42 protein-coding genes, 1 pseudogene and 1 riboswitch (1 of these 44 running past the window's edge) are annotated in these 57,671 nt (G+C 66.7%); of the genes and pseudogenes, 19 read left to right on the plus strand and 24 right to left on the minus strand.

Annotated elements, in window-relative coordinates:
- Both ACQ4OD_RS15270 and aroQ read right to left on the minus strand, forming a co-directional pair.
- Nucleotides 1-842 (minus strand): shikimate dehydrogenase (locus tag ACQ4OD_RS15270; RefSeq protein WP_430944528.1); only part of this gene is annotated, 842 nt, incomplete at its 3' end.
- Nucleotides 839-1,288 (minus strand): type II 3-dehydroquinate dehydratase, encoded by a 450-nt coding sequence (aroQ, locus tag ACQ4OD_RS15275; protein ID WP_110701615.1) that lies wholly within the window; start codon nucleotides 1,286-1,288, stop codon nucleotides 839-841. The genes aroQ and ACQ4OD_RS15270, both read right to left, overlap by 4 nt.
- Before the next feature lie 517 nt (nucleotides 1,289-1,805).
- On the opposite strand from aroQ, the gene mqo reads away from it, so the two are divergent.
- From mqo to ACQ4OD_RS15290, 3 genes are all read left to right on the plus strand, one after another.
- Nucleotides 1,806-3,380 (plus strand): malate dehydrogenase (quinone), encoded by a 1,575-nt coding sequence (gene mqo / locus ACQ4OD_RS15280; protein ID WP_139670170.1) that lies wholly within the window; start codon nucleotides 1,806-1,808, stop codon nucleotides 3,378-3,380.
- Between the two features lie 466 nt (nucleotides 3,381-3,846).
- Complete coding sequence (locus ACQ4OD_RS15285; protein WP_102683759.1) at nucleotides 3,847-4,995, plus strand: substrate-binding domain-containing protein; 1,149 nt, start codon at nucleotides 3,847-3,849, stop codon at nucleotides 4,993-4,995.
- Nucleotides 4,996-5,202: 207 nt separating this feature from the next.
- Complete coding sequence (locus ACQ4OD_RS15290) at nucleotides 5,203-17,703, plus strand: filamentous haemagglutinin family protein (protein WP_430944529.1); 12,501 nt, start codon at nucleotides 5,203-5,205, stop codon at nucleotides 17,701-17,703.
- A gap of 27 nt (nucleotides 17,704-17,730) precedes the next feature.
- Here the strand turns inward: ACQ4OD_RS15290 and ACQ4OD_RS15295 are convergent, their stop codons facing one another.
- The 5 genes from ACQ4OD_RS15295 to ribBA all read right to left on the minus strand — a co-directional run bounded on the left by ACQ4OD_RS15295 (nucleotide 17,731) and on the right by ribBA (nucleotide 23,090).
- A complete protein-coding gene (locus ACQ4OD_RS15295; RefSeq protein WP_111532248.1) occupies nucleotides 17,731-18,879 on the minus strand; it encodes an ABC transporter ATP-binding protein in 1,149 nt (382 codons plus the stop codon).
- A gap of 19 nt (nucleotides 18,880-18,898) precedes the next feature.
- Entirely contained in the window at nucleotides 18,899-19,705 is an 807-nt protein-coding gene (locus ACQ4OD_RS15300; protein ID WP_110701623.1) for an ABC transporter permease, read from the minus strand.
- 6 nt (nucleotides 19,706-19,711) lie between these two features.
- On the minus strand, nucleotides 19,712-20,629 hold the full coding sequence (locus ACQ4OD_RS15305) for an ABC transporter permease (protein ID WP_111532250.1): 918 nt from the start codon (nucleotides 20,627-20,629) through the stop codon (nucleotides 19,712-19,714).
- Nucleotides 20,626-21,651 (minus strand): ABC transporter substrate-binding protein, encoded by a 1,026-nt coding sequence (locus tag ACQ4OD_RS15310; protein WP_094011077.1) that lies wholly within the window; start codon nucleotides 21,649-21,651, stop codon nucleotides 20,626-20,628. The genes ACQ4OD_RS15305 and ACQ4OD_RS15310 overlap by 4 nt, the downstream gene beginning before the upstream one ends.
- A gap of 326 nt (nucleotides 21,652-21,977) precedes the next feature.
- Nucleotides 21,978-23,090: a bifunctional 3,4-dihydroxy-2-butanone-4-phosphate synthase/GTP cyclohydrolase II gene (ribBA, locus tag ACQ4OD_RS15315; protein ID WP_430944530.1), complete on the minus strand. Its 1,113-nt coding sequence runs from the start codon at nucleotides 23,088-23,090 to the stop codon at nucleotides 21,978-21,980.
- Between the two features lie 78 nt (nucleotides 23,091-23,168).
- Between ribBA and ACQ4OD_RS15320 the strand changes: the two genes are divergently transcribed.
- Nucleotides 23,169-23,462: a DUF1330 domain-containing protein gene (locus ACQ4OD_RS15320; RefSeq protein WP_139670174.1), complete on the plus strand. Its 294-nt coding sequence runs from the start codon at nucleotides 23,169-23,171 to the stop codon at nucleotides 23,460-23,462.
- On the opposite strand, the gene ACQ4OD_RS15325 is transcribed toward ACQ4OD_RS15320, so the two are convergent.
- On the minus strand, nucleotides 23,463-24,551 hold the full coding sequence (locus tag ACQ4OD_RS15325; RefSeq protein WP_232968116.1) for a TerC family protein: 1,089 nt from the start codon (nucleotides 24,549-24,551) through the stop codon (nucleotides 23,463-23,465).
- Between the two features lie 303 nt (nucleotides 24,552-24,854).
- Here ACQ4OD_RS15325 and ACQ4OD_RS15330 point away from each other — a divergent pair, with 303 nt between their 5' ends.
- Nucleotides 24,855-27,089 (plus strand): TonB-dependent siderophore receptor, encoded by a 2,235-nt coding sequence (locus ACQ4OD_RS15330; protein ID WP_430944531.1) that lies wholly within the window; start codon nucleotides 24,855-24,857, stop codon nucleotides 27,087-27,089.
- A 41-nt stretch (nucleotides 27,090-27,130) separates the two neighbouring features.
- On the opposite strand, the gene gspI is transcribed toward ACQ4OD_RS15330, so the two are convergent.
- Complete coding sequence (gene gspI / locus ACQ4OD_RS15335; RefSeq protein WP_198755243.1) at nucleotides 27,131-27,511, minus strand: type II secretion system minor pseudopilin GspI; 381 nt, start codon at nucleotides 27,509-27,511, stop codon at nucleotides 27,131-27,133.
- Nucleotides 27,512-27,658: 147 nt separating this feature from the next.
- Between gspI and gspG the strand changes: the two genes are divergently transcribed.
- The 7 genes from gspG to gspF are packed head-to-tail and all read left to right on the plus strand — an operon-like array spanning nucleotide 27,659 to nucleotide 35,473.
- Nucleotides 27,659-28,105 carry a type II secretion system major pseudopilin GspG gene (gene gspG / locus ACQ4OD_RS15340; protein WP_038705895.1) on the plus strand — a complete coding sequence of 149 codons (447 nt, stop codon included), beginning with the start codon at nucleotides 27,659-27,661 and terminating at the stop codon, nucleotides 28,103-28,105.
- Nucleotides 28,106-28,111: 6 nt separating this feature from the next.
- Nucleotides 28,112-29,062: a type II secretion system minor pseudopilin GspK gene (gene gspK / locus ACQ4OD_RS15345; RefSeq protein WP_258598215.1), complete on the plus strand. Its 951-nt coding sequence runs from the start codon at nucleotides 28,112-28,114 to the stop codon at nucleotides 29,060-29,062.
- Nucleotides 29,059-29,979, plus strand: a complete 921-nt coding sequence (gene gspL / locus ACQ4OD_RS15350) for a type II secretion system protein GspL (protein ID WP_258598213.1) — start codon at nucleotides 29,059-29,061, stop codon at nucleotides 29,977-29,979. The genes gspK and gspL overlap by 4 nt, the downstream gene beginning before the upstream one ends.
- Nucleotides 29,969-30,490 carry a type II secretion system protein GspM gene (gene gspM / locus ACQ4OD_RS15355; RefSeq protein ID WP_139670182.1) on the plus strand — a complete coding sequence of 174 codons (522 nt, stop codon included), beginning with the start codon at nucleotides 29,969-29,971 and terminating at the stop codon, nucleotides 30,488-30,490. Before gspL ends, gspM begins: the two co-directional genes overlap by 11 nt.
- The gene (gspD, locus tag ACQ4OD_RS15360; protein ID WP_139670184.1) at nucleotides 30,487-32,850 is read left to right on the plus strand and encodes a type II secretion system secretin GspD; all 2,364 of its coding nucleotides are present in this window, start codon (nucleotides 30,487-30,489) and stop codon (nucleotides 32,848-32,850) included. Before gspM ends, gspD begins: the two co-directional genes overlap by 4 nt.
- Nucleotides 32,847-34,268: a type II secretion system ATPase GspE gene (gspE, locus tag ACQ4OD_RS15365; RefSeq protein WP_430944532.1), complete on the plus strand. Its 1,422-nt coding sequence runs from the start codon at nucleotides 32,847-32,849 to the stop codon at nucleotides 34,266-34,268. Before gspD ends, gspE begins: the two co-directional genes overlap by 4 nt.
- Nucleotides 34,268-35,473, plus strand: coding sequence for a type II secretion system inner membrane protein GspF (gene gspF, locus ACQ4OD_RS15370; RefSeq protein WP_430944533.1), 1,206 nt, complete (start codon nucleotides 34,268-34,270; stop codon nucleotides 35,471-35,473). Before gspE ends, gspF begins: the two co-directional genes overlap by 1 nt.
- Before the next feature lie 62 nt (nucleotides 35,474-35,535).
- On the opposite strand, the gene ACQ4OD_RS15375 is transcribed toward gspF, so the two are convergent.
- Complete coding sequence (locus tag ACQ4OD_RS15375; protein WP_430944534.1) at nucleotides 35,536-36,588, minus strand: cytochrome D1 domain-containing protein; 1,053 nt, start codon at nucleotides 36,586-36,588, stop codon at nucleotides 35,536-35,538.
- Nucleotides 36,589-36,855: 267 nt separating this feature from the next.
- Between ACQ4OD_RS15375 and ACQ4OD_RS15380 the strand changes: the two are divergent.
- Nucleotides 36,856-36,930: pseudogene (locus ACQ4OD_RS15380) on the plus strand (hypothetical protein); the annotation flags it as partial.
- Here the strand turns inward: ACQ4OD_RS15380 and ACQ4OD_RS15385 are convergent.
- Nucleotides 36,911-37,837, minus strand: a complete 927-nt coding sequence (locus ACQ4OD_RS15385; RefSeq protein WP_430944535.1) for a LysR family transcriptional regulator — start codon at nucleotides 37,835-37,837, stop codon at nucleotides 36,911-36,913. The pseudogene ACQ4OD_RS15380 and the gene ACQ4OD_RS15385 overlap by 20 nt on opposite strands.
- Nucleotides 37,838-37,924: 87 nt before the next feature.
- On the opposite strand from ACQ4OD_RS15385, the gene ACQ4OD_RS15390 reads away from it, so the two are divergent.
- Both ACQ4OD_RS15390 and ACQ4OD_RS15395 read left to right on the plus strand, forming a co-directional pair.
- A complete protein-coding gene (locus ACQ4OD_RS15390) occupies nucleotides 37,925-38,230 on the plus strand; it encodes a putative quinol monooxygenase (RefSeq protein WP_139670194.1) in 306 nt (101 codons plus the stop codon).
- Nucleotides 38,231-38,243: 13 nt separating this feature from the next.
- Nucleotides 38,244-39,098 carry a type 1 glutamine amidotransferase domain-containing protein gene (locus ACQ4OD_RS15395; protein WP_277503570.1) on the plus strand — a complete coding sequence of 285 codons (855 nt, stop codon included), beginning with the start codon at nucleotides 38,244-38,246 and terminating at the stop codon, nucleotides 39,096-39,098.
- Nucleotides 39,099-39,211: 113 nt separating this feature from the next.
- Here the strand turns inward: ACQ4OD_RS15395 and ACQ4OD_RS15400 are convergent, their stop codons facing one another.
- Entirely contained in the window at nucleotides 39,212-39,700 is a 489-nt protein-coding gene (locus ACQ4OD_RS15400) for a signal peptidase II (protein ID WP_277503572.1), read from the minus strand.
- Nucleotides 39,701-39,896: 196 nt separating this feature from the next.
- Between ACQ4OD_RS15400 and ACQ4OD_RS15405 the strand changes: the two genes are divergently transcribed.
- A complete protein-coding gene (locus ACQ4OD_RS15405; protein ID WP_198755233.1) occupies nucleotides 39,897-40,943 on the plus strand; it encodes a class I SAM-dependent methyltransferase in 1,047 nt (348 codons plus the stop codon).
- Between the two features lie 99 nt (nucleotides 40,944-41,042).
- On the opposite strand, the gene ACQ4OD_RS15410 is transcribed toward ACQ4OD_RS15405, so the two are convergent.
- Nucleotides 41,043-42,287, minus strand: coding sequence for a saccharopine dehydrogenase family protein (locus tag ACQ4OD_RS15410; protein ID WP_038705903.1), 1,245 nt, complete (start codon nucleotides 42,285-42,287; stop codon nucleotides 41,043-41,045).
- Nucleotides 42,288-42,317: 30 nt separating this feature from the next.
- The gene (locus ACQ4OD_RS15415) at nucleotides 42,318-43,415 is read right to left on the minus strand and encodes a carboxynorspermidine decarboxylase (RefSeq protein WP_139670202.1); all 1,098 of its coding nucleotides are present in this window, start codon (nucleotides 43,413-43,415) and stop codon (nucleotides 42,318-42,320) included.
- 480 nt (nucleotides 43,416-43,895) lie between these two features.
- Between ACQ4OD_RS15415 and katG the strand changes: the two genes are divergently transcribed.
- The gene (gene katG, locus ACQ4OD_RS15420; protein WP_430944536.1) at nucleotides 43,896-46,142 is read left to right on the plus strand and encodes a catalase/peroxidase HPI; all 2,247 of its coding nucleotides are present in this window, start codon (nucleotides 43,896-43,898) and stop codon (nucleotides 46,140-46,142) included.
- A gap of 56 nt (nucleotides 46,143-46,198) precedes the next feature.
- Here the strand turns inward: katG and ACQ4OD_RS15425 are convergent, their stop codons facing one another.
- From ACQ4OD_RS15425 to ACQ4OD_RS15455, 7 genes are all read right to left on the minus strand, one after another.
- A complete protein-coding gene (locus tag ACQ4OD_RS15425) occupies nucleotides 46,199-47,833 on the minus strand; it encodes a hypothetical protein (RefSeq protein WP_430944537.1) in 1,635 nt (544 codons plus the stop codon).
- A gap of 142 nt (nucleotides 47,834-47,975) precedes the next feature.
- Nucleotides 47,976-49,322: an MFS transporter gene (locus tag ACQ4OD_RS15430; protein WP_258598191.1), complete on the minus strand. Its 1,347-nt coding sequence runs from the start codon at nucleotides 49,320-49,322 to the stop codon at nucleotides 47,976-47,978.
- 149 nt (nucleotides 49,323-49,471) lie between these two features.
- Nucleotides 49,472-49,918 (minus strand): hypothetical protein, encoded by a 447-nt coding sequence (locus ACQ4OD_RS15435; protein WP_102683734.1) that lies wholly within the window; start codon nucleotides 49,916-49,918, stop codon nucleotides 49,472-49,474.
- A 104-nt stretch (nucleotides 49,919-50,022) separates the two neighbouring features.
- Nucleotides 50,023-50,802 (minus strand): DNA/RNA non-specific endonuclease, encoded by a 780-nt coding sequence (locus ACQ4OD_RS15440; protein ID WP_430944538.1) that lies wholly within the window; start codon nucleotides 50,800-50,802, stop codon nucleotides 50,023-50,025.
- An 84-nt stretch (nucleotides 50,803-50,886) separates the two neighbouring features.
- Entirely contained in the window at nucleotides 50,887-52,461 is a 1,575-nt protein-coding gene (locus tag ACQ4OD_RS15445) for a sensor domain-containing diguanylate cyclase (protein WP_430944539.1), read from the minus strand.
- A gap of 167 nt (nucleotides 52,462-52,628) precedes the next feature.
- Nucleotides 52,629-53,108, minus strand: a complete 480-nt coding sequence (locus ACQ4OD_RS15450; RefSeq protein WP_198755226.1) for a hypothetical protein — start codon at nucleotides 53,106-53,108, stop codon at nucleotides 52,629-52,631.
- A 56-nt stretch (nucleotides 53,109-53,164) separates the two neighbouring features.
- On the minus strand, nucleotides 53,165-53,320 hold the full coding sequence (locus tag ACQ4OD_RS15455) for a hypothetical protein (RefSeq protein ID WP_177486017.1): 156 nt from the start codon (nucleotides 53,318-53,320) through the stop codon (nucleotides 53,165-53,167).
- A gap of 276 nt (nucleotides 53,321-53,596) precedes the next feature.
- Between ACQ4OD_RS15455 and ACQ4OD_RS15460 the strand changes: the two genes are divergently transcribed.
- Nucleotides 53,597-54,031: a bleomycin resistance protein gene (locus ACQ4OD_RS15460; RefSeq protein WP_139670216.1), complete on the plus strand. Its 435-nt coding sequence runs from the start codon at nucleotides 53,597-53,599 to the stop codon at nucleotides 54,029-54,031.
- A 137-nt stretch (nucleotides 54,032-54,168) separates the two neighbouring features.
- Nucleotides 54,169-54,489 carry a hypothetical protein gene (locus tag ACQ4OD_RS15465; RefSeq protein ID WP_430944540.1) on the plus strand — a complete coding sequence of 107 codons (321 nt, stop codon included), beginning with the start codon at nucleotides 54,169-54,171 and terminating at the stop codon, nucleotides 54,487-54,489.
- Between the two features lie 111 nt (nucleotides 54,490-54,600).
- Here ACQ4OD_RS15465 and ACQ4OD_RS15470 read toward each other — a convergent pair whose 3' ends face one another.
- The 3 genes from ACQ4OD_RS15470 to ACQ4OD_RS15480 are packed head-to-tail and all read right to left on the minus strand — an operon-like array spanning nucleotide 54,601 to nucleotide 57,409.
- Nucleotides 54,601-55,386, minus strand: a complete 786-nt coding sequence (locus ACQ4OD_RS15470) for an ABC transporter ATP-binding protein (RefSeq protein ID WP_430944541.1) — start codon at nucleotides 55,384-55,386, stop codon at nucleotides 54,601-54,603.
- The gene (locus tag ACQ4OD_RS15475) at nucleotides 55,383-56,399 is read right to left on the minus strand and encodes a FecCD family ABC transporter permease (RefSeq protein ID WP_430944542.1); all 1,017 of its coding nucleotides are present in this window, start codon (nucleotides 56,397-56,399) and stop codon (nucleotides 55,383-55,385) included. Before ACQ4OD_RS15475 ends, ACQ4OD_RS15470 begins: the two co-directional genes overlap by 4 nt.
- Complete coding sequence (locus tag ACQ4OD_RS15480) at nucleotides 56,396-57,409, minus strand: ABC transporter substrate-binding protein (RefSeq protein WP_110701687.1); 1,014 nt, start codon at nucleotides 57,407-57,409, stop codon at nucleotides 56,396-56,398. Before ACQ4OD_RS15480 ends, ACQ4OD_RS15475 begins: the two co-directional genes overlap by 4 nt.
- A gap of 109 nt (nucleotides 57,410-57,518) precedes the next feature.
- Nucleotides 57,519-57,671: riboswitch (cobalamin riboswitch) on the minus strand (it continues 45 nt past the right edge of the window).

Genomic DNA, 57,671 nt, shown 5'->3' on the forward strand with positions numbered 1-57,671 from the left:
AAACTGGCGAAATGCGCCTGCATCCGCGCGGCATCCGCCGGGCGTCCACTGAACAGCTCGAACGCCTTGACCGCCTGGAACACTGCCATGGTGCCGCCATCGAGGGTGCGACAGCCCAGGGCCCGGGCCTGGCGCAAAAGCTCGGTCTCCAGCGGAAAATAGATGATCTCCGCCACCCAAAGCCCTGCGTGCAGCAACGCTGGCGGCAAGGGGGTGCCCGGCAGCTTGGCCATGCCCACGGGCGTGGTGTTGACCAGGCCATCGGCGCCGGCCAGGGTCTCGGCCAGATCGTTGCCGAGCATGGCGCGGCCCGCGCCGAAGCGCTGTGTGAGATTGTCCACCAGCGCCTGGGCGCGGGCCGGATCCACCTCGAACACGTGCAGTTGCTCGACGCCTTCGGCCAACAGTGCGTGAGCCACCGCCGCGCCCGCGCCACCCGCGCCCAGCTGCACCACGCGGCGTCTGGCCACCCCGGGCAGGCCCCGGCGCAGACCTTCGGCGAAGCCCAGGCAGTCTGTGTTGTGGCCGACCCGCCTGCCATCGCGCAGCACCACGGTGTTCACCGCGCCGATGCCGCGGGCCTCGTCCGACAGTTCGTCGAGCAACGGCAGGATCGCCTGCTTGAACGGGAAGGTGATGTTGAGCCCGCTGAACCCGGTGCGTTGGGCCGCGTCGAGCAACGCGGGCAGGGCGCTGTCGTCAAGGCCCAGCTGGTCGGCGTCGATCAGCCGGTACAGGTAGCGCAGCGCCTGGGCGTCGCCTTCGCGCTCGTGCAGCGCCGGTGTGCGCGAGGCCTGGATGCCACGGCCGATGAGGCCGGCGAGGATGCCTTGGGTGCTCATGCCGCGTGCTCGCGCAGGTGCTCGCTGAAATAGCCCAAGGCCATGCGGTAGCCCTGGCTGCCAAGGCCGCAGATGACTCCCACGGCGATGCTGGAGACGAACGACAGGTGACGGAACGGCTCGCGCTTGTGCACGTTGGACAGGTGCACTTCGATCACCGGCAGTTCACTGGCCACCAGGGCGTCGCGGATGGCCACCGAGGTGTGGGTCCAGGCGGCGGGGTTGATCACGATGCCGTGGCAGCGGCCACGGGCGGCGTGAATCCAGTCGAGCAGCTCGCCTTCGTGGTTGGTCTGGCGGAACTCCAGTTCCAGGCCCAGTTCGCGGGCACTGCCGGCGCACAGGCTGGCCAGGTCGGCAAGGGTTTCATGGCCATACTGGGTAGGTTCGCGGGTACCCAGCAGGTTGAGGTTAGGGCCGTTGAGCACGAGGATTCGGGGTGTCATGGCGGGTATCGCTTTGTTGTTTTTGAATAGCTCGATATTTGTACTATCTGGTTAGTTTCGTCAAATCCCGGAGGATTGAAAACGGGCGATTATCGGACCGTCCATGTCGATTATTTCGCGCATTTTTGCAGCGCCCATTAGACCGAGCGCCGCCCGCGCGGCGCATCGCGGATGAATCCGCTCCTACATTTGTTGCAACGTACCGAACCTGTCAGGCCATGGTTGCCAGCCTTGGCGAAGGGCTTGAGACAGGTGGGGCGGCGGCAATGCCCATCGAAAAATCGCGTCAAGCACAAAAGGCTAACAACCATGGCCTATCAGGCATGGCCACGTTGCAACAGATGTAGGAGCGGATTCATCCGCGATGCGCCGCGCGGGCGGCGCTCGATCTCACAGGCGCTGCAACTCTCCCGCCGATCACGACAAAGGCGATAAGAAACACAGCGACCATGCCCGAGCAAAACACTCGGCTAAGCTTGTCCTCCAGGCGCACGGAATGACCAATACGGGAGAGCACATGAACATCTACAAAACGCCCAGATGGGCATTGGCGGCCCTCACCCTGGCCCTGGGGCTGCATGCCCAGGCCGCCGACAGCAAGCGCGTCGATGTGCTGCTGGTGGGCGGCGGCATCATGAGTTCCACCCTGGCGGTGTGGCTCAACGAGCTGGAGCCGGGCTGGTCGATGCAGATGGTCGAGCGCCTGGACAAGGTGGCCGAGGAAAGCTCCAACGGCTGGAACAACGCCGGCACCGGTCACTCGGCGCTGGCCGAGCTCAACTACACGCCGGAGAAGGACGGCAAGATCGACATCAGCAAGGCGGTGGAGATCAACGAGTCGTTCCAGGTCACCCGTCAGTTCCTCGCCTGGCAGGTCAAGCAGGGCGTGCTGAAGAACCCGCGCTCGTTCATCAATACCACGCCGCACATGAGTTTCGTCTGGGGTGACGACAACATCCGCTTCCTCAAGAAACGCTACGAGGCGTTGCAGGCCAGCCCGCTGTTCAAGCCGATGCAGTACTCCGAGGATCACGCGCAGATCGCCAAGTGGGTGCCGCTGATGATGCAAGGGCGCGACCCCAACCAGAAGCTCGCCGTCACCTGGACGCCGATCGGCACCGATGTCAATTTCGGTGAGATCACCCGCCAGTACGTGGGCTACCTGCAGACCCGGCCGAACTTCGACCTCAAGCTGTCCAGCGAGGTGCAGGACATCACCCGTAACGACGACGGCAGCTGGCACGTCGAGTACAAGAACCTCAAGGACGGCGGCACCGCGAGCACCGACGCCAAGTTCCTGTTCATCGGTGCCGGCGGCGCCGCGCTGCACCTGCTGCAGAAGTCGGGCATCGACGAGGCCAAGGACTACGCCGGCTTCCCGGTGGGCGGCTCGTTCCTGGTCACCGACAACCCGGCCATCGCCCAGCGCCACATGGCCAAGGCCTACGGCATCGCCGCCACCGGCGCGCCACCCATGTCGGTGCCGCACCTGGACACCCGGGTACTTGATGGCAAACGCATGATCCTGTTCGGGCCGTTCGCCACCTTCTCCACCAAGTTCCTCAAGGAGGGCTCGCTGCTCGACCTGTTCGCCAGCATGTCGCTGCACAACACCTGGCCGATGGTGCGGGTCGGGGTGCGCGAGTTCGACCTGGTGCAATACCTGATCGGCCAGTTGATGCAGTCCGACGACGACCGCTTTGCCGCGCTGCAGACCTACTTCCCCGAGGCGAAGAAGGAAGACTGGCGCCTGTGGCAGGCCGGGCAGCGGGTGCAGATCATCAAGAAGGACGACAACCTGGGCGGGGTGCTGAAGCTGGGTACCGAGGTGGTCACCGCCAAGGACGGCAGCATCGCCGGTCTGCTCGGCGCCTCGCCGGGCGCCTCGACCGCGCCGCCGATCATGCTCGACCTGCTGAACAAGGTGTTCAAGGACAAGGTGGCCACGCCTGAGTGGCAGGCGAAGATCAAGCAGATCATCCCGTCCTACGGCATCCGCCTGAACGAGCACCCCGACAAGGTCCAGGAAGAGTGGACCTATACCAGCGAACTCCTGCAACTGGCATCGCCCAGCGAGGTGGCCGCGCCCTGAGCGGCTGCCCGCTCGCCGACAAGCCGGCTCCCACAGGACGGCACCAGGCTGCAGGTCGGCGCGGTCGGTGTGGGAGCCGGCTTGCCGGCGATGCGTCGCGTCAGCGGCGCTTGGGTTTGCCAGGAACGATAACCAACCTGTCAGTTTGAACCGGTCGACAGCGGTTGCATCTTTTTTCACCCTCACCGTAAACACCCGAGTGTGCCACTGCTCAACCTCCGGACTGCTCCCACCCGTACCGTCTGGCCCCGCCTCCATCGCCTGCGCGTAAGCCTGAAAAAACGCCTCCCGACACCCGAGTCTTTCCCCGCCGAACTCCCGATGTTTTTTCCTTTGCCTGTCACCACAAGCTGCGAATGTTGGCCCGTGGACAGGCCTCAGCCCCTCTGGATCAGGGTATACGGCCTGTGGCCACAGCAATGCGCGACCCACTCAACGTATGAACACGACGATAGGAGATTGCTTCATGTTTAAGCGTACTGTGATCGCCGCCTCCCTGGTGGCTGCTACCCTGGCTTCGGCCCAATCCATGGCTGCTGTTGTCGGTGGCGGTGCCACCCTGCCGGAAAACCTCTACAACGGCACCTCGAGCCTGCCGCGCCTGCTGCCGGCCGACTTCAGCTACACCGGTGTCGGCAGTGGTGGCGGCAAGACGGCGTTCCTGACCAACGCAGCGGCCTCGATCAACCAGCCGGCCGGCACCAACGTCGACTTCGCCGGCAGCGACTCGGTCCTGAGCGCCTCGGAGCTGTCGACCTACAACAGCAGCAAGGCCGCCACCTGGGGCAAGCTGGTGCAGATCCCATCGGTGGGCACCTCCGTTGCCATTCCCTACAAGAAGTCGGGCGTGACCAACCTGCAACTGACCGGCGCCCAGCTGTGCGGCGTGTTCTCCGGTACCACCACCACCTGGGGCCAGCTGCTGGGCACCGCCGACGCCACGCCGATCAAGGTCATCTACCGCTCCGGCAGCAGCGGCACCACCGAGCTGCTGTCGCGCTTCCTGGCTGACGCCTGCCCATCGTCCTTCGTGGTCAGCAGCACCTTCACCACCGCCAACGTCGGCAGCGAACCGGCCACCTGGCAAGCCGTCGCCGGCAGCGCCGATGTGGTCAACGCGGTCAACGCCACCGATGGCACCATCGGCTACGTCAGCCCTGACTATGTCGCCACCGGCAACAACGCCGTGGTCGCCCGCGTCAGCAAGAACGCCATGGCCGCCGGTACCGCGCCACTGCCAACCGCCGCCAATGCCCGCACCGCCCTGGGTACCGCTGTCGCCCCGAGCACCGCAGCCGACCGCGCCGACCCAAGCAAGTGGGTGCCGATCTTCAACGCCGGTGGCGTGGTACCGACTTCGGGCTATCCGATCGTCGGCTACACCAACCTGCTGGTCGGCCAGTGCTACCAGACCGCCGCCGATGCCACCGCCATCCGCAGCTTCCTGAACGATCTGTACACCGGTGCCAAGGCCGCCACCATCGCCCAGCACTCCTTCGTCAGCCTGCCGGCCGCCTACGCCGCCGAGATCAAGAAGGTGTTCCTGGACAACGGCTACAACGAAGGCACCAACATCGCCAACGCTTCGGTCTGCAACGGTATCGGCCGTCTGTAAGCATCACGCGAAGCGCCAGGCCCGCAACGGGCGGACAACCGACGGTGGCCGGCACGGCACCGTCGGTTTTCGCGTGTGCGCGTACCCCAGGCAGATGAACTTTGCATGACAAAGCTTCGGTCCGCGCCCGGGCCGACTGCCTTATGGCAAAGCGGCATCACGGCCGCACCGACCTGCCTTCCATGACCCTGCACAAGGAACCCTGCAATGTCGCGCGGCCAGCACCAGCCAGACCTATCAGCCACCGTCGCCCGCCGGCGTCGCCAGCCTGCAGGCCACGCGCCGATGCTGCTCAAGCCCTTGGCCCAGGCCATCGCACTGTTGTTGCTGTCCGGCACGGCCCAGGCCGCGCAGCCGTTCAGCCCGGCCTGGTTCGCGGCCAAGGGCGCCGCGCCCGCAGCCGGTGGCGGCGCGGCAGCGGGCCACGTGCAACTGCCCGGCGCGCCACCTCCGCTGGCCCAGCAGCAGCGCCTGCAGCAGCGGTTCCAGCGCTCCCTGGGCAACCTCGACAACACCGTGGCCGCCATCGCCGCGCAGCAGGCGGCGCAGGCCGCCGGCCGCACCCTGGCGCAGGTACAGCCGCAGACCGTGCCCAACGGCCTGGGCGAGGGCGGCCTGAAGGTCGACGAGAACCCGCTGACCAAGGGCTGGCAGAACGCCAAGGCGCCGCAGCAGAGCCAGGTGGGCGGCAAGACCCAGGTGCTGATCGAACAGACCGCCGACAAGGCGATCCTCAACTGGGAAACCTTCAACGTTGGCCGCGACACCACGGTCAAGTTCGACCAGCAGGCGCAGTGGGCGGTACTCAACCGGGTCAACGACCCCAACGCCCGGCCGAGCCAGATCCACGGCCAGATCGAGGCCCAGGGCACGGTGATGCTGCTCAACCGCAACGGCGTGGTATTCAACGGCAGCAGCCAGGTCAACGTGCGCAACCTGGTGGCGGCGGCGGCGCAGGTCAGCGACGAGCAGTTCCGCGAACGCGGGCTGTATGTCGACAGCAACGGCAGCCAGGCCACCTTCACCCAGGCCGGCGGCAAGGTCGTGGTGCAACGGGGCGCGCAACTGCAGACCCGCGCCCCAGCCACCTCCACCGAGGGCGGCGGGTATGTGCTGCTGCTGGGCAGCGAGGTGAACAACGAAGGCCAGATCATCACACCCCAGGGCCAGGCAACGCTTGCCGCCGGTGACGACTTCTACATCCGCCGGGGCAGGGGCACCCAGGCCAACGTCTTCTCCACCACCCGCGGCAATGAGGTCGCCAGCAGCCTGAAGCCCGGCGGCAGCGCCGGCAACGTGGTCAACAACGGACTGATCCAGGCGGCGGGCGGTGATATCACCCTGACCGGCCATGCCCTGCGCCAGGATGGCGTGGCCCTTGCCAGCACCGCGGTGGACCGGCGCGGCAGCATCCACCTGCTCAACTCGGCCAGCGACACCAGCGGCACGGTCAGTTTTGGAAAGGGCAGCGTCACCGCCGTGCTGCTCGACGACAGTCAGGCCCTGGACAGCCAGCGCGAGGCCTCGCGGCAGGGGGTGGATGGGGTCAGCGGCAACAATGCCTCGGGCCGTTTCGACAACCTGAGCAAAGTCATCGACCGCCCCGAGCAGTCGCGGGTGGAGGTGGTCAGCGGTGGCACCGTGCATTTCCAGGAAGGCGCCCTGACCCTGGCCACCGGTGGCCAGGTGGCCGTCAGCGCCGGGCTGCGCAGCCTGGTGGACGATGGCGCGCGCATCGATGTGGCCGGGGCCCTCGGGGTCAAGGTCGCCATGGAAAGCAATGTCATCAAGATCAACGTGCAGGGCAACGAACAGCGCGACGCGGCCGGCAACCGTGACAAGGGCGGCCTGATCAACCGCGATGTGTGGGTGGACGTGCGTGAGCTGGTGCATGTGGAGAAGGGCGTCAACGGCTACGCCAGCGACCGCTGGTACACCGCCGGTGGGCTGCTCGAGGTGGGCGGCTACCTGGGCACGCGCAACCACAGCGTCGGCGAGTGGATGGCCCAGGGCGGCACGGTGACCTTCACCGGCCAGGACCTGGTGACCCGCGCCGGCGCCGAGATCAACTTGTCTGGCGGCACCCTGGCGGTGCAGGACGGTTACATCCGCCAGAGCTGGCTGCGCGGTGAGGACGGCCGCCTTTACGAACTGTCGAAGGCCCCGGGCGACCTGCTCTACACCGGCCTGTACAACGGCTACGAGGCGCACAGCGCGCGCTGGGACCAGACCCGCACCTTCTACAACCCGCTGATTGCCCCCGGCCAGCGTTACGAGCAGGGTTATACCGTGGGCCGCGACGCCGGCAGCCTGGTGGTGGCGACCCAGAGCGCGCTGCTCGACGGCCAGTTGCTCGGCCAGACCTGGCAGGACGAGCGCCAGGTGCAGGCGCCGGTACGCGGGCGCGACGGCTATCGCCAGGTGCACACCGCCCGGGCCCAGGGCGCGCAACTGGTGATCGGCCAACAGCTGCCCGGCTACCTCAGCGACGCCAAGGAGCTCGGCTTCAGCCTGACCCCGGTCATGCAGCAGGTGCTGATACGCCAGGGCGCCGGGGGGCAGAGCGCCGATGTCGGCCTGCAGGCACCGTTGGACGAGCGGCGCCGTGGCCAGTTGGTACTCGACAGTGGCTGGCTCAACGGCCTGGAGCTGGGTGGCCTGAGTGTTGCCGCCCAGCGGCGCATCGAGGTCGATGATGCCGTGCGCCTGGCCGATGGCGGCAGCCTGACGCTCTATGCCCCGCAGGTCCAGGTCAATGCCGACCTGACCGCCAGGGGCGGGCAGATGGCCCTGGGCGATGTGCTACGCCAGCGTGTTCTCGCCAGCCTGCAGGACCAGACGCTGGCCACCCCGGCAGGGCTGCGCGCGCAGGTCGGCGTGGCCGCCGGAGTGCGCCTGGATGTCAGCGGTCTGCGCAGCGAAGGCATGGACCCAGGCGAGCGCGCCTGGCGCAACGGTGGCAGCCTGAGCCTGCGCAGCAGCGGCGATGTGCTGCTGGACAACGGCAGCGTGCTGGACGTATCCGGCGGTGTGGTACGCCGCGAGGGCAACCGCCTGCTCGGTGGCAGTGGCGGCAACCTGACCTTGCAGAGTAGCGCGCTGGACAACAGCGGCACCGGGCGCATGCGCCTCGACGGCGAGCTGCGCGGCTACGGCAGCAGTGGCGCAGGCACCCTGACCGTGGCCGCCGAGCGGGTGAGTGTGGGGGGCAGCGGGCAGGGCGAGACCGGCGTGCACCTGGCCGAAGATTTCTTCAACCGTGGTTTCGCTCATTACGCCATCACCGGCAACCATGGCCTGAGTGTGGCCGCTGGCAGCCGTATCGACGTCACCCGGCCGGTGGAGCAACTCGACGCCAGCCGGCCGCTCGGCGATCCGGCGCTGATCGGGTTGGCGCCACTGTTGGCGCAGAACGCGGTGGCCGGCAAGCTGGAACCGCGCGCCGGCGCAAGCCTGGCCCTGGCGGCGGGTGATAGCCGCTTCGACCAGGCGAGCCGTGAAGCGGCGGTGCTCGAGGTCGGGCGCGGCGCGACGATCAGTGTCGACCCCTTGCAGTCGATCAGCCTGACCAGCACCGCGCAGTTGAACCTGAACGGTACCCTCAATGCCTGGGGTGGCAGTGTCAGCCTGCTGCAGCAATGGTTGCCGACCATGGACTCCGGCGTGACGGAGGGGGCGCACCAGCGCTCGATCCGCCTGGGTGAGCAGGCCGTGATCGATGTGTCCGGGCGGGCGGTCACCGCCCTGGATGCGCAAGGTCGCCGTTATGGTCGGGTCGACGATGGCGGCAGCATTGTCATTGGCGGGCAGATCGACCATGACCAGGGCACCAGCAACGGCGCCTATCTGTTCCTGGACATGGCCGAGGGCGCTCGCCTGCGCGCCGACGGCGCCCAGGCCACGCTGGATATCCGTGGCCAGGGTCCGCTGGCCATGGCCAGCAACGGCGGGCGCATCAGCCTGTCGTCGAGCCACGGCCTGCGCCTGGACGGCAGCTTCAGCGCCGCCTCCGGTGGCCTTGGTGCCGCGGGCGGCAGCCTGGAGGTGGCGCTGGATAGCGGTCTCTACCTCAACGGTAGCCTGGTCGACGCCGTCAAGGCGCCACGCGAGCTGGTGCTCGGCCAAGGCGCGGCCAATGCCGAGCAAGGGCCGCTGCGCTATGGTCAGGGGCGGCTCAGCGTTGCTCAGGTTGCTGCGGGGGGCTTCGACAGCTTGTCGCTGCTCAGCGATGGTGTAGTGGCCTTCGAGGGTGACCTGGACCTGCGCATGGCCCGTAGCCTGCAGCTGTACACCGGCTCGCTGGTGCTGGCCCAGAGCAGCGCCGGCGATGCCCGTGTGCACTTGCAGGCGCCCTATGTGCGGCTTGCCGGCAGCAACCATCGCAGCGCCGACCAGGCGACCCGGCCGACCCTCAAGGGCGGGCTGTCGACGCAAGACAGCGCGGCGCTGTTGCAGGTCGACGCCCACCTTCTGGACCTGCGCGATGCCGTGACCTTGGGCGCCCATGGCAGCCTGGCGCTGGCCGCCGGTGGTTCACTGGACTTCGACCGCCGAGGTTTTGCCTTGGGCAGCCTGCGCAGCCAGGGCGACCTGCGGGTGCTGGGCAAGGTTGGCGAGGGCACCGACAGGACCCTGCTGCGCAGCAATGCCGACCTGGAGCTGCTCGCTGCCCAGGTCTATCCGACCACGGGCGCCTTCGGCCAGATCGAGACGGCCAGCGACGCCACCTTGCGCATCGGCAGGGCTGGGCAAGGCACGCCCGACCAGCCGTTCTCGGTGTTTGGCCGGTTGGCGCTGATCGCCGGCAAGGTCGAGCAGGGCGGTGTGCTGCGCGCGCCCCTCGGCGGGCTGTCGCTGGGGCAGGAAACGGGGGGCACCGAGTCCGTCACCCTGCTGCCGGGCAGCATCACCTCGGTCAGCGCGGCAGGGCTGGTCATGCCCTACGGCGGGACGGTGGATGGCCTGAGCTACCTGTTCGGTGGCCAGGCGGTGAAGCTGCTGGGCGCGGCGGGCGACAGCCTGTACGGGGTATCGCTCAACGGCAAGTCCATCGACATCCGCCAGGACGCGCTGATCGACCTGTCCGGAGGCGGCACGCTGACCGGCGCTGGCTTCGTCTCCGGGCGTGGCGGCTCCACCGACGCCCGCTACCATCCGCTGATGCAACTCGATGGCGAGGGCCGCCTGGTCCTGCCCACGCTGGGCAGCAACCCGGTCTACGCCATTGTGCCGAGCTTCACCGGCCCTTATGCGCCGGTGACCGGCGAGGCCGGCGTGACGGCGCCGGGGATCGGCCAGCAGATCACCCTGGATGGCAGCGTTCCTGGCCTGGCGGCGGGCACCTACACCTTGCTGCCGGCCAGCTTTGCGCTGCTGCCGGGGGCGTTCAGGGTCGAGCTCAATGGCCTGGCCATGGCCGGGGGCAGCGCTGCCAGCCTGGCGATGCGCAACGGCTCCTGGACTACCACGGGCAGCCTGTCGGTGGCCAACACCGGTATCCGCCAGCCGCTGTCGAGCCAGGTGATCCTGACCTCGGGCGACGTGTTGCGGCGCTATTCGCAGTACAACGAAACGTCCTACGCCACCTTCGCCCGTGCCGATGCCTCGGCCAAGGGCGTGCCGCGCGCGGCGATCGAGGCCGATGGCAAGTGGCTGAACCTGCGGGTGCAGGGCAACAACGAGGCCGCCAGTACTTTGCGCGTCGCCGGCCGGGTGAACTTCGCCGCCGCCGAAGGCGGTCATGCCGGCAGCGCGGCAGTGTTCGGCGCCCGCGGCCTTGAGGTGGTGGCCGATGGTGGCGCCGGCCAGGCCAGCGGCGAGAACATCGCGGTGCTGTCGGCCCGCGAGCTCAATGCCCTGCAGGCACCCCGGCTGACCTTGGGCGGCCGCGCCAACGTACTCTACGGCCAGGGCGGCAACCAGATGACCTTCCTCGAAGGCACCAGCGATGTCTGGCTGCGTTCGGGGGCGGTGCTGCAGGCCGGTGAAGTGTTCCTGACCAACAACGACCCGCGTGGCAGCATCGTTGTCGAGCAGGGGGCCGGGATCGTCACCCTTGGCCGAGGCGCGGTGCCTTTCGATGCCGATGACGGCTACTTCATCAACAGCAACGGCCGTGCCTTGCTGGCGGTGTCCAACGGCCGGCTGGATGTGGTGTCGTCGCAGTTCACCAGCAGCTGGTCGCCGGGCTCCATCCTCATTGGCGGTTGCAGCGCCGGCGGTTGCCAGGGCACCACCCGGCTGTACTCGGAAGGCTCGTTGTTCGCCGCCACCGACAAGACCTTCAGTCTCGATGACGGGGTGGCCTTCGGGACCCGGCACCTGGGCCTGGCGGTCGGGCGGATCAACGTCGGCAGCGCCGACGCGCTGGCTCGCGCCCTGGCGGACGGCGTGCTGGGCCAGGGCCTGACCCTCAACCAGCAGGTGCTCGACCGTCTGCTGCAGGGCAGCCCGGCCGAGGCTGTGCCGGCACTGGAGACCCTGACCCTGGCGGCGTCCGACTCGCTGAACTTCTTCGGCACCACGGCGCTCGACACCTACGACCCGGTCACCGGCAAGAACCGCCTGCAGGCGCTGGTGCTCGGCGTGCCGGCCATTTATGGCCATGGCCAGGCCGGCGACCAGGCGACCATTCGCACCGAACGGCTGATCTGGAGCGGTGCGCGCAACGCCGCGGGCGCGCCGATCGCGGGCGGGGCCGGCAGTGGCGATGGCCTGCTGGCAATCCGCGTCAAGGACCTGGAGTTCGGTTACGGCGCCAACAGCCAGCCCGATGGCAGCGCCGACATGGCGCGCCAGACGCTGGGCTTCAGCCGCGTGGAACTGCACGCCAGCCACCAGGTGAGCGCCAACCACAAGGGCAGCCTGCTGGTCCACCACCGCCGTGGTGACTACCAGGCCGACGGTAGCTTCGCCTACAGCGGCGGTGACCTGCTGGTGGACACACCGCTGTGGACCGGCACCGCCGGCTCGCTCAATCGTATCGAGGCCGGTGGCACCCTGCGCGTGCAGGGCGGCGGTGGCACCCTGGCCAGCGGTCCTCAGGCCCTGGGCGCCGAGCTGAGCCTGAAGGCGCGGCAACTGCTGGTCGATGGCACCTTCAGCCTGCCCAGCGGCCGCCTGACCCTGCAGGCGCTGGACGACCTGCGCCTGGGTGACGCCGCACGGCTGGACCTGGCCGGGCGTACCTTGACCCTCAACGACGTGACCCAGTACAGCTGGGGCGGCGAGCTGGTGCTGGGCAGCCAGTTCGGCGACATTCACCAGGCCGCTGGCGCGCTGATCGACCTCAGTGCCCGCGGCAACCGCGCCGGGCGGCTGACGGCCATTGCCCTGGGCGAGCAGGGTGGGCGCATCGAACTGCTCGGCCAGATCCTCGGCGCGGCCAGTGGCCGTTACGACGCCGCCGGCACGCAGGTCCCGTACGCGGGCGGGGTGGTCGATATCCGCGCCCGGCAACTGGACGACTTTGCCGGCCTCAACCAGCGCCTGAACCGCGACCAGGTGTTCGGTGCGCGCAGCTTCCAGATCAAGCAGGGTGACCTGGTGATCGGCGATGAGCTCAAGGCCCAGCAGATCAACCTGTCGCTGGACAACGGGCAGCTCACGGTCAACGGCCATGTCGATGCCAGCGGCGAGCAGGTCGGCAGCATCCGCCTGGCTGCCAATCGAGGCCTGACCCTGGGCGCCGGGGCCTTGCTTGACGCCCATGGCAGTGTGCTGCGGGTCGACAGCTACGGCGCGATCATCGATGCGCCGAACCGTGCCGTGGTCGAGCTCAACAGCGGCCAGGGCCAGTTGACCCTGGCCAGCGGCGCACGCATCGACCTGCGCCACGGCACCGCCTCCGGGCAGGGCGATGGCCGCCAGCGCGGCACCCTGGAGCTGATCGCCCCGCGCCTGGGCAGCGATACGGTGGGCGATATCGCCATCGACGTGCGTGGCCCAGTGGACATTCTCGGCGCGCGCACCATCGCCGTGGTCGGCAACCAGCGCTACACCGACGCGGCGCCGGGCGGCACTTCGGCCAGTGGCCGGCCGATCCAGGTCATCGACCAGGACTACTTGACCCGCAAGCACGACCTGAGTGTGCTGTTCATTGACAACCTGCTGCGCAACCGTGACCTGCTCGACGTGCGCCTGGCCGGGCTGAACAACGCCCGCTACGCCCAGGCCCTGCACCTGCGCCCGGGTGTGGAGATCGCCACGGTCGATGCCGGCACCGACCTGGTGGTGCAGGGTGACCTGGACCTGTCCGGCCATCGCTACGCCAGCCTCAACCCGCTGACGCCGAAGACTGCCGTTCACGGTTCGGGCGAGGTAGGCAACCTGGTGCTGCGCGCCGGCGGCAACCTGGAGGTGTATGGCAGCATCAGCGACGGTTTCATGCCGCTGGACCTGGCCAGCGACGAAGCGCGCATGGACGGCAAGGGCTGGTTGCTGCTGCCCGGCAAGCAGCCGTTCGACAGCGACCTGGTGATTCCGCGCAGCGGCGTCGAGCTGGCCGAGGGCACGCTGTTCCCAGAAGGCAGCCTGCTCAATTTCGACCTGCCGTTCGCCGCCACCACCTTGCCGGCCAACCTGCGCCTGCCCAGCGCCATGAGCCTGTCGGCGCCGCTGAGCCTGCCCGCGGGCACGGTGCTCGAGGCCGCGGTACGCGACGCTGGCGGCAACCTGTTGTACGCCGCCGGCACGCTGCTGCGCGAGGCGGTCACCCTGGGCATGGGCACGCGTCTGGACGCCGGCAGCCGCCTGCCGGTCAGCGTGGCCGTGCAGGGCGGTATCTGGAGCAAGGGCATCGCCCTGCCCAGTGGCGGCCTTACCCAAGGCAGCGCGCTTACCCTGGCCGTTGGCTCGCGGCTGCCGGCGGGCACCGATGTCAAGCTCGCCGCAGGCGTCGACCTGATCGAGCTGCGCCCCGCAAGCAATGGCCAGCAGGGGCGCAACTGGGCGCTGGCGCAGATGCTGCCGGCAGGCTCGCAGTCGTGGTCGATGCGCCTGGTGGCCGGCGCCGACCTGGACGCCGCCGACAGCCGCATCACCCGCGCCGACACCGATGCCGGCGTGCTTCGCCTGGCCGACCTGCACTACATCGCGCAGCAGAAGCGCAGCGGTGGCGGGGCTGGCGGCACCGGCATGGTCTGGGGGCCGGACAACACCTACGGCATGGAGCCCGGTACCCCGGTAGCCCCCGAGGACCTGGCGCTGTGCGATATCGCCGGTTGGTGCGAGCCGGCGGTGAAGACCATCAAGGTGTGGGGCCCCGACAACACCTACGGCATGGAGCCGGGCACGCCGGTGGCGCCCGAGGACCTGGTGTTGTGCGACATCGCCGGCTGGTGCGTGGACCAGACGCTGGGGGGCAAGAAGCTCTGGGTCTGGGGGCCGGACAACACCTATGGCATGGAGCCCGGCACCCCGGTGGCCGACGCCGACATGGAGTTGTGCTCGATCCCCGGCTGGTGCGTGGAGATCGACGCGCCGACCGAGCCCGAGCGTATCGAGGTCACGCCGCACACCCTGATGTTCAGCGTGTTGCGCACCGGTACCGGCGACCTTGACCTGCTCAGTGCCGGCGACTGGCGCATGGACTCGCTGTTCGGTGTCTACACCGCCGGCACCCAGGCGCCGTCGCTGTGGCGCGACGGCGTCGATCCGCACCAGCTCGCCCGTGGCCGGCTGGCCGACGGCAGCGTGCTCGGCAGCGCCGGCGCGCCCTATGAGGCGCTGACCGAAAGCCTGTACCGCGCCTGGTATCCGGAGCAGGGCGGCAACCTGCGGATCGCGGCCGGGGGCGACCTTGCCGGCAACCTGGTGGCGAGCAAGACCGGCGGCGCCCTCTCCAGGCCGCAAGTGGCATCGGCCGCGGTGGGCAACTGGCTGTGGCGCCAGGGCCAGACCAGTGCCGATACCCCGGCGGCGTGGTGGGTCAACTTCGGCACCTTCGCCCAGCAGCCCCAGGCCTCGGTGGCCGAACCTTGGCTGGTGGGCTTCACTGGCATCGGCACCCTGGGGGGTGGCAACCTGGACGTCGGCGTGGGTGGCTCGGCCGGCCTGTTGCAGGCCAGCAATACCGCGGGCGTCGAGGCCGAGCGCAGCCAGGGCCTGAACCTGGTGGTCGGCGGCAGCGGCCGGATCGCCGAGGATGGTCGCCTGGTGCAGACCGGCGGCGGCGACCTGAACCTGCGGGTGGCCGGTGGCATCAACCCGGCGTCCGCGGCACTGGAGATGGCGCGGGTCACCCCCGACCTGGGCGGCACGCTGGTCAACCTGCGGGGTGCGCTGAATGTCCAGGCGGGCAGCGTCGGGGTGGTCAGGCAGGTGTATGGCAGCAGCTTCGCCTTCAATGACAGCAGCGAGTCGCGCGCCTACGACCCCTATACCTCGACCAAGGCCGCGGCGCTGGGGGGGCTGACGCTCATGCCTGGTGATGCCGCGGTGCGCCTGGACAGCCGCGGCGACCTGGTCGTGCAGGGTGTCGGTGACCCGGGCCGGGTGCCGCAGTTCAACATGACCGGCTTCCTCGGCGACAACGGTGTGCGCTATGCCGGGCAGGGCAACAGCTGGTTCTCGTTGTGGCGCGAGACCACCGCCGTGGACATGCTCGCCCTGGGCGGCAATGTCACGCCGGTGAACTTCGATGAGCTGCGTCCGGGCCGTAACCTGCCGCTCTACGGTGGCCGCCTGTTCTACCCGACGGCGCTGCGGGTGACGGCGGCCAACGGCAGCCTGTACTACGGCAGTTCGGCCAGCGAGCGTGGCATCGCCACCTCCGCCTATTCGCTGATGACCGCACCTTCGGCGCGCAGCGCTTTGCAACTGATTGCCGGTGAGTCGATCTACGCCGGCGGCTATGTGATCAGCCAGGCGGGCACCGACACCTCGGCCATCGCCACGCCGCAACGGCCGGCAATGCTTGGCCAGGACTTCTCGTACGTGTACCAGGCCAGCAACCTGAGCGCGGATATCGCCGCGAGCCTGGATGCGTCGCCGCTGTTCACCTATGGCCTGAACACCTACAAGGCCGGGTTGCGGCCGCAGACACCCGCACGCTTCTATGCCCTGGCCGGGGACATCGTCGGCTTGAACACCGGCGAGATCATCGAGTACCAGCAGACCGGGCTCAAGCTGTATCAGGGCGCGGGGCCGGTGCGGGTGATGGCCGGGCGCGACATCGTCAACGCCGGCAAGGCCCTGGGCGTCGAGCGCTTCGGCGCGCCGGGCATGGTGGCGGGGGACCAGGGTAACGTCTATTCCTCGGGCAACCTGGTCATCCATGGCGATGCCCTGGATGTCTCGCTGATCAGCGCCGGGCGCGACATTCGCCTGAGCACCTTCAATGTTGCCGGGCCCGGCCAGCTGGAGGTGGTCGCCGGGCGCAACCTGTTCCAGTCCGGCCAGGGCGTGGGCTCGGCTTACCAGGAGGCGGCGATCAACAGTATCGGCCGGGTCGATGGCAGTGGTGGCGGCAACGATGGCGCGGCTATCGCCATCGTCGTCGGCGCCGGCAAGGCCGGCCCGGACTACCAGCGTCTGCTCGAGCGCTACCTCGGCGCGGAGCAGCCCGCCGACAGCGGCCAGGCGGACAACGTGTTCAAGCGCTATGACCTGGAGCTGCAGGCCTGGCTGCGCGAACGCTTCGGCTTCAGCGGCGACAGCGCCGACAGCCGCGCCTACTTTGCCGCCTTGCCCGCCGAGCAGCAGCGCATCTTCGCCCGCCAGGTCTACTTCAGCGAGCTGCGTGAAGGCGGGCGCGAGTACAACGACGTCAACGGCCCGCGTACCGGCAGCTACCTGCGCGGTCGCCAGGCGATCGCCGCGTTGTTCCCGGACAAGGACGTGGCCGGCAATCCGATCCGCTACGACGGCAGCGCCACCGTCTACGGCGGCGCGGGCATCCACACCGATTTCGGCGGCGGCATCCAGGTGCTGACCCCAGGTGGCCAGCAGGTGTTCGGCATCGAGGGCGAAGCGCCGCCGTCCACCGCCGGGATGATCACCCAGGGCAGCGGCGACATCCAGCTGTACTCCCAGGGCAGCATCCTGCTCGGCCAGAGCCGGATCATGACCACCTTCGGCGGCTCGATCCTCGGCTGGTCGGCCCAGGGCGACATCAACGCCGGCCGCGGCTCGAAGACCACCGTGGTGTACACGCCGCCCAAGCGCACCTACGACCTGTGGGGTAACGTCGGCCTGGCGCCGAGCGTGCCGAGCACCGGTGCTGGCATTGCCACGCTCAACCCGATTGCCGAGGTGGCGCCGGGGGATATCGACCTGATCGCACCGTTGGGCACCATCGATGCCGGCGAGGCGGGGATCCGCGTGTCGGGCAACGTCAACATCGCCGCGCTGCAGGTGGTCAACGCTGCCAACATCCAGGTGCAGGGCGATGCCAAGGGCATGCCGGTGGTGGCCGCGGTGAACACCGGGGCGATCGCTTCGGCCAGCGCCGCGGCGTCGTCGGCGAGCCAGGCGGCCGAGGAGGCGGGCCGCCAGCAACAGGCCGCGTCGCGTCAGCGCCAGCCATCGGTGATCACCGTGCAGGTGCTGGGCTTCGGTGGCGAGCGGCTGGTGCCGGGGCAGGACGGGGCGAGCCTTAATCCGCAGTACAACCGCCAGAGCCCAGTGCAGGTACTGGGCGCGGGGGCGCTGGATGAGCGGGCCAAGGCGCAATTGACCGAGGAGGAGCGGGGCAACCTGTTGCTGTGAGGGGCCGCGCTACGGCCCCTGGTTGGCTCAATGCGCCCCGGCGCCCTTGCTCAGGTCGCTCTCGGCCCAGTCGGTGTAGACGCACGCATCCGCCACGGCCCAGCGCACCCTGACCTGGTCGCCCGGCTGCATGGGCATGCCCGCGGCGGACAGCGCCTTGACCGTCAGCGCCGTGCCGCCCTGGGTGACCACGTGGCAGGTCTGGCTTTCGCCGAGGAACAGCAGCTCGGCGACCGTGGCGCTGACTTCGTTCCAGCCTGCCGGCAAGGGTTCGCGCGCGGCCTGCTCGACGGTCAGCGCCTGGGCCTTCTCCGGGCGCACCATGATCAACGCTTCCTGGGCGTTGGCCAGGCCCGGGGTCAGGCGCACCGCCACCGGCTGGCCCTCGAAGTGTCCGCCGCCGTTGCCGCTGGCAGTGAAGCGCAGGAAGTTGGAGTTGCCCAGGAACGAGGCGACGAAGGCATTCGGCGGGTTCTGGTAGAGGTCGTAGCCGGTGCCCAGGCCGACGATGCGGCCATGGCTGAAGATGGCGATGCGCTGGGACAGGCGCATTGCCTCCTCCTGGTCGTGGGTCACGTAGACGATGGTGATGCCCAGGCGCCGGTGCAGCTGGCGCAGTTCGTCCTGCAGGTCTTCGCGCAGCTTCTTGTCCAGCGCGCCGAGTGGCTCGTCCATCAGCAGGATGCGCGGCTCGTACACCAGCGCCCGGGCGATCGCCACGCGCTGCTGCTGGCCGCCGGACATCTGCGAGGGCTTGCGGTGGGCGAAGGGTTCCAGGCGTACCAGCTTGAGCATGGCCTCCACGCGCTTGCGGGTCTCGTCGGCGCCGAGTTTGCGGATGGCCAGGGGGAAGCCGATGTTGTCGCGCACGTTCAGGTGCGGGAACAGCGAGTAGCGCTGGAACACCATGCCGATGTCGCGCTTGTGCGGCGGCACGTTGACCAGCGACTGGCCGTCGACCAGGATCTCGCCGCTGCTGGGCGTCTCGAAGCCGGCCAGCATCGACAGGGTGGTGGACTTGCCCGAGCCGCTGGAGCCGAGGAAGGTGAGGAACTCGCCGTCCTGGATCTCAAGGTCCAGGTTGTCCACGGCAGTGAAGTCGCCGTAGTGCTTGTTCAGGCCGCGCAGGCTGACCAGGGTCTGGTTGCGGGTATCGTCTTTAATCACTGCACTCATTGTCATTGTCTCCAGGCAGTCAGGCGTTTTCGGCGCGCCGGCGCAGGGCGGCGGCAATGAACATCACAAGCAGGGACAGGCCGATCAGCAGCGTCGAGGCCACCGCGATTACCGGGCTCAGGTCCTGGCGCAGGGTGGTCCACATCTTCACCGGCAGGGTCTGCAGGTCGGGGCTGGCCATCATCACGCTCAGCACCACTTCGTCCCAGGACACCAGGAAGGCGAACAGGCCGCCGGCGATCATGCCCGGGCGGATCGCCGGGAAGGTCACCTTGACGATCGCCTGCAGGCGCGAGGCGCCGCAGATCACCGCGGCGTCCTCGATGGACTGGTCGAACAGCTTGAGCGAGTTGATGATCGAGATGATGGTGAAGGGCAGGGCGACGATCACGTGGCTGACCACGAAGGCGAACAAGGTGCCGGTGTAGCCCAGCTTGAGGAACAGCGCGTACACCGCCACGGCGATGATCACCAGGGGCACGATCATCGGCATGGTGAACAGCCCGTACAGCAGCTCGCGGCCCGGGAAGCGACCGCGCACCAGGGCAAAGGCAGTGGGCAGGCCGAGCGCCACGGCGGCGAAGGTGGTGAGCAGCGCCACCTTGAGGCTGGCCAGCGCCGCATCCATCCACTCGGGGTTGGCGAAGAACTGCGCGTACCACTTCAAGGTCCAGCCTGGTGGCGGGAACACCAGCCACTGCGACGAGCCGAACGACAGCAGGATGATGAACACCACCGGCAGCAGCAGGAAGGCGGCGATCAGACCGGTGGTCAGGTACAGCCCGGTGCGCAGTGGGCGACCCATGGCATTGGGGGAAAGCAGCATGGCGGTTTACCTCGCGTTGCCGACCGGGGACTCCGGCTGCAGCTTCAGGTACAGGTAGAAGAGCACCAGGGTGATCACCACCAGCAGCGCGGCGGCGGCGCTGGCCAGGCCCCAGTTGAGGAACGACTGCACCTGCTGGATGATGAACTCGGGCAGCATCATGTTCTGCGCGCCGCCGAGCAGGGCCGGGGTGACGTAGTAACCGAGCGACATCACGAACACCATCAGCGCGCCGGAGAACAGCCCCGAGCGGCACAGCGGCAGGAACACCTTCCAGAAGTTGGTCCAGGGGCTGGCGCCGCAGATCGAGCCTGCCTGCAGCACCATCGGGTCGATGGCGTGCATGGTCGCCTGCAACGGCAGGACGATGAACGGGATCATGATGTAGCTCATGCCGATCACCACGCCAGTGAGGTTGTGCACCATCTCCAGCGGCGCATCGATGATACCCAGTGCCATCAACACCTTGTTGATCACCCCCGAGCTCTGCAGCAGCACCAGCCACGAGTAGGTGCGCGCCAGCAGGCTGGTCCACATCGACAGCAGCACGATGTTCAGCAGCCAGCGGCCCCAGCCCTTGGGCACCAGGGTGATCGCCCAGGCCAGCGGGAAGCCCAGCAGCACGCTGATCAGGGTGACCAGGCCGGCCACCGAGAAGGTGTTGAACAGCACCCGGGCATAGGCCGAGTTGGCGAACAGCTGCGCATAGTTGCCAAGGCCCGGCTCGGGCTCCAGCACCCCGCGCAGCAGCAGGCCGACTAGCGGGGCGAAGAAGAACAGGCCAAGGAACAGCAGCGCCGGCAGCAGGTTGCGGCTGCCGCGCCAGCGTTGGCTGATGGGCGGGCGACGCTCGGCCGCCCCGGGCGCGCCGGTGCCGCTGGGGGCACCTTGCGCGTTGTGCAGGGCATTGATGGCGACTTTCATTTGACCAGCCACTCATTCCAGCGGGCGGCGATGGCCTGGCCGTTCTTCGCCCAGTAGGCGAAGTCCAGGGTCACCTGGTCCTGGGCGTAGGCAGTCGGCAGGTTCGGCGCCAGGTCTTTGTCGAGCTTGGCCACGCTGTCGACGTTGACCGGGGCGTAGGCGGTCTTGTTGGCGAACTCGGCCTGGCCTTCGGCGCTGCTGGCGTTGGCCAGGAACTTCATGGCTGCGTCCTTGTTCTTCGCGCCTTTGGGGATGACCAGGAAATCGGCCATGACCAGGTTCTGCTTCCAGCTCACGCCGACCGGCGCGCCGTCCTGCTGCAAGGCATACACGCGGCCGTTCCAGAACTGTCCGAGCGAGGCTTCACCCGAGGCCAGCAGTTGCTGCGACTGGGCGCCGCCGCCCCACCAGACGATGTCTTTCTTGATGGTGTCGAGCTTCTTGAAGGCGCGGTCCAGGTCCAGCGGGTAGAGCTTGTCTGGCGCCACGCCGTCGGCCAGCAGGGCCAGTTCGAGCACGCCGGGGCTGGGCCACTTGTACAGGGCGCGCTTGCCGGGGTAGGTCTTGGTGTCGAACAGGGCGGACCAATCCACCGGTTTGTTGGCGCCGAGCTTGCCCTCGTTGTAGCCGAGCACGAAGGAGAAGAAGAACGAGCCGACGCCATGGTCGGAGACGAAGCGGGGGTCGATCTTGTCGCGCTGGATCTGCTTGAAATCGAGGGGTTCGAGCAGGCCTTCGCTGGCGGCGCGCAGGGCGAAGTCGGCTTCGACATCGACCACGTCCCACTGCACGTTGCCGCTTTCGACCATGGCCTTGAGCTTGCCGTAGTCGGTGGGGCCGTCCTGCACCACCTTGATGCCGGACGCCTTGCTGAAGGGTTCGGCCCATGCGGCCTTCTGCGCATCCTGGGTGGTCCCGCCCCAGCTGACGAAGTTCAGGCTGTCGGCCGCCTGGGTGGCCTGGCAAGCCAGGGTCAGCAGGCTGGCGGACAGCACTGCGGTTACTCGTTTGCTCAACAGCATGGTTACGCCCTCGTTGCTTTTGTTATTCGAGGCGGGCTTCTGTCGCCCGCCAATCATGTTCGGGGAGCAGCGTCAAACGGGTGGAGCGTGGCCGTCATGTCAGTGTAGGTACGGCCGGCAGAATCAAGGTCTACGGAATGTCATATTATGGTATTCCAAACTTTTCGCAAGAGGTCGGCGCTGACCGGCCATCACTCCGCGTGGCGACAGGGCCGCTTTGCGGCCCATCGCCGGCAAGCCGGCTCCCACAGATACGCTGCGGGTCTCAGGAATTGCGAGGTCCCTGTGGGAGCCCGCTGACAGGCAGTGCTTGCAGCCCCGTGAAATCAATTGCCCTCGAACGGAATGCTCTGCACCACCTCCAGCTCGTACCCGGCCAGCCCGGCGTACTTGAGTGGCGGCCCCAGGTGGCGCAGCTTGCCCACGCCCAGGTCCTGGAGAATCTGCGCGCCGGTGCCGACCTCCGAGTAGACCTTCGACTGGCCACGCTGGTAGGGCCGGGCCGGCTGAGTCAGTTGCGGCACGCGTTCGAGCAGGGCCTGGGAGGATTCATGGTTGGCCAGGATCACCACCACCCCGGCACCTTCCTCGGCGACCTTCTGCAGCGCCGCCCACAGCGTCCAGTTGGCCGGGCCTGCGTACTCGGCGCCAACCAGGTCGCGCAGCGGGTCGATCACATGCACGCGCACCAGGGTGGGCTGCTCGCGGCGGATCTCGCCCATGACCATGGCCATGTGCACGCCGCCTTCGATGCGGTCTTCGTAGGTCACCAGGCGGAAGTTGCCGTGCACCGTGGGCAATGCGCGTTCACCGATGCGCTTGATGGTCTGCTCGGTGCTCAGCCGGTAGTGGATCAGGTCGGCGATGGTGCCGATCTTGATGCCATGCCGGGCGGCGAACACTTCCAGGTCGGGCCGGCGGGCCATGCTTCCGTCGTCATTGAGCACCTCGACGATCACCGATGCCGGGCTGAAGCCTGCCAGGCGGGCCAGGTCGCAACCGGCCTCGGTGTGCCCGGCGCGGGTCAGCACGCCGCCTTCGCGGGCACGCAAGGGGAATATGTGGCCGGGCTGTACCAGGTCTTCGGGGCGGGCGTCGGCGGCCATGGCCGCGGCCACCGTGCGTGCCCGGTCGGCGGCGGAAATGCCGGTGGTCACACCGCTGGCGGCTTCGATCGAGACGGTGAAAGCGGTACCGAACATGCTGGCGTTGCTTGGCACCATCTGCTCCAGGCCCAGGCGCTGGCAGTGCTCGTCGGTGAGGGTCAGGCAGATCAGGCCACGCGCCTCGCGGGCCATGAAGTTGATGGCCTGGGCGTCGCAGCGCTCGGCGGCGATCAGCAGGTCACCTTCGTTTTCCCGGTCCTCGTCGTCCACCAGCAGGACCATCCGGCCCTGGCGGTAGTCGTCGAGGAGTTCTTCGATGTTGTTGAAGGCCATGTTGCACGCTCATACTGGTCAGGAAAGTTTTATGGTATACCATAATACGATAATGACCATGCAACCGGAGCGCGACGAATGAAGGCCTACTGGATCGCCCATGTGGACGTCACCGACCCCGAGCAATACCTGCAATACACCCAGCGCGCCCCGGCGGCGTTCGTCGCCTTTGGCGGGCGCTTCCTGGCCCGGGGCGGGCGCAGCGAAGCGCTGGAGGGGCGGGCGACGCCGCAGCGCAGCGTGGTGATCGAGTTCGATTCCTATGAGCAGGCCGTGGCCTGCTATCGCTCGGACCTGTACCAGGAGGCCTGCCGCCATCGCCAGGGGGCGGCGATGGCGCAGGTGATCATCGTCGAGGGGCTCGTGCCCTGATCAGACCCGCAGGTGCGGGCCTTTCTTCTCGGCAATGTTGTCGGCGGCAATGGCGGTCGGCTTGTTTTCTGTGGGCAGTGGTTCGTCCTGTGCTGGTTGTTGTTCGGCCGGTTGCTGCTGATTGCGTGTGCGCAGCAACGACAGCAGCACGCCGCCGAGCAACAGCCCGAACGTGACCCCCAGCGAAATGCCGGCCGGCACCTTGCCCACCAGCCCGTGCCAGAAGATCTTGCAGCCGATGAAGATCAGCACCAACGCCAGGGCGTACTTGAGGTAGACGAAGCGGTGCATCAGTGCCGCCAGGGCGAAGTACAGCGAGCGCAAGCCGAGGATGGCGAAGATGTTCGAGGTGTAGACGATGAACGGGTCCTGGGTGATGGCGAAGATCGCCGGCACGCTGTCGACGGCGAACACCAGGTCGGCCAGCTCGATCAGCACCAGGGCCAGGAACAGCGGTGTGGCATAGCGGATGGCGCGGTCCGTTCCCGGCGGCGTGAGATGGACGAAGAAGTGCCGGCCATGCAGCTGGTCGGTCACCCGCATGTGCCGGCGCACGAAGCGCAGCACCGGGTTGTTGGCCAGGTCCGGGTGGGCATCATCCTTGGACAGCGCCATCTTCACTCCGGTGAACAGCAGGAAGGCGCCGAAGATATACAGGACCCAGGCGAAGTGCTGTACCAGCGCGGCGCCCACGCCGATCATGATCGCCCGGAGCACCACCACCCCGAGGATGCCCCAGAACAGCACGCGGTGCTGATAGCGGCGGGGGATGGCGAAGAAGCTGAAGATCATCGCCATGACGAACACGTTGTCCATCGACAACGATTGCTCGACCAGGAAACCGGTGTAGAACTCCAGCGCCGGCTGCGCCCCGAGTTCATACCAGACCCATACGCCGAACAGCACGCCGACGCTGAAGTAGCCCGAATACAGCAGCAGGCTTTCGCGCATCTCGATCTCGCGGTCCTGGCGGTGCAGCACACCGAGGTCGAGGACCAGCAAGGCGATGACGATGGTGATGAAGACCAGCCACAACCAGGCGCTGGTACCGAGAAAAGGCGTGAAAAGAAAAGTGTGCAGAGCTGTCATGAGCCCCTCCTTGATTGTCGACGTTGCATGGCAACAGTGATTCCGACATGGCGGCGCAAACCGTCAGAGGGGCCCGGCATCACATGCCATTGAGCCTAGTCGCGTTCGCCGGGGTTGCCGAATGGCAGGCTGTTACATTTCTTTGCCTGGATCCAATCAATGCGAAATATTCGCAATTGTAAAAAATTCGTAAAAACCCTAGGATGCGCCGCAGCCGTCGCAGAACGGGCGCACAACCACAACAATCGCCAGTGATTAGCCCCACCTGCATCAAGCAGACACAACAACTAGGGGTCGACAAGCGTGCAACGACAGCACTCTCTGAACACGGTTCAAAGGGCAGGGAACGCCACCACCGTCCGCCAGCGCCATCCGCTGGCACTGGCCATCCTCGCGGCAAGCCTCGCCGCGCCGGCCGGCCCGGCCTGGGCCGAAACCGCCAGCGGCAAGGGCACCCTGGAGCTGGGCGCCACCGCCATCACCGATACCGCGCTGGGCGAGACCACCGAAGGCAGCGGGTCCTACACCACCGGCGCCAGCCGCACCGCCACGCGCATGGCCTTGTCGCCACGGCAAACGCCGCAGTCGGTCACGGTCATCACCCGCCAGCAGATGGATGACCAGAACCTCACCAGCATCAGCGATGTGCTGGGCAAGACGCCTGGCGTCACCGTCACCAAGCTCGACAGCAACCGCGCCAGTTTCAAGGCCCGTGGCTTCGACATCGACAACTTCCAGGTCGATGGCATCCCGGCGGCCTTCCGCTTCGGCAATGGCATCGACCAGACCGACCTGGTGATCTACGACCGGGTCGAGGTGCTGCGTGGCGCCACGGGCCTGCTCAGTGGCTTCGGCAGCCCGTCGGCGACCGTCAATCTGGTGCGCAAGCGGCCGACCCGCGAGTTGTCCGGCTATGTATCGCTCGGCGCCGGCAGTTGGGACACCTACCGTGGCGAGTTCGACATCGGCGGCGCGCTGACACCGGACGGCAATGTGCGCGGGCGCCTGGTCACGGCCTACGAGGACGGCCAGTCGTTCATGGACAACCTGTCCGAGAAGAAACAGGTGATGTACGGCATCGTCGAGGCCGACCTCAGCGATGACACCTTGCTCAGCGTCGGCCTGAGCCGCCAGAGCAACCGCCCGGAAGGTTCGTCCTGGGGGCCGTCGACACCTTTGCTGGACAGCCAGGGCAACCGCTTTGGCATGGCGCGCTCGTTCAACCCCGGGGCCAAGTGGAGTGCCTGGGACAACACCGCCGACAACCTGTTCGTCACCCTCGAGCAGCGCCTGGCCAACGACTGGACGCTCAAGGCCTCGGCCACTCGCAGCGAGACCGATGCGCCGATGCGCCTGGGTTCGGCTGCCAGTGGCTACCCCGATGCCGCCACGGGAGCCGGCATGGGCGTGTGGCTGGGCCGCTACCGCTACCAGACCGACCAGAACGCCTACGACCTGTACGCCAGTGGCCCGTTCCAGTTGCTGGGGCGTGAGCACGAATTGGTAGCGGGTATTTCCCACCGCGACGTGCGCGCCCATGAAAGCAACTGGCCGTTCCTTTTCGGTGGCGCCAACATCTACCAGTGGCGCGGCGAGTTCAGCGAACCCGACTGGGGGCGTCCGCTGTCGAAGGTCGATACCCGTGTGCAGGAAGACGCGGCCTACCTGACCGGCCGCTTCAAGCCCACCGACAAACTGTCGGTGATCCTCGGTGGTCGCCTGTCCAACTGGCAGCTCGACAGCACCCGCCTGGACACCACTAGCGGCCAGCGCAGCAAGACCCAGGACCTGGAAGAGAACGGCGTGGTCGTACCCTATGCCGGCGTGGTCTATGACCTGGACGACAGCTGGTCGGTGTATGGCAGCTACACCAGCATCTTCAAGCCGCACGAGACCGAGCAGGACGCCAACGGCAAGATGATCGAGCCGGAGGAGGGCGACGCCTATGAGCTGGGCCTGAAGGGCGAGTTCTACGACGGGCGTCTCAACGCCAGCCTGGCGCTGTTCGAGGTACGCCAGGACAACCTCGCTGAACTCGACCGCACCGACCCGTCCACCAACCGTGGCATCTACCGGGCGATCCAGGGCGCCAAGACCCGTGGCTTCGAGCTGGAAGTGGCGGGCGAGCTGACCCCGGACTGGCATGTGCAGGGTGGCTTCACCCACCGTATCACCCGCGATGGCGAGGGCGACAAGATCTCCACCATCGAGCCGGAGAACCTGCTGCGCCTGTCCACCACCTACCGCCTGCCGGGGGTGTGGAACAAGCTTACCGTGGGCGGCTCGGCCAACTGGCAGAGCAAGATCTGGAAGGACCTGGACAGCCCGGTGGCGGCGGGCGAGACCATCCGCTACACCCAGTCGAACTACCTGACCCTGGATGCGCTGGCGCGGTACCAGGTGACCGAGCAGTTGTCGGTGACCCTCAACGGCAACAACCTCACCGACAAGAAGTACTTTAACAACCTGGGCTTCTACAACGGCGGTTACTACGGTGACCCACGCAACTTCATGCTGACCACCCGCTACGCGTTCTGAGGGGCTGGTACCCGCCACGGGGGAGCGGGCACGCCCGCTTCTTACGTGGAGGGCGCAGCCTCGGCGCCCCCGAGCAACGTCTGCAACCGCGCCAGCGCCGGCCCTTCATGCTGGCGGTCGAACACCTGCAGCGACACCTCCAGCAGCCCTTGCCGCGAGCGCGACACGCGCTGCTCGCAGCGCAAGCGCAGGCGGCCCTGGTCGCATTCGAACTGCCTGATGCCTGGCCTGGCGCTGCCTTCCAGGCGCAGTTCGGCCAGGCGTCCCTGGGCGGCGAGCAAGGCCAGCGCCTTGTCGCGCAACAGCCCGTTCCCCTGGGTCATCAAGCCGCTGGCGCGCACGGCGGCGGCCATGGCCACCGCCACAATGGTCAACGCCACCAGCACTTCGATCAGGGTGAAACCATCCTCGGTGGCACGCACAGGGCACCTTTCGCGCAAGGCAAAGCAGCATTGTAGAGCGGCCCGATGACGCTTTGACGACGCCGACTCCCGAGCTTTTTCAATATCCGTGACATACCGTCTTGCCACAATCGGCCCCCGATTCGAACTCACGCAAGGAATGCCGAGATGCAGATCGCCCGCCGCAACCTTCCCGCCCGCCGCTTGCGCCAGCAGGGCTTCACCCTGATCGAGATCATGGTGGTGGTGGTGATCCTCGGGATTCTCGCGGCGATGGTGGTGCCCAAGGTGCTCGACCGCCCCGACCAGGCGCGCGCCACGGCGGCCCGCCAGGACATCGGCGGGTTGATGCAGGCACTGAAGCTGTACCGCCTGGACAACGGCGCCTACCCGAACCAGAACCAGGGCCTGAAGGTGTTGGTGGAGAAGCCGGCACAGGCCAAGGATGGCCAATGGCGTGCCTACCTCGACCGCCTGCCCAACGACCCCTGGGGCCGCCCTTACCAGTACCTGAATCCGGGCGCCAACGGCGAGATCGATGTGTTTTCCCTGGGCGCCGACGGCCAGGCCGGGGGCGACGGGGTGAACGCCGACCTCGGCTCCTGGCAGTTGTGACCGGCCATGGCGCGCCAGGAAGGCATGGCCGTGATCAGTGCGCTGTTGATTGCCGCGGTGGTGGCGGTGATCGCCGCAGGCATGATCGAACGCCAGGGGCTGCAGACCCGGCAGATAGAGAACCGCCAGATGGCGCTGCAGGGACAATGGGCTCTGGAAGGCGGCCTGCAGTTGAGCCGTCGGGTGTTGTTCGAACAACGCCTGCGCGATCCGCTGGTACGTGGTGGCCAGCCCTGGGCGCGACCGATGCGCGATGTGCCGTCCGGTAGCGTGCGCTTTGACGGGCAGCTGGAGGATGAGCAGGGCAAGTTCAACCTGCGCAACCTGGTAGTCGATGGCCAGGTGGACAGCGAGGCACTGGCGGCCTTCCAGCGCCTGTGCGCGCTGATCGGCATCGGCGAGCGGCTGGCCACGGCCATTGCCGGGCAGGTGATCGACAGCTACCCACGGCGCCCGCCGGTATCCCCCAGCAGTGCCGGTCAAGGCCTGCAAGGCGGCCGTGCGACCTCGCCGGCCGTTGCCGCCGAGCCGTTGCCGGCCAGGCGCCCGATGCTGCGCAGCGTCGATGCCCTGGCCCGGCTCAAGGGCATGGATGGCCAGGCCCTGCAACGCCTGCGCCGATTCGTCACGGTACTGCCGGCGCTGACCTGGATCAATGGCAACACCGCCAGCGCCGAAGTGCTTGCCGCGCAGGTGCCGGGGCTGTCGCTGCAGCAGGCCATGGCGCTGGTGGCCGAGCGCGACAGTGGGCGCTGGTTCATCAACCGGGGCGATTTCGTCAACCGTTTGCGCATGCCGCAGCTGGCCATGGCCAATGTGCGGGTGGGGATCAACAGCGACTGGTTCCGCCTGCGCGGCCAGGCGCGCCTGGGCAGCCGTGAACTACCCCTGCAGGCGCTGCTGCGCCAGCGCGAGGGGCAGTTGCCGGATGTCATCTGGAGCCGGGTGGGCGCATGAGTACGCTGGTTGACGTGCAGCTGCCGCCGTTGGCGGAGCTGGAGGATGCCTCGCTGCTGGATTACCGCCAGGCCGAGCGTGGTGGCCAGGCCACCCGCGCGCAGTTGCAGCGCCAGGCCAAGGGCGCGCCCTGGCGCCTGCACCTGCATGCGCACGACAGCCTGGCCCTGGCCCTGGCCTTGCCACCGCTGACGGGCAAGCGGTTGAGCGCGGCGGTGGGCTGCGCGGTCCAGGGGCTGGTGCTTGGCGATGTCGGGCAGGTCCATGTGGCGCACGGGCCGCGCCAGGCTGATGGGCAGGTCGCCGTGGCCTGGCTGGGCCTTGCGCAGATGGCGCGTCTGCAGGCGTGGCTGCAGGCCGATGGCATCCGCGTGGCCGGGCTGTTCGCCCGGCAGGACGATACAGCGTCGTCGGTCGATTTGGCCGGCGGGCTTGCCGGGCCGGTGAAATCGCCAGCGATGGGACGCACCTTGGCGATCTGGGGCGCGGCGGCAGTGATCTGGTGCCTGGGCTTGAACCTCTATGCCGCGCACCTGGCCGACGAGGGCGAGCGGCTGCGCGCCTACATGGTCGCCCAGGTGCGCATGGCCTTCCCGCAGTTGCCGGTGGTTCTCAACCCGTTGCAGCAGGCGCGTCAGCAACTGCAGGGCGGGCAGGGCGGCGCCGGCTCGGGGCTGGCGGCCTTGCTCGACGGCGCCGGACAGGTCATGCCGTTCCTCGCGGGTAATGTCGAGGCACTGGACTATCAGGATGGCGTGCTGCGTCTCACGCCCCTGGACGATGGTGGCAAGGCCCCGGCGGACAGCGCCTGGCAGGCCGACCTCGCCGCACGCGGCATCGAGGGCCAGGCCAGTGGGCAAGGCTGGACCCTGAGGGCAGCCAACCCATCCGGTGAGGAGCTGGCCCATGTCGATTAAGGCCCGCCTGGGCCTGCTGCGCGGGCAGGGCCGGCAACGCTGGCAAGCCCTGGCCGCGAGGGAGCGTCGTGCGGTCGCCCTGGCAGGCGGCTTGCTCGGCGCGCTGTTCTGCTGGCAGGTACTGCTGCTTCCCGCCCTGGCCCGGATCGACCACTGGCAGGCCGAAACACCCAAGCTGCGCAGCCAGGCGCAGGCGCTCGATGCCTTGCTCGGCGAGCGCCTGGCACAACGGCCAGCGGATACCACCCAGGCTTTGCGCCAGAGCCTGGAGCAGGCTGGCCTGCTGGCGCAGTCACAGCTCGACGGCGAGGGCGATACCTGGCGCCTGGGCTGGCAGCGGGCCCCCGCGGAAGCGGCCATGGCCTGGCTGCAGGCAGTACCACCGCGCCTCGGGCTTGGTGTTGGCCAGCTGGCGCTGCGCCGAGACCCGACCAGCGGCCCAGGCAGCCCGGTGACTTTTTCCGGAACCCTTCGCATGACTCAGGCGCATGGCGCTAAGGACCCTTCATGACGTGCCTCCGTTCACCGCGATTGCCGTTCGCGCCCTTGCTCCTGGCCCTGGCGCTCAGCGCCTGTGCCAGCGCGCCGAGCGTGCAACGCCCCCTGGCCAGCAGCGAGCTGGGCCGCCCGCTGGCCGAAGCCGGTGCCACGGCGGGCACCCTGGATCACCGCGAACCGCAGAGCCGCCCGCTGCAGCGCCAGGCACCGCCTCGCGTCGGCCAGCGCCACAGCCGCGCCGTGGCCGCACCCGCGCCAGCCAATCCACTGGGCGACCAGCCGGTACAGCTGAACTTCGTCGATGCCGATATCCAGGCAGTGGTGCGCGGCCTGTCCCGCGCCACCGGTCGCCAGTTCCTGGTCGATCCACGGGTCAAGGGCCAGCTGACCCTGGTTTCCGAAGGCGAGGTGCCTGCCGCCAAGGCTTATTCCATGCTGCTGTCGGCCCTGCGCATGCAGGGCTTCAGCGTGGTCGATGTCGGCGGCGTGGCCCAGGTGGTGCCCCAGGCCGACGCCAAGTTGCTCGGCGGCGCGCTGGTGAGCGGTGACCGCGACGCCGGCAACGGCATGGTCACCCGGACCTTCCGTCTGCAGTATGAAAATGCCGTCAACCTGATCCCGGTGCTGCGCCCGATCGTCTCGCCGGACAACCCGATCAACGCCTACCCGGGCAACAACACCCTGGTCGTCACCGATTACGCCGAAAACCTCGAGCGGGTCGCGCAGATCCTCGATCGGGTCGACATCCCCAGCGCCATCGACACCGATGTGGTGGCGATCAACAACGGTATCGCCAGCGACATCGCCAGCATGGTCAATGAGCTGCTCGACAGCCAGGGCAGCGACCCGACCCAGAAGATCAGCGTGCTGGGCGATCCGCGCTCGAACAGCGTGGTGATCCGTTCCGGCAGTCCCGAACGTACCCAGCTGGCCCGCGACCTGGTCTACAAACTCGACAATGCGCAGAACAGCGCCGGCAACCTGCACGTGGTGTACCTGCGCAACGCCCAGGCCGACAAGCTGGCGCAGAGCCTGCGCGGGCTGCTGACCGGCGAGAGCGACAGCGCCACTGCCGACGGCACGCGCGCGCTGCTCAGCGGTGGCGGCATGCTCACCGGCGGCAGTGGCAACGGCAACAGCGCCAGCACCGGCAATAACACCGGCATGCAGAACAACAGCACAACTGGCAGCCAGAACCGCGGCAACGGTCTGGGCGCCGGCAGCACGCCGAACGGCTACGGCGCCAGCGCGCAGCAGAACGACCAAGGCACCGCGTTCTCCGCTGGCGGCGCGACCATCCAGGCCGACAAGACCACCAACACCCTGCTGATTTCCGCCCCCGAGCCGCTGTACCGCAGCCTGCGCGAGGTCATCGACCAGCTTGACCAGCGCCGCGCCCAGGTGGTTGTGGAAAGCCTTATCGTCGAGGTCGGCGAGGACGACGCCAATGAATTCGGCATCCAGTGGCAAGCCGGCAACCTTGGCAAGAATGGCGTGTTCGGCGGCGCCAACCTCGGTGGCAGCGGGCTGGTCAAGGGGCCGAGCAGCATCGACGTACTGCCGAAGGGGCTGTCGGTGGGCGTGGTCGATGGCACGGTGAAGATCCCCGGCATCGGCGAGGTGCTCGACCTCAAGGTGCTGGCCCGTGCGCTGACCAGCAAGGGTGGCAGCAACGTGCTGTCGACACCCAACCTGCTGACCCTGGACAACGAGGCGGCGAGCATCTTCGTCGGCCAGACCATCCCCTTCGTCAGCGGCCAGTACGTCACCGATGGCGGCGGCAACAGCAACAACCCATTCCAGACCATCCAGCGCGAGGAAGTGGGCCTGCGCCTGAACGTGCGGCCACAGATCTCCGAGGGCGGCACGGTCAAGCTCGACGTCTACCAGGAGGTCAGCAGCGTCGACCAGCGCGCCTCCAGTGCCGCCGGCACGGTGACCAACAAGCGCGCCATCGACACCAGCATCCTGCTCGACGATGGCCAGATCATGGTCCTCGGCGGGTTGCTCCAGGACGGCTACACCCAGAGCAACGAAGGTATCCCGTGGCTGTCCGGGCTGCCGGGGGTCGGCGCGTTGTTTCGCAGCGAGCGCCGGGCCAGCACCAAGACCAACCTGATGGTGTTCCTGCGCCCGTACATCGTGCGCGATGCCGCGGCCGGGCGCAGCATCACCCTGAACCGCTACGACTTCATCCGCCGTACCCAGGGCAACCTCAAGCCCGAGCATTCCTGGGCGCTGCCGGACATGGACATGCCGCTGCTGCCGCCGGTGGAGCAGGGCGTGCCCGACCAGGGCCGCGCGCGGCCGGTGTCATCTCAGGCACCACGGGCCTCGATCCGTGCCGTGCCGGTGGACGAGGTGGCCCGTTGAGCCGCCTGCCGTATGCCTGGGCCAAGGCCCAGCGGGTGGTGCTGCAGGTCGATGACGAGGCGAGGGCGGTACTCTCGTGTTGCCCTTCGAGCCCGGGCTGGGCGTTGGCAGAGGTGCGTCGGCGCTTTGGCCCGGTGGCTGTCGAAGCGGTGACCGATGCGAACATGGACGCCTTGCTGGTCAGCGCCTACGCCGATACCGGCAGCGCTGCGGCGGTGGTGGGCGCGGCGGAGAACGAAGTGGACCTCGACCGCCTGCTGCAGGACATCCCGGAAGTCACCGACCTGCTCGAGGCCCAGGACGACGCGCCGGTGATCCGCATGATCAACGCCTTGCTCACCCAGGCGGCCCGCGACCAGGCCAGCGATATCCATATCGAGCCATTCGAGAGCCACTGCCTGGTGCGCTACCGGGTCGACGGCACACTGCGCGACGTGGTCTCGCCGCGCAAGGCGTTGCACGGCGCCCTGGTGTCGCGGATCAAGATCATGGCGCAGTTGGACATCGCCGAGAAGCGCCTGCCCCAGGACGGCCGCATCGCCCTGCGCGTGGCCGGGCGGCCCATCGATATCCGCGTGTCCACCGTACCCACCGGCCATGGCGAGCGCGTGGTGATGCGCCTGCTGGACAAACAGGCCGGGCGCCTGCGCCTGGAGGCGCTGGGCATGGACGCCGCAGTGCTGGCGCGGCTGGACCAGTTGATCCGCCAGCCCCATGGCATCGTGCTGGTCACCGGCCCCACCGGCTCGGGCAAGACCACCAGCCTGTACGCTGCGTTGGCGCGGCTGGATGCCAGTGTCAGCAACATCCTCACCGTCGAGGACCCGGTGGAATACGACCTGCCGGGGATCAGCCAGATCCAGGTCAACGCGCGCATCGACATGAGCTTCGCCGTGGCCCTGCGCGCCATTCTGCGCCAGGACCCGGACGTGATCATGATCGGCGAGATCCGCGACCTGGAGACCGCGCAGATTGCCGTGCAGGCCTCGCTGACCGGGCACCTGGTGCTGGCCACGCTGCACACCAACGATGCTGTGTCGGCGGTCAACCGCCTGGTCGACATGGGCGTCGAGCCGTTCCTGCTGGCCTCGGCGCTGCTCGGCGTGCTGGCCCAGCGCCTGGTGCGGCGCCTGTGCCCGCACTGCCGCGAGCCCGACCCAGCCGCGCCCGGGCAGTACCGGGCGGTGGGCTGCGCGCATTGCAATCACTGTGGCTACAGCGGGCGCACCGGCATCCACGAGCTGTTTTGCGTGGACGACACCGTACGCGCCCTGGTGCATCAGGGCGCCGATGAACAGGCCCTGCGCGCCGCCGCCCGGGGCAACGGCATGCGCAGCATGCGTGAAGACGGCCAGCGTTGGGTCGACAGCGGCAGCACCTGCCTGGAAGAGATCCTGCGCGTGACACGGGATGCCTGATGAACCGTTATCGCTATGAAGCCGCCGACGCCCAGGGGCATATCGTCAAAGGGCTGCTCGAAGCCGACAGTCCGGGCGCCGCGATGGCGCAGCTGCGCGGCCTGGGGCTGACCGCGCTGGAGGTCGAGGCCCAGGCCGCTGTCGGGCAGGGCGCGGGCCTGTTCAGCGCCAGGCTGAGCGATGGCGACCTGGCCTGGGCCACGCGTCAGCTGGCCAGCCTGCTGGCCGCCGGCCTGCCGCTGGAAGCGGCGCTGGGCGCGACCCTGGAGCAGGCCGAGCGCAAGCATGTGGCGCAGTTGTTGGGGGCGGTGCGCGGCGATGTGCGCAGTGGCATGCGCCTGGCCGACGCACTGGCGCAGCGGCCGCGGGACTTCCCCGAGATCTACCGGGCACTGGTGGCGGCGGGCGAGGAGTCCGGCGACCTGGCCCAGGTGATGGAGCGCCTGGCCGACTACATCGAGGAGCGCAACACCTTGCGCGGCAAGATACTCACCGCGTTCATCTACCCCGGCGTGGTCGGGCTGGTGTCGGTGGGCATCGTCATCTTCCTGCTCAGCTACGTGGTGCCGCAGGTGGTCAGCGCCTTCACCCAGGCACGCCAGGACCTGCCCGGGCTGACCCTGGCGATGCTGGCGGCCAGTGACTTCGTGCGCGAATGGGGCGTGCTGTGCTTCGCCCTGATGGCCGGGGCGGTCTGGGCCTGGCGGGTCTACTTGCGCGCCCCGGCGGCGCGCCTGGCCTGGCACGCCCGGATCCTGCGGCTGCCGTTGTTTGGCCGTTTCGTGCTGGGCCTGAACACGGCACGCTTTGCCTCCACGCTGGCGATCCTCGGCAGCGCCGGGGTGCCGCTGCTGCGTGCGCTGGAGGCGGCGCGCCAGACCTTGGGCAACGATCGCCTCGACCAGTGTGTCAGCGAGGCCGCCGCGCGGGTGCGCGAGGGTGCCGGGCTGGCCTCGGCGCTGGCGGTGGAAAAGGTCTTTCCGCCGCTGCTTATCCACCTGATCGCCAGCGGCGAGAAGACCGGCAACCTGCCGCCGATGCTCGACCGCGCCGCCGACAGCCTGGCCAAGGACATCGAGCGCCGCGCCATGGGCATGACCGCGCTGCTCGAGCCGCTGATGATCGTGATCATGGGCGCGGTGGTGCTGCTGATTGTCATGGCGGTGCTGATGCCGATCATCGAGATCAACCAGCTGGTGCAGTGAGGGGGTGAGCCATGGCCCGAGCGCTCGGTAAAGGCGCCTCCCGCGAGGCGCCTTTGCGGTGCTCAGCTCTCTTCTTTCGGCTGCACCACGATCGCCAGGGCATCCGGCTCGGGGCCGGCTTTCCAGCGTGCCTTCTCGGTCCAGTTGGCGGTGCTGATCACCGCGACTTCGTCGCCGCCGCTGATCGCCACATAGACCCGCTTGCCATCCGGCGAGACCACCGCGCCAATCGGCAGCGCCTTTTCGCCGAGCATCGTACGGCGGTATTCGGCGCCTTCGCGCGCCAGGCCGATGCGCTTGATCTCTTTCTTGGCCACCACATCGATCACCGCCAATTCCGCCGACTTGGCGCAGGTGACGAGTGCATACTTGCCATCCGGGGTCATCGCGACGCGGATCGGGAACAGGCCGGTGCGGATACGGTCGGTGACTTCCAGGCGCTTGCTATCGACGATGACCACTTCGTTGCCGTCGCGGTTGCTGACCCATACCTGGGTGCCGCTGGGGGTTACCGCCACGCCTTCGCTGCCGGCGCCTGTGGGGACCTCGGCGATTTTCTTCTTGTGCAGCAGGTCGACCACCGACAGCGTGCCGCTCTCGACATGGCTGACGTAGGCGCGGTCGGCACCGGGTGATAGCGCCACCATGTGCGGTTTGCCGCCACCGACGTCGATCCGGTCGAGCACTTTGCCTTGGGCCAGGTCGACCACCAGCAGACGTTCGCTGGCTTCGCTGGTGACCACCACACGCTGGCTGTCGGGCAGGAAGCGAATGCCATGGGGGCGGGCGTCTTCGCCCAGGTCGATGGTGCGCACGACCGTCCGGGTCGGCCAGTCGATCACGCTCAGGCTATTGTTCGCCGTGCCTTGCGCGCCGTAATTGCCAACCACTGCGAGCAGGCCATTGCCACTGACCACCACCTCGTGGGGGCCGGTGCCTACCGGCAGGCGGATGATTTCCTGGCCACTGCCAGTGTCCAGGGCTGACACGCTGGCGTCGGCCTTGTTGCCGACCAGCAGCACGTCGTCGGCATTGGCCAAAGTGGAGCAGGCCAGCAGGGCACCGGCCAGGGCCAGCAGGCGGAAGGGGGGTGTGAATGTCATGGGGTAGGGCATGTCCAGTCTCCTTGAAGGTGTGATCCTTGTTGCATGCACTGGCTGTGACCCGTCGGGCCGCCCGAGAGTTTCAGTGGACATGTGCAGCCGCAGGGGCAGTGCCGGCGGGTCCAGACTTGAGTTCGGGCCGGTTGCAGACAAGGCCCGATCATCCATCCCACCACCGCCTCCCGGACCGGACGTCGCCGACGGTGGCCTTCTGGCAGAGGAGGGCAGGTCATGGACGAGGCAAGCCTTCATGAGTTCATGGGTAAGCTGGTGGGCGATATGGGAGCGGTGGTGCTGCTGATCGTCATGGCGGTGCTGATGCCGATCATCGATATCAACCAGCTGGTGCAGTGACCTGCTGCGCCACCTCCCATACCTGTTGCCGGAACCAGCGACGCAAGGGGTCGACGTGGGTACGCGCGTGCCAGATTTGCATCACTTCCACCCGAGGCAGCGCCAGGGGCAGGGTGTGCAGGCGCAGGCCGGGGTCGCGCTCGACCGCTTCGATGGCCAGCGAGCGCAGGCAGGTGAGTAGCAGGTCGGTGCCGCGCACCAGGCGCGTAGGGGCAATGAAGCTGGACAGGCCGGCCACCACCCGACGTTGCCGACCAATAGCCCGCAGGGCGTGATCGACCCGGCCATCGAGGTCGCCGGTGAGTGTGGTCAGCAGATGCTCGCAGGCCAGGAACGCCTCCAGGCCCATGCCCTCGGTCAGGTGTGGGTTGTCGGCGGCGGCCAGTACCACGAAGTCCTCACTGAGCAGGCGCTGTTGATGGAAGGTGTCCGGCAAGCCGTTGTAGAAACCGGCGATGGCCAGGTCGCAGGTGCCTTTTTCCAGCGCCTCGCGTGGCAGGTTGCCCTGGGTGTTGTGGGTGATCAGGGTCAGGTTCGGTGCCTGGGTGCGCAGGATCGGCAGTAGCCTGGGCAGCAGGGTCTGCTCCAGGTAGTCGGTGCTGTAAAGGTGCACCTGGGTCGGGCGGGAGAGGAAATCATCGCCGTCGCAATCCCTGTAGAAGTCCTGTAGCTGTGCAACCAGTTGCTGTATCCGGGGCGCCAGTTCATGGGCCCTGGGCGTTGGCGTGAGGCCACGCGGCGCACGCACGAACAAGGGGTCGCCGAACTGCTGGCGCAGCTTGTTGAGCTTGTGGCTCAGGGCGGGCTGGCTGAGGGCCAGCCGTTGCGCTGCATGGGAGGCATTGCGCTCTTCATAGAGCACCTGGAACAGGTGCAGCAGGTTGAGGTCCTTGTTGCTGATATTCATAAAATGAATCACAGGAATAAGTGCTTTCGAATTATCGAATCATAACGCGCTGGTTAGGATGGGCCCAACTTGTTGAGGGAGACGCCCGTGACCATTGCCATCTTCGCCACTATCCAGCCGCATCCTGAACACCGTGAGGTCACAGAACAGGCCTTGCGCCTGATGGTGGAGCAGACCCGCGCCGAGCCCGGCAACCTGCGCTATGACCTGTTCGTCCGCGAGGGCGAGGTACTGGCGTTCGAGCTGTTCGAGCTGTATGTCGATGCCGCCGCCGTCGAGGCCCATCGCAACAGTGCCCATTACCAGGCCTATCGCGCCGCCAGCGCCGGCTGGTTGGCCGCGCCGACTCAAGTCCAGCTTGCCCACGGGCTGGATATCGCGCCATTCAACTGATCAGGAAGACACCATGAACATGATTGCTCCCGTCGCGCTGGCACTGGCTGGCACTTTGCTGGCCGGTCAGGCCGCCGCCGCTGTGAAGGGTGAGGTACTGGTGCTGTTGTCCAGCGAGAACCAGCTGCAGCTCAAGGACGGTAAACCGTACCCCACCGGTTACTACCTCAACGAATTCGGCGTGCCTGCCGACCAGTTGCTCAAGGCCGGCTACAAGCTGGTGCTGGTGACTCCCAAGGGCAATGCGCCGAGTGTCGATGAGCGCTCGATCGATCCGATGTACTTCGGCGGCGATGCCCGCGAGATGCAGCGTATCCGCCAGGTGGTCGACAGCCTGCCGGATATCGACGACACGCTGTCGGTGAAGGAGGTACTGGCGGGCGATATGGGCCGCTATGTCGGGATCTTCATCCCGGGTGGCCATGCGCCGCTGATCGACCTGGCCAACAACCCCGACGTCGGTGCCCTGTTGCGTCACTTCCACCAGGCCGGCAAGCCCACGGCTGCCATTTGCCACGGCCCGATCACGTTGCTGTCTGCGCAGCAGGATCCGGTTGCCTACCGCGCCGCGCTCGCTCGTGGCGAAACCCCGGCGGCCAGCGACTGGACGTACCGGGGCTATCGCATGACCATTTTCTCTGACCCTGAGGAGCAGGTGTTCGAGGGCTCACTCAAGGAGCAGCGCCTGCAGTTCTATCCCGCCAAGGCCATGGCCGGCGCAGGAGGCGACATGAGTTATGCCCAGGCCTGGCAGCCCCATGTAGTGGTCGATCGTGAGTTGATCACCGGGCAGAATCCGTTTTCCGACAAGGCGTTGGCCAAGGCGTTGCTCGAGCAGTTGGAGAGTGTCGGTAGTCGCAAGAACTGAGCGAGTGCAGCTGATTGAGGCCTTGCGGATGCTGGCAGGGCCTCGGTCATTCAGGTGCGCAGGCTTTGCCTCGCTTGGGGCGGCCCGCAGCACGGCCCATTGGCGAGGCGGGATCAGCCTTTGCTCGGCCGGGTAATGCCGTCCACCACCAGCACCGTGGCACCGGCCATGATGGCGATGTCGGCCAGGTTGAACACGCCGGTGTGCAGGGTGCCGATGTTGAGGACCAGGTAATCGACCACGTGGCCGTCGCGAAACACCCGGTCGATCAAGTTGGACAGCCCGCCCACGGCGATGAACCAGGCCGCGCTGGCCTTGACCGGTGCCGATTGCCAGTGGCGCCAGGCCCAGACCATGGCCCAGGCGCACACCACGCCGACGGCGACCACGAACACCAGTTGCTTGAGCCACGGAGCCAGCCCGGCGCCGAGGCTGAGGAACGCTCCGGGGTTGAGGCTCAGGGCCAGGTCCAGCCAGACGCTCTGGTTGCCATAGACATAGCTGTGATTGTTCAGGGCGACCAGGGCGATCAGTTTTACCCACTGGTCGAGAATGATGAAGGCAACGCCCAGGGTGAGGACGAGGGTACGGCTGGAAAACATGCTGACAGTTCCTTTAGGCATCGCGAATGCGGTCGTCCGCCGTCGGCGGGCAAGCTTGCGGCGCGGCGAAGATAGCGCAGGCGGGTCTAGACTTAAAGCCCGGGTCGGTTGCAGATGCGACCCGATCAACCATCCGACCACCGCCTACCGGACCGGACGTCGCCGACGGTGGCCTTCTGGCAGAGGAGGGCAGGTCATGGACGAGGCAAGGCTTCACGAGTTCATGGGCAAGCTGGTGGGCGACATGGGGGCGGCGGCGACGCTGGCCAATGTCATCCTTGGGGATGAGCTGGGGCTGTATCGGGCCATGGCCGACAGTCAGCCAGTCACGCCCGAGGCCCTGGCCGCGCGCACCGGCTGCCAGCCACGGCTGGTACGCGAGTGGCTCAATGGCCAGGCCGCGGCGGGTTACCTGGTGCATCACGATGGACAGTTCACCCTGCCCGAGGAGCAGGCCATGACCTTGGCGCTGGAAGATTCGCCGGCCTACATGGCCGGCGGCGCCTCGGTGCTGGCGGCACTGTTCCATGACAAGGACAAGCTGGTGGCAGCCATGCGCGGCGATGGCGCCCTGGCCTGGGGCGATCACCATCCATGCATGTTCAGTGGCACCGAGCGCTTCTTTCGACCCGGCTACCGAACGTTCCTGGTGGCTGATTGGCTGCCGGCTCTGGACGGGGTGGTGGAAAAGCTGCAGGCCGGCGCCCAGGTGGCCGATGTCGGCTGTGGCCATGGTGCCTCGACCATTGTCATGGCCGAGGCGTTTCCCGCCTCGCGCTTCATCGGCTACGACTACCATGCGCCTTCGGTGCTCACCGCCAGCGAGCGCGCGCGTGACGCAGGCGTGGCCGAGCGGGTCGGCTTCCAGCAGGCGTCGGCCAAGGACTATCCCGGCCACGATCTGGACCTGGTGTGTTTCTTCGATTGTTTACACGATATGGGTGACCCGGTGGGCGCGGCACGACACGCCTATCAGGCGCTCAAGGACGATGGCACGGTGATGCTGGTGGAGCCATTCGCCGAGGATACTCTGGACGCCAATATCAACCCGGTGGGGCGCTTGTTCTACGCGGCTTCGACGTTCATCTGCACGCCGAACTCACTGTCGCAGGAAGTGGGGTTGGGATTGGGGGCGCAGGCTGGGGAGGCTCGGTTGCGGGCGGTGTTCGAGGAGGCGGGGTTCAGGCACTTCCGGCGGGCGACGCAGACGCCGTTCAACTTGATACTGGAGGCCAGGAAGTAGCGATTTGCCGGTGCTAGCGCTATCGCGGGGCAAGCCCGCTCCCTCAGTTAGATCCCACAAACAGAAGGGGCGCCATCTGGCGCCCCTTCATCGTGCAGCTTAGGCTTCAGCGTCCCATGGACGATCGCCTTTTTCATCCTTGACGCGGGTCGGCAGGCCCATCACGTCCAGCGCCTTGAGGAACGGCTCGGCCGGCAGCTCCTCGACGTTGACCATGCGCCCGGCATCCCACTGGCCACGGGCAACCAGCAGCGCGGCGGCTACCGGAGGCACGCCTGCGGTGTAGGAAATACCCTGGCTGTCGGTCTCGGCGTAGGCTTCTTCGTGGTCGGCCACGTTGTAGATGAACACCTCGCGCGGCTGGCCGTCCTTGGTGCCCTTGACCAGGTCACCGATGCAGGTCTTGCCGGTGTAGCCCGGGGCCAGCGAGGCCGGATCCGGCAGCACGGCCTTGACCACTTTCAGCGGCACCACTTCCAGGCCTTCGGCGGTCTTCACCGGTTGCTCGCTGAGCAGGCCGAGGTTCTTCAGCACGGTGAACACATTGATGTAGTGCTCGCCGAAGCTCATCCAGAAACGCACGTTCGGCACGTTCAGGTTCTTCGAGATCGAGTGCACTTCGTCGTGGCCGGTCAGGTACAGGTTCTGCGAACCCACTACCGGCAGATCGTCGGTGCGCTTGACCTCGAACATGGTGTTGCTGGTCCACTGGCTGTTCTGCCAGCTCCAGACTTGCCCGGTGAACTCGCGGAAGTTGATTTCCGGGTCGAAGTTGGTGGCGAAGTACTTGCCGTGGGAACCGGCATTCACGTCCAGGATGTCGATCGAGTCGATCTGGTCGAAGTACTGCTGCTGCGCGAGTTTCGCGTAGCTGTTCACCACACCCGGGTCGAAGCCGACGCCGAGAATGGCGGTAATGTTCTTTTGTTGGCACTCTTCGAGGTGTTTCCACTCGTAGTTGCCGTACCACGGCGGGGTCTCGCAGATCTTGCCCGGCTCTTCGTGGATGGCGGTGTCAAGATAAGCGACACCGGTATCGATGCAGGCGCGCAGCACCGACATGTTGAGGAAGGCGGAGCCAACGTTGATCACGATCTGCGATTCGGTCTCGCGGATCAGTGCCTTGGTCGCCTCGACATCGAGGGCGTTGAGCGAGAAGGCCTGGATGTCGGCGGGTACCTTGAGGCTACCCTTGGCCTTGACGCTGTCGATGATGGCCTGGCATTTGGAGATGTTCCGTGACGCAATCGCAATACGACCCAGTTCGTCGTTATGCTGTGCGCACTTGTGGGCCACCACCTTGGCGACACCTCCTGCACCAATGATAAGAACGTTCTTCTTCAATTCAGCTGCTCTCCTTCATGAAAGCCTGTCTTACGACAGGCTCGAAACGTAGTCTTCGAAACCGAACTCGCGCACCACTTCGACGCTGCCGTCGAGTTGCTTGACCGCGATGGATGGCATTTTCAGACCGTTGAACCAGTTTTTCTTGACCATGGTGTAGCCCGCCGTGTCGACGAACGACAGCCGATCACCGATGGCCAGTGGCTTGTCGAATTGGTACTCGCCGAAGATGTCGCCGGCCAGGCACGACTTGCCACAGACCATGTAGGTGTGCGCGCCGTCGTTGGGGGCCATCTTGGCGTTGAGGCGGTAGATCAGCAGGTCGAGCAGGTGCGCTTCGATGGAGCTGTCGACCACGGCCAGGTGCTTGCCGTTGTACAGGGTGTCGAGCACGGTCACTTCCAGCGAGGCGCTGTTGGTGATGGCCGCTTCGCCCGGCTCCAGGTACACCTGTACGCCGTAGGTTTGCGAGAACTGCTTCAGGCGCGCGCAGAAGGCGTCCACCGCGTAGTCCTCGCCGGTGAAGTGGATGCCGCCGCCGAGGCTGACCCACTCGACCTTGTGCAGCAGATGGCCGAAGCGCTCCTCGATGTGCGTAAGCATCTTGTCGAACAGGCTGAAGTCGCCGTTCTCGCAGTTGTTGTGGAACATGAAGCCGGAGATCTTCTCGATCACCTTCTCGATCTTCTCTGGATCCCACTCGCCGAGGCGGCTGAACGGGCGCGCCGGGTCGGCCAGCAGGTAGTCGGAGCTGCTCACCTGCGGGTTGACGCGCAGCCCGCGCACCTTGCCTTCGGACTGCTCGGCAAAGCGCTCGAGCTGGCCGATGGAGTTGAAGATGATCTTGTCGCAGTTCTCGAGCATCTCTTCGACTTCGTCGTCGGCCCAGGCCACGCTGTAGGCATGGGTTTCGCCGGCGAACTTCTGGCGGCCGAGCTTGAGCTCGAACAGCGAAGACGAGGTGGTGCCGTCCATGTACTGCTGCATCAGGTCGAATACCGACCAGGTAGCGAAACACTTGAGGGCAAGCAGTGCCTTGGCACCGGAGTGTTCGCGCACGTAGGCGATCTTCTCCATGTTGCTCAGCAGCTTGGTTTTGTCGATGAGGTAGTACGGCGTCTTGATCATTTAAAGGCCCCCGGCCAGGCCGGCCAAAAAAAGGACACGCATTGTGCCTTCACTTGCCGCGGTACGAAAGGGCGTGAGGCGCATTTCGTCCGAGTTGTCCACGCACTTGGCCAGGCAAGTGCCATCAGGCCCGTGACTGCGCCGTCCCTGGCGCGGGGTCGGCCGCTATCGCGAAGGACGGCCGAATGTGCTTTTGCATCGGGGCGAGCCCAGTTGAACAGATCAATGTGACGATCCTGATCTGCCGGCGCCACAGGCTGACAGAGCCAGGCTATCACCCCCCAATATCGCCTCTATTAGACCTCTGCCCAGGCTCGGCTAGTCTTTCTGCTGGTTCCGTGAAAAGCCGGTGCACAGGTGTGCCCGGCCATAACCGATGAGGGGCAGGCGCGCTTGGCGAACGCCTGATCCAACACCTGGCAGCGCAATTACAAGAACGCCCGGAAATCTGAATTGAACCGACCCTAAAGGTAGAAGCAGATGGCGAACGAATCGAAATGCCCGTTCCACCAGACCGCCGGTGGCGGCACCAGCAACCGTGACTGGTGGCCTGACCAGCTCAACCTGAAGATCCTCCACCAGCACTCCAGCAAGTCCGACCCCATGGACCCGGACTTCGACTACGCCAAGGCGTTCAAGAGCCTCGACTTCCAGGCCTTGAAAAAAGACCTGAGCGCCTTGATGACCGACTCCCAGGACTGGTGGCCGGCCGACTTCGGCCACTATGGCCCATTGTTCATCCGCATGGCCTGGCACAGCGCCGGTACCTATCGCATCGGCGATGGCCGTGGCGGCGCCGGCTCCGGCCAGCAGCGCTTCGCCCCGCTCAACAGCTGGCCGGACAACGTCAGCCTGGACAAGGCCCGGCGCCTGTTGTGGCCGATCAAGCAGAAGTACGGCAACAAGATCTCCTGGGCGGACCTGATCGTGCTTACCGGCAACGTCGCCCTCGAATCCATGGGCTTCAAGACCTTCGGTTTTTCCGGTGGCCGCGCCGATGTGTGGGAGCCCGACGAGGACGTGTACTGGGGCTCGGAGAAGGTCTGGCTGGGTGGTGACACCCGTTACGGCAAGGAACAGGTCAAGGCCCAGCCGCCCGGCCAGGGTGACCTGGTGGCCGAGCCCGCCAAGCATGGCGAGGAGCAGAACCGTGACCTGTCTGCCGAGCGCAACCTGGAAAACCCGTTGGCCGCCGTGCAGATGGGCCTGATCTACGTCAACCCGGAGGGCCCGGAAGGCGAGCCCGATCCGGTGAAATCCGGCAAGGACATTCGCGAGACCTTTGGCCGCATGGCCATGAACGATGAAGAGACGGTGGCGCTGATCGCCGGCGGCCATGCCTTCGGCAAGACCCACGGCGCCGGCCCCGCCGACAATGTCGGCGCCGAGCCGGAAGCCGCGGGCCTCGAGCTGCAGGGCCTGGGCTGGAGCAACAAGTTCGGTACCGGCAAGGGTGGCGACACGATCACCAGCGGCCTGGAAGTGACCTGGACCTCGACCCCGACTCAGTGGAGCAACGAGTACCTGAACAACCTGTTCAACTTCGAGTGGGAACTGACCAAGAGCCCGGCTGGCGCCCACCAGTGGCGGCCGAAGGATGGCAAGGGCGCGGGGACCGTGCCTGATGCCCATGATCCCGGCAAGAAGCACGCGCCGTCGATGCTCACCTCTGACCTGGCGCTGCGCTTCGACCCGATCTATGAGCCCATCGCCCGGCGCTTCAAGGACAACCCCGACCAGCTCGCCGATGCCTTCGCCCGTGCCTGGTACAAGCTGATCCACCGCGACATGGGCCCGCTGGCACGCTACCTCGGGCCGGAAATGCCCAACGAGGAGCTGCTGTGGCAGGACCCGCTGCCCAAGGCAGGGCCTCAACCCAGCGACGCCGATATCGCCGCGCTCAAGGCCAAGGTGCTGGCTTCTGGGCTGAGTGTCGGCGAACTGGTGTCCGCCGCCTGGGCCTCGGCCTCGACCTTCCGCGGTTCCGACAAGCGCGGCGGCGCCAACGGCGGCCGCCTGCGCCTGGCGCCGCAGAACGGTTGGACGGCGAACCAGGGGCTGGACAAGGTGCTGGCGGCGCTGGAGAAGATCCGCAACGAGGGCGGGAACACGATCTCCCTGGCCGATCTGATCGTGCTGGCCGGCAGCGCGGCGGTGGAAAAAGCCGCCAAGGATGCCGGGCACAACATCAGCGTGCCGTTCCATCCGGGGCGCGTGGATGCCTCGCAGGAGCAGACCGATGTCGAGTCGTTCGCGGTGCTTGAGCCTCTGGCCGACGGTTTCCGCAACTTCAGCAAGGCGCGCTACAGCGTCAAGGCCGAGAAATTGCTGCTGGACAAGGCCCAGTTGCTGACGCTCACCGCACCGGAGCTGACCGTGCTGATCGGCGGCCTGCGGGTGCTTGGCGCCAACCATGGCGGCAGCAAGGAGGGTGTGTTCACCGACAGGGTCGGCGTGCTCAGCAACGACTTCTTCCGCAACCTGCTGGACATGGGCGTGGAGTGGAAACCGACTTCGGCGGACAACGAAGCGTTCGAGGGCCGTGACCGCAAGACCGGCCAGGTGAAATGGACCGCCAGCCGGGTCGACCTGGTGTTCGGCTCCCATGCGCAGCTGCGTGCCGTGAGCGAGGTGTATGGCAGCAGCGATGCCAGGGAGAAGTTCGTCAAGGACTTCGTCGCGGCGTGGGTGAAGGTGATGGAGCTGGACAGGTTCGATTTGCCTTGATTCCCGAAGGTCAGGGGGCGCTATGCGCCCCCCTTTTCACCCTTGGGTAATAGCGTTCAACCCGCAGCGGCTTGCGGTTCGTCGGGTGTCGGGTCCAGTTCGAAGTATTCAGGCGGTACGTCTCCCCAATCGGTGGGGTAGCGTATGACCAGTCGATTGTGTACCGCATCGAATGACATCCCGTCGACGAAGCATTCACTGGCCATGCGGGGGTGTTGCCTGAGCATTCCTGCCAGATTCGCCCTGACCCATTGCAGAAGCTCGATGTGAAGTGTTCTCCAGGTCGATCCATAGTCACTGTCTTCCTTGGAGACCACGAAACCGAGCACGTTGAGGCTATATCCCAGCAGGCGAACGCTATCGAGATCCGGGCATCGCTTGATCGTGTTCAGGAGCTGCTCATGTACGATGGACTGGATCGCTGTACCTGCATCGCTCCTGAGTGCGCAGGAGTTGAGGATGTCCTCCCAGACCAGTTTGGCCTGGATCTTCCTCGCTACGGGGCGTGGCTTGCGTACGCAAGAGGCTGCTTTGATCAGGTCAAGGATGATCTTGGCGATAGTTGTGTGCGGCAGGGGCGCAGGCGCTTTGTGCTTGTCCAGCATTTCGACCATGTCCTCGATCAATTCTCCAAGGGCCTGGAGGCGCTGGAAAAGATCGTCGTCGGGCCGTAGTTCCTGAACTGACAGATCCGCATTCAGATCTGCATACATCCCGCGAATATTTAGATATGCCCAATGCAGCGAATTGGGATTCATCGTGCAGGGCCCCTTCACATACGTAGCGAACGCTTCCCGGACCAGGTGGAGATAAGCGCGCCATTGTTCGAGATCCCATGGGGTTCTGCGCGAAGTGTAGGGAGAGAGCAGCATGCTGATACCGTTGACCATGTTCAGGTCGCCCCACAGTGCCCTGATAACCGGGTAGTCCTTCAAGCCCAGCTCTTCATGTTGCAATTCTACGAACAGGAATGAGTCACGATTGTTGATGGCGGCGGTCAGGACATTTCGTGCCAGGTTTTCTGCTTCGGGACCATACGCCTCCTGTGCGCGGATCTCGTTGAACAAGCTGATGATCAACTTTGGTGCGCTTTCCACGAAAACCTTGCAGAACCTGGGGCTGGCAATGGTGTTGAGTAGCTCACGGGCGCGTGCTGTGGTCTTGAGATTGCCTTTCGGCGCCCGTTCGGCAGCATGGCTGATAATGCTGCTGGATGATCGGATCAGTTCTGCTGCGACAATCGTCAATTCGCCCGTGGACCCACGCTGTAGACGAGACTCGACACTCTTGCCGAACTGTCTGGCATTGCAGTGATTGAAGACTGGAGGTCTCAGGAACGCGACAATCAACCACGTGCTGAATACCGCGAAGAACACCAGGCCCAGCATGAATTGCCAGATTTCGGGAGTGATCGGTCCCTTCAGGGGCATCCACCATTGGCTGTAGCGCCATAGATCAGTAATCAGTACCACTACACCCAGCGCCAGGATGATAGCGATCGAGGTGTCTCGTACCCTGAACCCGGCGGTCTCTATACGAAACTTGTAGCGTACATCGGCAATGGTCCAGACCAGCAGGGTCAGGGCCAGGCCACTGAGCAGTTCGGCGAAACCAAAGAGCTTGGGCGCATTCTTGTCCAGCTGGAAACATTCGAAAGCGATTCCCGCCAGAGTGCAGACATCTGTAGCCATCAGCGCATCCTTTACATGGCATTGACCGACTCACGGCTCAGTGAGCAGGAACAAGACAGGTGGCCCCCATCAGGCCACCGAGGCCACGCATGCTAATGCATGGCCTATCGCCATGTCTTGATGCTGTCGACAGCGCGTGCAATCAGTCCGTCGACATCGCTTTATCGCTATCGGCATGCCGGCGCGCGCCTTCGCTTTCACGGTGTAGTGAAACCTGCGATGTCTCCGGCAACGCCAACCCGCCCACCAACGCCAGCAAGGCAATCACCACCAGGTAGAACGCCGGCGCCAGGCGGCTGCCGCTTTGTTCGATCAACCAGGTCGCCACCAGCGGCGCGGTGCCGCCAAACAGGGTGTAGGCAACGTTGTAGGTGATCGCCGAGGCGGTGTAGCGGCTGCGGGTGGGGAAGCACTCCGACAGCAGCGCGGCGGTGACCACGCCACTCATCAGCGCGCCGATGGCCAGCAGGATCACCCCCAGCAATGCCCCGGTCAGCGACCCCGAACTGGCCAGCCAGTAGGCCGGGAATACCGCCACCATCACCCACAGGCAAGTGAAGCCGATGGTCCGGCGTCGCCCGACACGATCGGAAAAGGCGCCCGCCAGCGGGCAACCGGCGGCGGCGAACAGCAGCGCCACGGTCGAGACCAGGAGCGCCTGGGCGCGGCTCAGGTGGCCGACCGTCTGCAGGTAGGTGGCGAAGTAGGTGGTGAACATGTAGAACGACAGCGCTGTCAGCGATATGAACGCGCCAAGGTTGCGGATGGTGCGGCCATGGTGGCGCAGGGTGTCGCCCAACGGCGAATGGTTGTGGGCCTTGCCTTCGGCGATTGCCTGGCGAAACGCCGGGGTTTCCTCCATGCGCCAGCGCAGGTACAGGCCGACCAGGCCCAGGGGCGCGGCGACGAGGAACGGAATACGCCAACCCCAGGCATTCATCGCCTCGGCAGTGAGGCTCGCCTCCAGGCCATAGGCGATGACCGCCGCGCAGGCGAAGGCGGAGAAGGTCGAGACCGGCACGAAGCTGCCGTAGAACGCCCGTCTGCCCCGTGGCGCGTGCTCCATCAGGTAGGCGCAAGCGCCGGCATATTCACCCCCTGCGGAAAACCCCTGCAGGCAACGGGCAAGGGTGAGCAGCGCCGGGGCCAGCACGCCGATGCTGGCATAGGTCGGCAGCAGGCCGATCAGCGTGGTGGAGCCGGCCATCAGCAGGATGGTCAACGACAGGATGCGCTTGCGCCCGAGGCGGTCGCCCAGCGCGCCGAACACGATGCCGCCCAGCGGGCGCAGGGCGAAGGCCACGGCAAACACGGCGAAGGTCTTGAGCAGGGCGACGCTTTCATCCTCGCTGGCGAAGAACTGGCTGGCGATCAGCGTGGCGAGGAAACCGTAGACGGCGAAGTCGAACCATTCGACGAAGTTGCCAATGGCCGAGGCAGCGATCACCCGCCGCAAGGTGGCGGGTGGGACCTCGTGGGCGATGGACATGGGGTGCTCTCCGGTGGTCTTGGCAGCCTGGACGGATGCGACGCGCTCGGGGCGCGCCGTCGTTGTTCTCGGGCCAGTAGACAAGCGGTAGGGCGAGGGCGCTTTGTCGGGGGCGACATCCGGATGCCTGTTAGCACCGGATGTGGGACTCAGGGCCGCGGCATCGGCAGGCGAGAGATCAGCACAAGGGGGGCGATCACTTCCACCTGGTCGTTCTCGAACAGGCCTTCAGGCACTGGCGGGTAGGTGGTTCTCCAGCATTCGTGCTCGACCAGTTGCTTCAATTGGCTCAAGGAAGATGCCGTGACGCCCAAGGGCAACAGCCGTTCATGGGCAATCGAACTGCGCACGGCCTTGCAGGCGATGGGGCGATTGTTCCGGTCCAGGGTGAGCTTGAGCGTGACTACGCCAACCAGAGTGCCTTGGTTGGCGGCATCGATGCGGTTGATGAGGGCGCTCTGCATGGCCGCCGTGAAACCGGACAGGGCGGCGGCGTCGACTTTCGCGCTGGCCTCGGGGTTCGCGCTGCAGGCCACGAGGGTGAGCAGGCCAAGCGCTGCCAGGGGGGAGAGGGTGAAACGCTGGATCTTCGACACGGCAACGTCCTTGGAGGCAAACACCGGTACCTGCGTGTACCGGTTTGAGAAGGGGCGGTAGCTTAATGTGACTGCGCCTCATTCTTCAGGGGGAAGGCTTCCCCTCACTCACGGTCGCAACGCGCAGGCAGCGGCCAGGTGTGGGGCGGGCGCTGATCTTTCAGCTGCTCGGGCACCTCGATCGGCGGCTCGTCCGGGCCAAGCGCAGTCTCGATCTGGCGAACGCTGCGCAAGTATGGGTCCAGGTCGGTACCGAGTCCGGCCTGGTGCGGGATCCACCAGGCGATGACCTGGCGCTGTCCGTGTTCATCCTCGGTCAGCAGCACCTTCCAGAACGCCTCGGGCGTGGCGATGCCGTGGGACTGGACGAAGGCATCGTTGTCCAGGGCCGCGCCGGCATGGCCGAACACCACGCCACCGATTACCGTCACCGGGCGCAGGTCGCGGTAGCACTCGGTCAGCAGCTCGGTCTGGTACCAGGTGCGGCTGTTGTGCGAGGCCAACTGCGGGACGATATTGCTCATCAGGTTGGAGGCGTCCATCGCCGCCCGGTCGTCGTCGAAATGATTGTTGGCTGCCAGGTGGCCGCGGTGATAGCCCTTGGGTGTCGAGTAGGCCTTGGCCGAGAACTGGCCCATGCAACCCTCGGGCAGGCTGCGATCGATACGGAAGTTATCGACGCGAGGCAGGTGACCCTGGTCCTTGTCGAGGGTGAAGCTGAAACGGTGCGGCTCGCCGCGCTGGCAGTCGTACCAGAGCCGGAAGCGCCCATGGTCGAGCAGGGTCAGCGGCGTGGCGGCAGGCTCGGGAGTTGTTGGGGAGGGCAGGCGGGGCGCGCACGAGGTCAGGCTCAGGGCCAGCAACAGGAACAGCAAACGGCGCATGGCGCGTCTTCCTTGAACAAAAGCGCGGGATGTTACAGCAGTCTGCAGGAGGCCGGCCTTTTTCCGGCCTGTGCTGGCGAAGTGTCAGGCCTGGCTGTCGATGCACACGCGGTTGCGCCCCTTCTGCTTGGCCCGGTACAGCGCCTGGTCAGCTTTGCGCAGGGTATCGCCAGGCTCGTCACCCGTCAGGGGCTGCCAGCTGGCCACGCCCAGGGACAGGGTAATCCCGCCGATAGGTTCGATAGGGGTGTGCTCCACGGTCAGGCGCAGGTGGCCGGCGATGGCGGTCGCCACCTCCAGGCCCGCGCCCGGCAGGAGCATCAGGAACTCCTCGCCACCGGTGCGGCACAGCAGGTCGCCCTCACGGCAGGTACCACGCATCAGGCCTGCCAGCCGCTGCAGGACCAGGTCGCCGATGTCATGGCCGTGGCTGTCGTTGATCCGCTTGAAATGGTCGATGTCCAGTACCACCACGGCGAAGCCGCGTTTCTCGGCCTGCAGCAAACGCAGTGCCTGCTGCAGGCCACGGCGGTTGAGCAGTCCGGTGAGCGGGTCGGTCTGGGCGTCATGGTTGAGTCGGCCGATGCGCTCCTGCAACAGGTTCAGGCCGAACAGCAGGGCGCGTTTGAGCTCCGCAGCCTCGGCGTACCAGGCGCGAACCTGGTGGATGCGCTCGGTGGTCTGCCGCTCGCCCGTGCCCCGGGCGACCGTGGCCAGTTGCCTGAGCGGGTGGGCGATGACTTGCGTCAGCCAACACAGCAGCAGGCAGCCGAACAGGGCCAGCGGCGCGGATATGGCGATGACATTGAGGATCAGGTGGCGCAGCGGTGCCACGGTCTGTTGCAGCGGTTGCTGGGAAACGATGGCCCAGCCGGTGCTGGGCACCGTGGCGAAACCGGCGAGCATTTCCACGCCCTGGCTGTTCACCAGCCGGCGGGTGCCTTGGTCAAGATGGGGGAGTTCGTCGACCAGCGAGTTGTCGCCCACCAGCGTGCCGACCCGCTGGCTGTCGGGGTGGAACAGCAGTCGACGGTTGCGATCAATCACGTAGAGGTAGGCGCCGTTCTGGTAGAAGTGCGTGCCCAGCAGGCTGTTGAGCAAGTTGCGTTCGCGCAGGTACAGGCTGCCGCCGATATAGCCCTGGTAGCGTCCGTCGGCGTCGAAGATCGGCTGCGACATGATCACCAACAGGTTGCCGGCCGCCGACAGGAAGGGCGTGGAAACCAGCGTACGGCGCTCGCGCAAGGCTTCCCGGGACGCGGCCGAGCTGGCCTGGGTACCGGCCAGGTGTTGCAGTGGCGCTGGCGCAAGCGTGCGCACCACACCTTGGGCGCTGACCCGCAAGGTTGAGTTGAACAGGTTGCTTTGCTGTTGCAGGCGGTCGATTTCAGCCTGTACCAGGTTAACGTCATCGGGGTGCCGGGCACATTGGCTGGCGCTGTAGGCCAGTTGCTGCAGGGCGTTGCCCAGGGTGTTCTCGGTCACGGCGGCCACTTTGGCGGCGTAGGCCCGGTTGGCTTCCAGGGCACTGTCGATCAGCAGTTGGCGTTGCACACGGTAGCTGGCGAAGTAACTGGCCAGCAGCATCACCAGCGCGGTGATGGCGCAGAGCGCGAGGATGAGAGTGCGCAGGTCGGGGCGCCGAGCGTGGGGGGGCATGTATCGCAATCCTTGGCCTCATGGGATGCAGCAGGTGCCTCACCTTACGCGCTAGGCGCAAGGTGAACCATGCAGGCGGGCAATTGCAGGGTTGGATTACGCAGGGCGCTCCGGCTTCTCACAGCTATCACGGACTTTGCCGTGATTGATTCCTGTGCCCTACAGGGTCAGGGCGCGTCCTGTTCCAGTGCTCGCAGGTCATCCTCGACCTGCTGCATGCGCGCCTGAGCCAGGGCCTGGACCTGGGGGTCGCTGGCGCTCTCGCGCATCAGCCGGGTGAGCTTCTCGCTCAGGCGCTTGCCCTCGTCGCTCTGGCCCAGTTCCTTGGCTTTGGCCGGGTCGCGGGTGGCCTGGACGATGCTGGCGAATTCGGCGTCGTCGAAGTGCTCCTCGCTGTACAACTTGAACAGGTCCTGGCGCTGATCCTCGACGGTGAGGTGCTTGCGCAGCACCTGCTTGATCTTGTCCTGGGGCACCTGCGCGTGGTTCATGGCCAGCAGCCCGGCCATGCGTTCGATGTTGTGGTCGTAGGCTTCCTGCAAGGGCAGGTTGGCGAGGATCTGTTCCTCGCGGCTGGGCTTCTGGTCGCAGGCGGCGAGGGCGCCGAGCAGGAGCACGGGCAACAGCAGTCGGGTCAGGCGGGACATGGGGCAGCCTTGGGCACGTTAAGGCCTGCGAGTTTACTGCAAACCCATGCGCAAATTCAGCGTTGCAACGGATTGCGCAGGCGCACCCAGACAATCGCCGGCAGGGCCATCAGCAGCCATTTCAGGTAGCGATTCACTTCAAAGTGCTCGCAGGCGATGCCGATGCTGGTGCAGACCACCACCACCGCCACGAACTGGATCATTCTTTCCATCGGCAGGTTTCCATCATTGCTGAGGCCGGGAGGGCCGCGGCGCGCACTTTAGCAGTGGCGCAGGCGCGCAGGCCAGGATGCCATACGGCGTAACACTTTTACGGCGCTCCATGCGCACCCCACGGTCGCCTTGCTGCTGGGCTGCTTCGATGCCAAAGGCGCCCAGGCCTTGCGGCCCACATCGCATTCGTTTCGTGCTTGCCGGCCACGCTGGTGGAAGCTGGGGTAAGCGTTATCATGTCGTCCGCTTGCCCATACCCCTCAAGGACGACCCGCATGCTACAGCGCAACACAATGGTGCCCGAACTGATCGTCAGCGACCTCGACAGCAGCCTGGATTTCTGGGTGTCGTTGCTGGGCTTCGAGATTGCCTATCAACGCCCGGAGCAGCGTTTCGCCTACCTCGACCTGCACGGCGCGCAGGTGATGCTCGAGCAGCTCGATGCCGATGATCACTGGCTCACCGGGCCGCTGGAAAAGCCCTTCGGGCGGGGAATCAACCTGCAGATCGATGTCGCCGCTGTCGCGCCGCTGCTCGAACGGTTGGAGCGCCAACGCTGGCCGTTGTTCCGGGCATGCGAGGAGGTCTGGTATCGCGCAGATGCCGTCGAAGTGGGGTTGCGCCAGTTCCTGGTCCAGGACCCGGATGGCTACCTGTTGCGGCTGGCGCAGAAACTGGGCGAGCGCCCGGTTGCTTTATCCGCGCGGTAGCCCTTGCTACCGGCCCCAGCAGCCGGCGTCTGACAGGCCATCCCAACCGACACCCGCCATGCTCAACACCGTGTTCATTTCCATTCCCGGCGTATTCGCCTACCGTCTCCTTCCACCCCATCACAAGGAGATCACGCATGCCCGAGCTTGCGTTGTACAAGGTGAAACTGCTGGACGAATTCGAGGCTCGCGAGGACGACTGGAGCTTCGGCCACTTCGAGCGCCGGCTGACCCAGGACAAGCCCGCCGCCAATTATCAGGACGCCAAGGGCATCATCAAGGCTGCCCATCTGGCGAACAACTGGCCGAATACGGTAAAGCGCTATCTGCTGAGCAACTACCGCGCCCACGGTAATATCAGCAGCGAGCTGACCGAAACCTTCATGCACGTGCTGGCCAGCCTGACGCCGCAGGAGATGAAGGCCTGGAAGCTGCCGCAGGTAAACCAATCGGCCTGATCGCCACCAAGTCGACTCCCACGGGATGGCGCATGGCCTCAGGCTGGCGCGGTCGGTGTGGGAGCCGGCTTGCCGGCGATGCGCCGCGTGAGCGGCGCTTTCCATGCCGACTCAGGCACGAAACCGCAGCACCCGCGCCCCATCATACGGATCGACCAGGTAGTGCCCCCGCACCCCAAACGTCCCCAACAACCGCTCCGGCGTCAACACCGCCTCCGGCTTGCCTAGCGCAACCAGCCGCCCTTGATCGAGCACGGCCAATCGGTCGCAAGTCAGTGCCTGGTTAAGATCATGCAGCGCCACCAGCGTCGTCACCGGCAGCGCCTGCACCTGGCGTAGCAAGCCGAGCTGATGCTGGATATCGAGATGGTTGGTCGGCTCGTCCAGCAACAGCACCTGCGGCCGTTGCGCCAGGGCCCGGGCGATATGCACGCGCTGGCGCTCGCCGCCGGACAGCTCGCCCCATAGCCGTCGGCGCAGGTGGCTGGCGTCGGCGTCGGCCAGCGCCTGTTCGACGATGGCGCGGTCATCGTTGCCGAACGGTGCCAGGGCCGAGAGCCAGGGCGTGCGGCCCAGAGCGACGGCGTCGTAGACACTGATGGCGTCCAGGGTGTCGGCCTGTTGCTCGACCAGGGCCAGGCGCTGGGCGATATGCCGGCGCGGCATGCGCTCCAGCGCTTCGCCGAGCAGGCGCACGCTGCCACTGCTGGGCGTGCGCAGGCCGGCGAGCAGCTTGAGCAGGGTGGACTTGCCCGAGCCGTTGGGGCCGACCACGCCGAGGGTTTCGCCGGGCATCACGCTCAGGTCGACCCCCTGCAGCACGTCGCGTCCGCCCAGGCGCAGGCTAAGCCCTTGGCAGGTGAGCGGCGCGTCGGCGATGGCGGTCATCACGCTCATGGGCGCCCCCGACGGCTGATCAGGATCAGCGCGAACACCGGTGCGCCGATCAAGGCCGTGACCACGCCCACCGGGATCACCTGGCCGGTGATCAGGGTGCGCGAGAGGATGTCGGCGATGATCAGGAACAGCGCACCGCCCAGGGCGCTGGCCGGCAGCAGGCGGCTGTGCCCGGGGCCGAGCAGCAGGCGCAGGGCATGGGGGATGACCAGGCCGACGAAGCCGATGGCGCCGACGATGGACACCATCACCGCGGTGACCAGCGCCGCGCAACTGATCAGCAGCAGCTGTGTACGGCGCACCGGTACGCCCAGCGAGGCCGCCGAGTCGGCACCGAAGGTAAAGGCGTCCAGTGCCCGGCGCTGCCACAGGCATATCGCGAGGCCGAACAGGGCGACCGGCACCGCCAGCCACACCGACGGCCAGCGCACGCCGCTGAGGTTGCCCAGCAGCCAGAACAGGATGCCGCGGGCCTGCTCGGCGGTGGCCGACTTGGTGATGAGGAAGGCGGTGAGGGCGTTGAACAGCTGCGATCCGGCGATGCCGGCGAGGATCACCTGGGCGTTGTCATGGCGGCTGCCACTGGCGCGCGATAGCAGCAACACCAGGGCGAACGCCGCCAGCGCGCCGATGAAGGCGCCGGCCGACAGCGACAGCACCGCGCCGCCCAGGCCGAACAGCCCCACCGCCACGGCGCCGGTCGAGGCGCCGGCAGACAGGCCCAGCAGGTACGGCTCGGCCAACGGGTTGCGCAGCAGCGCCTGGAGGATCACCCCACAGGTTGCCAGCCCCGCGCCGCAGGCAGCGGCGACCAGGGTGCGCGGCAGACGGTAGTTCCAGACGATGCCGGCGTCGATCGGGTCGACGGCATGGCCGGCCTGCCACAGCTGGTTGGCCAGCACCTGCCAGATCGCCTCGGCGCCGACACGGGTCTCGCCGATGGCAATCCCGGCAAGCATGGCCAGGCACAGGGAGAGCAGAGCAAAAAGGCTGATGGGCAGCAGGCGGCTCATGGCTGGGGCGCTTTACCGCTGGCGAAGGCGCTGGACAGCACATCCAGGCCGCGGAACAGGCGTATGCCGGCCTGCATGGCGTCGGCATCGAGGACGATGATGCGGCCGTGCTTGACCGCGTCCATATTGCGCGTGACCGGGTCGCTGCGCAGGAAGTCGAGTTTTTTCTGGTAGTCGTCGGCCGGGTAGCGACGGCGGTCCATGCGCGCGACGATCAGCCAGGTGGGGTTGGCCCTGGCCAGGGTTTCCCAGCCTACGGTAGGCCATTCTTCGCTGGATTCGACCACGTTGCGCACGCCGAGGGTCTGCAGCATGTAGTCGGCCACGCCCTGGCGGCCGGCGACATAGGGGTCGGTCTTGAGGTCGGCGCTGGAGAACCAGAACAGCGCACTGGTGTGCGCCAGGTCCTGGCCGGCCAGGCGCTGCCTGGCCTGTTCCAGCTGGCCCTGGAGCTCGGCATTCAGGCGCGCGCCACGCTCCTGCACGTCGAATATCTCGGCCAGCTGACTGACGCTCTTGTAGATGCTCTGCACCTTGAACGGCTGCAGGCGGGTGCCGTCGGCGCCCACCAGGTTGTCCTTGCCCTCGCAGTCCGAGGGCAGCAGGTAGGTGGGGATGCCCAGCTCCTGGAACTGCTCGCGGGTGCCGACCGCGCCCTGGGCGCCGATCATCCACTCGAACTGCGCCGTCACCAGTTGCGGACGTTTGCCGACCACCGCCTCGAAGCTCGGTTCGTTGTCGGCCAGGCGCGGGACCTTGTCGTTCTGCGTCTTGAATTCCGGCAGCACGTTGTTGAACCACAGCGAGGTGCCCGCCAGCCGCTCACCGAGGCCCAGGGCATAGAGCAGCTCGGTGCCGGCCTGGCCGACGGTCACCGCCCGTTGCGGGGCCTGGGTGAAGGTCTGCGGCATGCCGCAGTTGTCGACGGTCAGCGGGTACTGGGTGGCGCTGGCGTGGGCCAGGCCCGACAGGGACAGGCCGGCGAGGAGGGCGGCGAGGCGGTGCGGCATGGTGGGGCGATCTCCTGGGTGGTGCACGGAATGGCCCACGGACAGGCATCGCCCGGCAGCCTGCGCAAGCACGCGGCCAGGGCGGATGACCATCCCGGACACCCCGCCGGTTGGTGAATGCGTGCCGGCAGGTCTCCTGACTGGTGCGTCCAGGCCGGCGCCAGCCTTCCCGGGTCGGCAGACCCAGTGGCGTCGATGGCGCAGGCTCGGCACCTACAGTTGCGGGGGCAGTTCCCTTTGGATCGCCAGTGGCGAGCCCGGG

The organism is Pseudomonas sp. WC1, assembly GCF_050586565.1.
Classification (GTDB): Bacteria; Pseudomonadota; Gammaproteobacteria; order Pseudomonadales; family Pseudomonadaceae; genus Aquipseudomonas.

What these genes read in the sequence shown, in the direction of transcription:
- aroQ (WP_110701615.1), bottom strand. Translation starts at nt 1,288, where the DNA reads ATGACACCCCGAATCCTCGTGCTCAACGGCCCTAACCTCAACCTGCTG.
- mqo (WP_139670170.1), top strand. Translation starts at nt 1,806, where the DNA reads ATGAACATCTACAAAACGCCCAGATGGGCATTGGCGGCCCTCACCCTG.
- ACQ4OD_RS15285 (WP_102683759.1), top strand. Translation starts at nt 3,847, where the DNA reads ATGTTTAAGCGTACTGTGATCGCCGCCTCCCTGGTGGCTGCTACCCTG.
- ACQ4OD_RS15290 (WP_430944529.1), top strand. Translation starts at nt 5,203, where the DNA reads ATGTCGCGCGGCCAGCACCAGCCAGACCTATCAGCCACCGTCGCCCGC.
- ACQ4OD_RS15295 (WP_111532248.1), bottom strand. Translation starts at nt 18,879, where the DNA reads ATGAGTGCAGTGATTAAAGACGATACCCGCAACCAGACCCTGGTCAGC.
- ACQ4OD_RS15300 (WP_110701623.1), bottom strand. Translation starts at nt 19,705, where the DNA reads ATGCTGCTTTCCCCCAATGCCATGGGTCGCCCACTGCGCACCGGGCTG.
- ACQ4OD_RS15305 (WP_111532250.1), bottom strand. Translation starts at nt 20,629, where the DNA reads ATGAAAGTCGCCATCAATGCCCTGCACAACGCGCAAGGTGCCCCCAGC.
- ACQ4OD_RS15310 (WP_094011077.1), bottom strand. Translation starts at nt 21,651, where the DNA reads ATGCTGTTGAGCAAACGAGTAACCGCAGTGCTGTCCGCCAGCCTGCTG.
- ribBA (WP_430944530.1), bottom strand. Translation starts at nt 23,090, where the DNA reads ATGGCCTTCAACAACATCGAAGAACTCCTCGACGACTACCGCCAGGGC.
- ACQ4OD_RS15320 (WP_139670174.1), top strand. Translation starts at nt 23,169, where the DNA reads ATGAAGGCCTACTGGATCGCCCATGTGGACGTCACCGACCCCGAGCAA.
- ACQ4OD_RS15325 (WP_232968116.1), bottom strand. Translation starts at nt 24,551, where the DNA reads ATGACAGCTCTGCACACTTTTCTTTTCACGCCTTTTCTCGGTACCAGC.
- gspG (WP_038705895.1), top strand. Translation starts at nt 27,659, where the DNA reads ATGCAGATCGCCCGCCGCAACCTTCCCGCCCGCCGCTTGCGCCAGCAG.
- gspK (WP_258598215.1), top strand. Translation starts at nt 28,112, where the DNA reads ATGGCGCGCCAGGAAGGCATGGCCGTGATCAGTGCGCTGTTGATTGCC.
- gspL (WP_258598213.1), top strand. Translation starts at nt 29,059, where the DNA reads ATGAGTACGCTGGTTGACGTGCAGCTGCCGCCGTTGGCGGAGCTGGAG.
- gspM (WP_139670182.1), top strand. Translation starts at nt 29,969, where the DNA reads ATGTCGATTAAGGCCCGCCTGGGCCTGCTGCGCGGGCAGGGCCGGCAA.
- gspD (WP_139670184.1), top strand. Translation starts at nt 30,487, where the DNA reads ATGACGTGCCTCCGTTCACCGCGATTGCCGTTCGCGCCCTTGCTCCTG.
- gspF (WP_430944533.1), top strand. Translation starts at nt 34,268, where the DNA reads ATGAACCGTTATCGCTATGAAGCCGCCGACGCCCAGGGGCATATCGTC.
- ACQ4OD_RS15375 (WP_430944534.1), bottom strand. Translation starts at nt 36,588, where the DNA reads ATGCCCTACCCCATGACATTCACACCCCCCTTCCGCCTGCTGGCCCTG.
- ACQ4OD_RS15385 (WP_430944535.1), bottom strand. Translation starts at nt 37,837, where the DNA reads ATGAATATCAGCAACAAGGACCTCAACCTGCTGCACCTGTTCCAGGTG.
- ACQ4OD_RS15395 (WP_277503570.1), top strand. Translation starts at nt 38,244, where the DNA reads ATGAACATGATTGCTCCCGTCGCGCTGGCACTGGCTGGCACTTTGCTG.
- ACQ4OD_RS15400 (WP_277503572.1), bottom strand. Translation starts at nt 39,700, where the DNA reads ATGTTTTCCAGCCGTACCCTCGTCCTCACCCTGGGCGTTGCCTTCATC.
- ACQ4OD_RS15405 (WP_198755233.1), top strand. Translation starts at nt 39,897, where the DNA reads ATGGACGAGGCAAGGCTTCACGAGTTCATGGGCAAGCTGGTGGGCGAC.
- ACQ4OD_RS15415 (WP_139670202.1), bottom strand. Translation starts at nt 43,415, where the DNA reads ATGATCAAGACGCCGTACTACCTCATCGACAAAACCAAGCTGCTGAGC.
- katG (WP_430944536.1), top strand. Translation starts at nt 43,896, where the DNA reads ATGGCGAACGAATCGAAATGCCCGTTCCACCAGACCGCCGGTGGCGGC.
- ACQ4OD_RS15425 (WP_430944537.1), bottom strand. Translation starts at nt 47,833, where the DNA reads ATGGCTACAGATGTCTGCACTCTGGCGGGAATCGCTTTCGAATGTTTC.
- ACQ4OD_RS15430 (WP_258598191.1), bottom strand. Translation starts at nt 49,322, where the DNA reads ATGTCCATCGCCCACGAGGTCCCACCCGCCACCTTGCGGCGGGTGATC.
- ACQ4OD_RS15440 (WP_430944538.1), bottom strand. Translation starts at nt 50,802, where the DNA reads ATGCGCCGTTTGCTGTTCCTGTTGCTGGCCCTGAGCCTGACCTCGTGC.
- ACQ4OD_RS15445 (WP_430944539.1), bottom strand. Translation starts at nt 52,461, where the DNA reads ATGCCCCCCCACGCTCGGCGCCCCGACCTGCGCACTCTCATCCTCGCG.
- ACQ4OD_RS15450 (WP_198755226.1), bottom strand. Translation starts at nt 53,108, where the DNA reads ATGTCCCGCCTGACCCGACTGCTGTTGCCCGTGCTCCTGCTCGGCGCC.
- ACQ4OD_RS15455 (WP_177486017.1), bottom strand. Translation starts at nt 53,320, where the DNA reads ATGGAAAGAATGATCCAGTTCGTGGCGGTGGTGGTGGTCTGCACCAGC.
- ACQ4OD_RS15460 (WP_139670216.1), top strand. Translation starts at nt 53,597, where the DNA reads ATGCTACAGCGCAACACAATGGTGCCCGAACTGATCGTCAGCGACCTC.
- ACQ4OD_RS15465 (WP_430944540.1), top strand. Translation starts at nt 54,169, where the DNA reads ATGCCCGAGCTTGCGTTGTACAAGGTGAAACTGCTGGACGAATTCGAG.
- ACQ4OD_RS15470 (WP_430944541.1), bottom strand. Translation starts at nt 55,386, where the DNA reads ATGAGCGTGATGACCGCCATCGCCGACGCGCCGCTCACCTGCCAAGGG.
- ACQ4OD_RS15475 (WP_430944542.1), bottom strand. Translation starts at nt 56,399, where the DNA reads ATGAGCCGCCTGCTGCCCATCAGCCTTTTTGCTCTGCTCTCCCTGTGC.
- ACQ4OD_RS15480 (WP_110701687.1), bottom strand. Translation starts at nt 57,409, where the DNA reads ATGCCGCACCGCCTCGCCGCCCTCCTCGCCGGCCTGTCCCTGTCGGGC.